The sequence below is a fragment of the Mycobacterium kyorinense genome (genome assembly GCF_002101735.1).
GTDB classification, from domain to species: domain Bacteria; phylum Actinomycetota; class Actinomycetes; order Mycobacteriales; family Mycobacteriaceae; genus Mycobacterium; species Mycobacterium kyorinense.
Map to the genome: position 1 here is coordinate 1 of NZ_LQPE01000010.1, position 52,587 is coordinate 52,587.

The 52,587-nt window shown below is 64.4% G+C and carries 69 protein-coding genes and 2 pseudogenes; 23 read left to right on the forward strand and 48 right to left on the reverse strand.

Going from position 1 to position 52,587, the window contains the following annotated elements; genetic code table 11:
* Window positions 1-218: 218 nt before the first annotated feature.
* Window positions 219-512 carry a hypothetical protein gene (locus AWC14_RS01785; protein ID WP_142281513.1) on the forward strand — a complete coding sequence of 98 codons (294 nt, stop codon included), beginning with the start codon at window positions 219-221 and terminating at the stop codon, window positions 510-512.
* Window positions 513-593: 81 nt separating this feature from the next.
* On the opposite strand, the gene AWC14_RS01790 is transcribed toward AWC14_RS01785, so the two are convergent.
* The 5 genes from AWC14_RS01790 to AWC14_RS01810 form a co-directional block, all read right to left on the reverse strand.
* Window positions 594-821, reverse strand: a complete 228-nt coding sequence (locus AWC14_RS01790) for a hypothetical protein (protein ID WP_045374953.1) — start codon at window positions 819-821, stop codon at window positions 594-596.
* Window positions 822-978: 157 nt separating this feature from the next.
* Window positions 979-1,365, reverse strand: a complete 387-nt coding sequence (locus tag AWC14_RS01795; RefSeq protein ID WP_052425495.1) for a hypothetical protein — start codon at window positions 1,363-1,365, stop codon at window positions 979-981.
* Entirely contained in the window at window positions 1,362-1,667 is a 306-nt protein-coding gene (locus AWC14_RS01800) for a hypothetical protein (protein ID WP_142281514.1), read from the reverse strand. The genes AWC14_RS01795 and AWC14_RS01800 overlap by 4 nt, the downstream gene beginning before the upstream one ends.
* A gap of 345 nt (window positions 1,668-2,012) precedes the next feature.
* Window positions 2,013-2,393, reverse strand: a complete 381-nt coding sequence (locus AWC14_RS01805; RefSeq protein WP_139810506.1) for a hypothetical protein — start codon at window positions 2,391-2,393, stop codon at window positions 2,013-2,015.
* Complete coding sequence (locus AWC14_RS01810; protein WP_045374947.1) at window positions 2,384-2,599, reverse strand: hypothetical protein; 216 nt, start codon at window positions 2,597-2,599, stop codon at window positions 2,384-2,386. The genes AWC14_RS01805 and AWC14_RS01810 overlap by 10 nt, the downstream gene beginning before the upstream one ends.
* Before the next feature lie 163 nt (window positions 2,600-2,762).
* Between AWC14_RS01810 and AWC14_RS01815 the strand changes: the two genes are divergently transcribed.
* Window positions 2,763-3,287 (forward strand): hypothetical protein, encoded by a 525-nt coding sequence (locus AWC14_RS01815; RefSeq protein ID WP_052425493.1) that lies wholly within the window; start codon window positions 2,763-2,765, stop codon window positions 3,285-3,287.
* 24 nt (window positions 3,288-3,311) lie between these two features.
* Here the strand turns inward: AWC14_RS01815 and AWC14_RS01820 are convergent, their stop codons facing one another.
* Both AWC14_RS01820 and AWC14_RS01825 read right to left on the reverse strand, forming a co-directional pair.
* The gene (locus AWC14_RS01820; protein WP_057003484.1) at window positions 3,312-3,905 is read right to left on the reverse strand and encodes a hypothetical protein; all 594 of its coding nucleotides are present in this window, start codon (window positions 3,903-3,905) and stop codon (window positions 3,312-3,314) included.
* A 593-nt stretch (window positions 3,906-4,498) separates the two neighbouring features.
* On the reverse strand, window positions 4,499-4,978 hold the full coding sequence (locus tag AWC14_RS01825; RefSeq protein ID WP_045374939.1) for a hypothetical protein: 480 nt from the start codon (window positions 4,976-4,978) through the stop codon (window positions 4,499-4,501).
* A 254-nt stretch (window positions 4,979-5,232) separates the two neighbouring features.
* Here AWC14_RS01825 and AWC14_RS01830 point away from each other — a divergent pair, with 254 nt between their 5' ends.
* The 7 genes from AWC14_RS01830 to AWC14_RS01850 are packed head-to-tail and all read left to right on the forward strand — an operon-like array spanning window position 5,233 to window position 10,137.
* The gene (locus tag AWC14_RS01830; protein WP_235215830.1) at window positions 5,233-6,189 is read left to right on the forward strand and encodes an ArdC-like ssDNA-binding domain-containing protein; all 957 of its coding nucleotides are present in this window, start codon (window positions 5,233-5,235) and stop codon (window positions 6,187-6,189) included.
* 15 nt (window positions 6,190-6,204) lie between these two features.
* Window positions 6,205-6,360, forward strand: a complete 156-nt coding sequence (locus tag AWC14_RS28875; RefSeq protein ID WP_162835646.1) for a hypothetical protein — start codon at window positions 6,205-6,207, stop codon at window positions 6,358-6,360.
* The gene (locus tag AWC14_RS01835; protein ID WP_235215829.1) at window positions 6,341-6,949 is read left to right on the forward strand and encodes a hypothetical protein; all 609 of its coding nucleotides are present in this window, start codon (window positions 6,341-6,343) and stop codon (window positions 6,947-6,949) included. The genes AWC14_RS28875 and AWC14_RS01835 overlap by 20 nt, the downstream gene beginning before the upstream one ends.
* The gene (locus tag AWC14_RS01840; protein ID WP_052425492.1) at window positions 6,946-7,446 is read left to right on the forward strand and encodes a hypothetical protein; all 501 of its coding nucleotides are present in this window, start codon (window positions 6,946-6,948) and stop codon (window positions 7,444-7,446) included. The genes AWC14_RS01835 and AWC14_RS01840 overlap by 4 nt, the downstream gene beginning before the upstream one ends.
* Window positions 7,443-8,378 carry a hypothetical protein gene (locus AWC14_RS27890; protein WP_139800169.1) on the forward strand — a complete coding sequence of 312 codons (936 nt, stop codon included), beginning with the start codon at window positions 7,443-7,445 and terminating at the stop codon, window positions 8,376-8,378. Before AWC14_RS01840 ends, AWC14_RS27890 begins: the two co-directional genes overlap by 4 nt.
* 53 nt (window positions 8,379-8,431) lie before the next feature.
* Window positions 8,432-9,124, forward strand: a complete 693-nt coding sequence (locus AWC14_RS01845) for a type IV toxin-antitoxin system AbiEi family antitoxin domain-containing protein (RefSeq protein ID WP_231113861.1) — start codon at window positions 8,432-8,434, stop codon at window positions 9,122-9,124.
* Window positions 9,121-10,137 (forward strand): nucleotidyl transferase AbiEii/AbiGii toxin family protein, encoded by a 1,017-nt coding sequence (locus AWC14_RS01850; protein WP_045374931.1) that lies wholly within the window; start codon window positions 9,121-9,123, stop codon window positions 10,135-10,137. Before AWC14_RS01845 ends, AWC14_RS01850 begins: the two co-directional genes overlap by 4 nt.
* 384 nt (window positions 10,138-10,521) lie before the next feature.
* On the opposite strand, the gene AWC14_RS01855 is transcribed toward AWC14_RS01850, so the two are convergent.
* The 5 genes from AWC14_RS01855 to AWC14_RS01870 form a co-directional block, all read right to left on the reverse strand.
* Entirely contained in the window at window positions 10,522-11,109 is a 588-nt protein-coding gene (locus AWC14_RS01855) for a ComF family protein (RefSeq protein WP_045374928.1), read from the reverse strand.
* 199 nt (window positions 11,110-11,308) lie between these two features.
* Window positions 11,309-12,187, reverse strand: coding sequence for a DNA processing protein DprA (locus AWC14_RS01860; RefSeq protein ID WP_045374925.1), 879 nt, complete (start codon window positions 12,185-12,187; stop codon window positions 11,309-11,311).
* Window positions 12,188-12,236: 49 nt separating this feature from the next.
* Window positions 12,237-13,664, reverse strand: coding sequence for an SIR2 family protein (locus AWC14_RS01865; RefSeq protein WP_081967999.1), 1,428 nt, complete (start codon window positions 13,662-13,664; stop codon window positions 12,237-12,239).
* A 60-nt stretch (window positions 13,665-13,724) separates the two neighbouring features.
* Window positions 13,725-13,871, reverse strand: a complete 147-nt coding sequence (locus tag AWC14_RS28500; RefSeq protein WP_155729907.1) for a hypothetical protein — start codon at window positions 13,869-13,871, stop codon at window positions 13,725-13,727.
* Window positions 13,872-13,984: 113 nt separating this feature from the next.
* The gene (locus AWC14_RS01870) at window positions 13,985-17,398 is read right to left on the reverse strand and encodes a type ISP restriction/modification enzyme (protein ID WP_048892263.1); all 3,414 of its coding nucleotides are present in this window, start codon (window positions 17,396-17,398) and stop codon (window positions 13,985-13,987) included.
* Window positions 17,399-17,515: 117 nt separating this feature from the next.
* Here AWC14_RS01870 and AWC14_RS27895 point away from each other — a divergent pair, with 117 nt between their 5' ends.
* Window positions 17,516-17,749, forward strand: coding sequence for a hypothetical protein (locus AWC14_RS27895; RefSeq protein ID WP_045384491.1), 234 nt, complete (start codon window positions 17,516-17,518; stop codon window positions 17,747-17,749).
* A 370-nt stretch (window positions 17,750-18,119) separates the two neighbouring features.
* Here the strand turns inward: AWC14_RS27895 and AWC14_RS01875 are convergent, their stop codons facing one another.
* Window positions 18,120-19,109 carry a hypothetical protein gene (locus AWC14_RS01875; protein WP_045384490.1) on the reverse strand — a complete coding sequence of 330 codons (990 nt, stop codon included), beginning with the start codon at window positions 19,107-19,109 and terminating at the stop codon, window positions 18,120-18,122.
* 38 nt (window positions 19,110-19,147) lie between these two features.
* Window positions 19,148-20,095 (reverse strand): hypothetical protein, encoded by a 948-nt coding sequence (locus AWC14_RS01880; RefSeq protein ID WP_142281515.1) that lies wholly within the window; start codon window positions 20,093-20,095, stop codon window positions 19,148-19,150.
* A 393-nt stretch (window positions 20,096-20,488) separates the two neighbouring features.
* On the opposite strand from AWC14_RS01880, the gene AWC14_RS01885 reads away from it, so the two are divergent.
* From AWC14_RS01885 to AWC14_RS27900, 3 genes are all read left to right on the forward strand, one after another.
* The gene (locus AWC14_RS01885) at window positions 20,489-20,767 is read left to right on the forward strand and encodes a type II toxin-antitoxin system Phd/YefM family antitoxin (protein WP_045384488.1); all 279 of its coding nucleotides are present in this window, start codon (window positions 20,489-20,491) and stop codon (window positions 20,765-20,767) included.
* Entirely contained in the window at window positions 20,764-21,174 is a 411-nt protein-coding gene (locus AWC14_RS01890; RefSeq protein WP_045384487.1) for a type II toxin-antitoxin system VapC family toxin, read from the forward strand. The genes AWC14_RS01885 and AWC14_RS01890 overlap by 4 nt, the downstream gene beginning before the upstream one ends.
* Window positions 21,175-21,235: 61 nt before the next feature.
* On the forward strand, window positions 21,236-21,637 hold the full coding sequence (locus AWC14_RS27900; protein ID WP_045384486.1) for a hypothetical protein: 402 nt from the start codon (window positions 21,236-21,238) through the stop codon (window positions 21,635-21,637).
* Window positions 21,638-21,808: 171 nt separating this feature from the next.
* Here AWC14_RS27900 and AWC14_RS01900 read toward each other — a convergent pair whose 3' ends face one another.
* From AWC14_RS01900 to AWC14_RS28505, 9 genes are all read right to left on the reverse strand, one after another.
* Window positions 21,809-23,005, reverse strand: a complete 1,197-nt coding sequence (locus tag AWC14_RS01900) for a PPE family protein (protein WP_045384485.1) — start codon at window positions 23,003-23,005, stop codon at window positions 21,809-21,811.
* A gap of 19 nt (window positions 23,006-23,024) precedes the next feature.
* A complete protein-coding gene (locus tag AWC14_RS01905) occupies window positions 23,025-23,321 on the reverse strand; it encodes a PE family protein (protein ID WP_045384484.1) in 297 nt (98 codons plus the stop codon).
* A 3-nt stretch (window positions 23,322-23,324) separates the two neighbouring features.
* Window positions 23,325-24,617 carry an MFS transporter gene (locus AWC14_RS01910; protein ID WP_057003483.1) on the reverse strand — a complete coding sequence of 431 codons (1,293 nt, stop codon included), beginning with the start codon at window positions 24,615-24,617 and terminating at the stop codon, window positions 23,325-23,327.
* The gene (locus AWC14_RS01915; RefSeq protein ID WP_045384804.1) at window positions 24,617-25,756 is read right to left on the reverse strand and encodes a PLP-dependent cysteine synthase family protein; all 1,140 of its coding nucleotides are present in this window, start codon (window positions 25,754-25,756) and stop codon (window positions 24,617-24,619) included. The genes AWC14_RS01910 and AWC14_RS01915 overlap by 1 nt, the downstream gene beginning before the upstream one ends.
* A 107-nt stretch (window positions 25,757-25,863) precedes the next feature.
* Window positions 25,864-26,283, reverse strand: a complete 420-nt coding sequence (lpqS, locus tag AWC14_RS01920; protein WP_052425695.1) for a putative copper homeostasis (lipo)protein LpqS — start codon at window positions 26,281-26,283, stop codon at window positions 25,864-25,866.
* Between the two features lie 200 nt (window positions 26,284-26,483).
* Complete coding sequence (locus AWC14_RS01925; RefSeq protein ID WP_158089860.1) at window positions 26,484-27,059, reverse strand: DUF5134 domain-containing protein; 576 nt, start codon at window positions 27,057-27,059, stop codon at window positions 26,484-26,486.
* Between the two features lie 475 nt (window positions 27,060-27,534).
* Window positions 27,535-27,687, reverse strand: a complete 153-nt coding sequence (gene mymT, locus AWC14_RS29350; protein WP_081968354.1) for a copper-binding metallothionein MymT — start codon at window positions 27,685-27,687, stop codon at window positions 27,535-27,537.
* Window positions 27,688-27,939: 252 nt separating this feature from the next.
* Window positions 27,940-28,230 (reverse strand): copper-sensing transcriptional repressor RicR, encoded by a 291-nt coding sequence (gene ricR, locus AWC14_RS01940; RefSeq protein WP_045384798.1) that lies wholly within the window; start codon window positions 28,228-28,230, stop codon window positions 27,940-27,942.
* Window positions 28,231-28,392, reverse strand: a complete 162-nt coding sequence (locus tag AWC14_RS28505) for a hypothetical protein (RefSeq protein WP_156419185.1) — start codon at window positions 28,390-28,392, stop codon at window positions 28,231-28,233.
* 181 nt (window positions 28,393-28,573) lie between these two features.
* On the opposite strand from AWC14_RS28505, the gene AWC14_RS01945 reads away from it, so the two are divergent.
* The 3 genes from AWC14_RS01945 to AWC14_RS29355 all read left to right on the forward strand — a co-directional run bounded on the left by AWC14_RS01945 (window position 28,574) and on the right by AWC14_RS29355 (window position 31,623).
* Entirely contained in the window at window positions 28,574-29,809 is a 1,236-nt protein-coding gene (locus AWC14_RS01945) for a permease (protein WP_045384800.1), read from the forward strand.
* Window positions 29,810-29,864: 55 nt separating this feature from the next.
* Window positions 29,865-31,367 (forward strand): multicopper oxidase family protein, encoded by a 1,503-nt coding sequence (locus AWC14_RS01950; protein WP_045384802.1) that lies wholly within the window; start codon window positions 29,865-29,867, stop codon window positions 31,365-31,367.
* Window positions 31,368-31,437: 70 nt separating this feature from the next.
* Window positions 31,438-31,623 (forward strand): hypothetical protein, encoded by a 186-nt coding sequence (locus AWC14_RS29355; protein ID WP_156419184.1) that lies wholly within the window; start codon window positions 31,438-31,440, stop codon window positions 31,621-31,623.
* On the opposite strand, the gene AWC14_RS29360 is transcribed toward AWC14_RS29355, so the two are convergent.
* From AWC14_RS29360 to AWC14_RS01965, 3 genes and pseudogenes are all read right to left on the reverse strand, one after another.
* On the reverse strand, window positions 31,586-31,831 hold the full coding sequence (locus tag AWC14_RS29360) for a hypothetical protein (protein WP_052425696.1): 246 nt from the start codon (window positions 31,829-31,831) through the stop codon (window positions 31,586-31,588). The two genes, AWC14_RS29355 and AWC14_RS29360, sit on opposite strands and share 38 nt — an antisense overlap.
* Window positions 31,828-32,352 (reverse strand): annotated as a pseudogene (locus AWC14_RS01960) (tyrosine-type recombinase/integrase); the annotation flags it as partial. The gene AWC14_RS29360 and the pseudogene AWC14_RS01960, both read right to left, overlap by 4 nt.
* 191 nt (window positions 32,353-32,543) lie before the next feature.
* Window positions 32,544-33,479, reverse strand: coding sequence for a hypothetical protein (locus tag AWC14_RS01965; RefSeq protein WP_142281516.1), 936 nt, complete (start codon window positions 33,477-33,479; stop codon window positions 32,544-32,546).
* Window positions 33,480-33,514: 35 nt separating this feature from the next.
* Here AWC14_RS01965 and AWC14_RS01970 point away from each other — a divergent pair, with 35 nt between their 5' ends.
* Window positions 33,515-33,787, forward strand: a complete 273-nt coding sequence (locus AWC14_RS01970) for a hypothetical protein (protein WP_052425698.1) — start codon at window positions 33,515-33,517, stop codon at window positions 33,785-33,787.
* 614 nt (window positions 33,788-34,401) lie between these two features.
* Here the strand turns inward: AWC14_RS01970 and AWC14_RS01975 are convergent.
* From AWC14_RS01975 to AWC14_RS01990, 4 genes are all read right to left on the reverse strand, one after another.
* Window positions 34,402-34,716, reverse strand: a complete 315-nt coding sequence (locus AWC14_RS01975; RefSeq protein WP_085240932.1) for a hypothetical protein — start codon at window positions 34,714-34,716, stop codon at window positions 34,402-34,404.
* Window positions 34,713-34,955: a hypothetical protein gene (locus tag AWC14_RS01980; protein ID WP_235215996.1), complete on the reverse strand. Its 243-nt coding sequence runs from the start codon at window positions 34,953-34,955 to the stop codon at window positions 34,713-34,715. The genes AWC14_RS01975 and AWC14_RS01980 overlap by 4 nt, the downstream gene beginning before the upstream one ends.
* 98 nt (window positions 34,956-35,053) lie before the next feature.
* Window positions 35,054-35,479: a hypothetical protein gene (locus tag AWC14_RS01985; RefSeq protein WP_045382751.1), complete on the reverse strand. Its 426-nt coding sequence runs from the start codon at window positions 35,477-35,479 to the stop codon at window positions 35,054-35,056.
* Window positions 35,476-35,895, reverse strand: coding sequence for a prevent-host-death protein (locus AWC14_RS01990; protein WP_235215997.1), 420 nt, complete (start codon window positions 35,893-35,895; stop codon window positions 35,476-35,478). The genes AWC14_RS01985 and AWC14_RS01990 overlap by 4 nt, the downstream gene beginning before the upstream one ends.
* Before the next feature lie 170 nt (window positions 35,896-36,065).
* Between AWC14_RS01990 and AWC14_RS01995 the strand changes: the two genes are divergently transcribed.
* Window positions 36,066-36,284 carry a hypothetical protein gene (locus AWC14_RS01995; protein WP_045382757.1) on the forward strand — a complete coding sequence of 73 codons (219 nt, stop codon included), beginning with the start codon at window positions 36,066-36,068 and terminating at the stop codon, window positions 36,282-36,284.
* Window positions 36,285-36,368: 84 nt separating this feature from the next.
* Here the strand turns inward: AWC14_RS01995 and AWC14_RS02000 are convergent, their stop codons facing one another.
* From AWC14_RS02000 to AWC14_RS02060, 11 genes are all read right to left on the reverse strand, one after another.
* A complete protein-coding gene (locus tag AWC14_RS02000; RefSeq protein ID WP_057003392.1) occupies window positions 36,369-36,593 on the reverse strand; it encodes a hypothetical protein in 225 nt (74 codons plus the stop codon).
* Window positions 36,594-36,772: 179 nt separating this feature from the next.
* Entirely contained in the window at window positions 36,773-37,147 is a 375-nt protein-coding gene (locus AWC14_RS02005) for a hypothetical protein (protein ID WP_052425655.1), read from the reverse strand.
* The gene (locus AWC14_RS27910; RefSeq protein WP_142281517.1) at window positions 37,144-37,449 is read right to left on the reverse strand and encodes a hypothetical protein; all 306 of its coding nucleotides are present in this window, start codon (window positions 37,447-37,449) and stop codon (window positions 37,144-37,146) included. The genes AWC14_RS02005 and AWC14_RS27910 overlap by 4 nt, the downstream gene beginning before the upstream one ends.
* A 344-nt stretch (window positions 37,450-37,793) precedes the next feature.
* On the reverse strand, window positions 37,794-38,174 hold the full coding sequence (locus AWC14_RS02015) for a hypothetical protein (protein ID WP_139810495.1): 381 nt from the start codon (window positions 38,172-38,174) through the stop codon (window positions 37,794-37,796).
* The gene (locus AWC14_RS02020) at window positions 38,165-38,380 is read right to left on the reverse strand and encodes a hypothetical protein (protein WP_045382768.1); all 216 of its coding nucleotides are present in this window, start codon (window positions 38,378-38,380) and stop codon (window positions 38,165-38,167) included. The genes AWC14_RS02015 and AWC14_RS02020 overlap by 10 nt, the downstream gene beginning before the upstream one ends.
* Before the next feature lie 141 nt (window positions 38,381-38,521).
* Complete coding sequence (locus AWC14_RS28880) at window positions 38,522-38,668, reverse strand: hypothetical protein (protein ID WP_162835664.1); 147 nt, start codon at window positions 38,666-38,668, stop codon at window positions 38,522-38,524.
* Window positions 38,669-38,774: 106 nt separating this feature from the next.
* The gene (locus tag AWC14_RS02030; RefSeq protein ID WP_052425657.1) at window positions 38,775-40,295 is read right to left on the reverse strand and encodes an RNA-guided endonuclease InsQ/TnpB family protein; all 1,521 of its coding nucleotides are present in this window, start codon (window positions 40,293-40,295) and stop codon (window positions 38,775-38,777) included.
* Entirely contained in the window at window positions 40,292-40,705 is a 414-nt protein-coding gene (tnpA, locus tag AWC14_RS02035; protein WP_045382774.1) for an IS200/IS605 family transposase, read from the reverse strand. Before tnpA ends, AWC14_RS02030 begins: the two co-directional genes overlap by 4 nt.
* Window positions 40,706-40,963: 258 nt before the next feature.
* Complete coding sequence (locus tag AWC14_RS02045; protein ID WP_057003397.1) at window positions 40,964-41,674, reverse strand: Rv2018 family toxin-antitoxin system antitoxin; 711 nt, start codon at window positions 41,672-41,674, stop codon at window positions 40,964-40,966.
* A 124-nt stretch (window positions 41,675-41,798) separates the two neighbouring features.
* A complete protein-coding gene (locus AWC14_RS02050; RefSeq protein ID WP_057003391.1) occupies window positions 41,799-42,392 on the reverse strand; it encodes a hypothetical protein in 594 nt (197 codons plus the stop codon).
* A 588-nt stretch (window positions 42,393-42,980) separates the two neighbouring features.
* Entirely contained in the window at window positions 42,981-43,475 is a 495-nt protein-coding gene (locus AWC14_RS02060; RefSeq protein WP_235215824.1) for a hypothetical protein, read from the reverse strand.
* Window positions 43,476-43,631: 156 nt separating this feature from the next.
* Here AWC14_RS02060 and AWC14_RS02065 point away from each other — a divergent pair, with 156 nt between their 5' ends.
* Genes AWC14_RS02065 through AWC14_RS02075 form a run of 4 tightly spaced genes read left to right on the forward strand, consistent with a single transcriptional unit; the run spans window position 43,632 to window position 46,405 of the window.
* Window positions 43,632-44,675 carry an ArdC-like ssDNA-binding domain-containing protein gene (locus AWC14_RS02065; protein ID WP_045374733.1) on the forward strand — a complete coding sequence of 348 codons (1,044 nt, stop codon included), beginning with the start codon at window positions 43,632-43,634 and terminating at the stop codon, window positions 44,673-44,675.
* A 14-nt stretch (window positions 44,676-44,689) separates the two neighbouring features.
* Entirely contained in the window at window positions 44,690-44,842 is a 153-nt protein-coding gene (locus AWC14_RS28885; RefSeq protein WP_162835645.1) for a hypothetical protein, read from the forward strand.
* Window positions 44,826-45,437 carry a hypothetical protein gene (locus AWC14_RS02070; protein WP_045374731.1) on the forward strand — a complete coding sequence of 204 codons (612 nt, stop codon included), beginning with the start codon at window positions 44,826-44,828 and terminating at the stop codon, window positions 45,435-45,437. Before AWC14_RS28885 ends, AWC14_RS02070 begins: the two co-directional genes overlap by 17 nt.
* A 2-nt stretch (window positions 45,438-45,439) precedes the next feature.
* Entirely contained in the window at window positions 45,440-46,405 is a 966-nt protein-coding gene (locus tag AWC14_RS02075) for a hypothetical protein (protein WP_048892246.1), read from the forward strand.
* A gap of 95 nt (window positions 46,406-46,500) precedes the next feature.
* Here the strand turns inward: AWC14_RS02075 and AWC14_RS02080 are convergent, their stop codons facing one another.
* Together AWC14_RS02080 and AWC14_RS29365 are read right to left on the reverse strand one after the other, a co-directional pair.
* Window positions 46,501-46,788 carry a hypothetical protein gene (locus AWC14_RS02080; RefSeq protein ID WP_048892245.1) on the reverse strand — a complete coding sequence of 96 codons (288 nt, stop codon included), beginning with the start codon at window positions 46,786-46,788 and terminating at the stop codon, window positions 46,501-46,503.
* Window positions 46,769-47,335, reverse strand: a complete 567-nt coding sequence (locus AWC14_RS29365; protein WP_235215825.1) for a hypothetical protein — start codon at window positions 47,333-47,335, stop codon at window positions 46,769-46,771. The genes AWC14_RS02080 and AWC14_RS29365 overlap by 20 nt, the downstream gene beginning before the upstream one ends.
* Here AWC14_RS29365 and AWC14_RS02090 point away from each other — a divergent pair.
* Window positions 47,306-47,857 (forward strand): annotated as a pseudogene (locus tag AWC14_RS02090) (exonuclease domain-containing protein); the annotation flags it as partial. The gene AWC14_RS29365 and the pseudogene AWC14_RS02090 sit on opposite strands and share 30 nt — an antisense overlap.
* Here AWC14_RS02090 and AWC14_RS29370 read toward each other — a convergent pair.
* The 5 genes from AWC14_RS29370 to AWC14_RS02115 form a co-directional block, all read right to left on the reverse strand.
* The gene (locus AWC14_RS29370; RefSeq protein ID WP_081264587.1) at window positions 47,819-48,148 is read right to left on the reverse strand and encodes a helix-turn-helix domain-containing protein; all 330 of its coding nucleotides are present in this window, start codon (window positions 48,146-48,148) and stop codon (window positions 47,819-47,821) included. The pseudogene AWC14_RS02090 and the gene AWC14_RS29370 overlap by 39 nt on opposite strands.
* A gap of 56 nt (window positions 48,149-48,204) precedes the next feature.
* Window positions 48,205-48,906, reverse strand: coding sequence for an Rv1815 family serine proteinase (locus tag AWC14_RS02100; RefSeq protein WP_231113853.1), 702 nt, complete (start codon window positions 48,904-48,906; stop codon window positions 48,205-48,207).
* A complete protein-coding gene (locus AWC14_RS02105; RefSeq protein WP_045374725.1) occupies window positions 48,903-49,091 on the reverse strand; it encodes a hypothetical protein in 189 nt (62 codons plus the stop codon). Before AWC14_RS02105 ends, AWC14_RS02100 begins: the two co-directional genes overlap by 4 nt.
* Window positions 49,092-49,931: 840 nt before the next feature.
* The gene (locus AWC14_RS02110; protein ID WP_045374722.1) at window positions 49,932-50,822 is read right to left on the reverse strand and encodes a ParB/RepB/Spo0J family partition protein; all 891 of its coding nucleotides are present in this window, start codon (window positions 50,820-50,822) and stop codon (window positions 49,932-49,934) included.
* Complete coding sequence (locus tag AWC14_RS02115) at window positions 50,822-51,538, reverse strand: ParA family protein (RefSeq protein ID WP_045374720.1); 717 nt, start codon at window positions 51,536-51,538, stop codon at window positions 50,822-50,824. The genes AWC14_RS02110 and AWC14_RS02115 overlap by 1 nt, the downstream gene beginning before the upstream one ends.
* Between the last annotated feature and the right edge of the window lie 1,049 nt (window positions 51,539-52,587).

The following is a 52,587-nucleotide window of genomic DNA, read 5'->3' on the forward strand; positions in this document are numbered from 1 at the left end:
CGGTGGCCGCTTTACGTCCATCACCGACACGATGACGAACCCAGCAACCGCGCTACACCACTATGCGGGACTCAACTTCGGCCAGCGCGCGAGCTTCGGCCAGCTGCCCCACCAGCGGCATGTGCACAGCGTGCTGCGTTGTACATGGCTCCTCGGTTAGCGATGACTGACCGGATCGCGAGAAAGCGATGCATATACCTGTCCTTGCGCCCCCAGCGATGACGGAAACCGGGCGTCGCGCCGGTACTTCAAGGAGTAGAGGGGCCAACGACAGGAAGGGCGAGCCGAGAGCCATGTCTCGTAAATCGACGACCACCACCCGCTGCAAGACGGCGGCAAAGATCCTTACGCTGCGTGCCGCATTCTTGCTGATGTCGGCGCTTGTCTGCGGTGCTTGCGCGGCAGCGCTGATCTACCTGGGAAGCAGGGATGCTGGCCGCGCTGTTATTTCGGGCGTTGCGGTTTTCGCCGGCGCCGTTGTTTGGTTCGACAAGGTTGTCGACGACGAATGAAGACGGCACGGAGCACGCTCTTGGTGTTGTTAAGTGCCCGTTGTCGCCGGCTACCGATGGTGCCGCGGAATCGTTCGCCGCCTACCGTGCGCTGCTCTTTGCCATCGCGACGGCGTCTTGAACTTCGCGCAGTTTGCCGTCGACCAGCTGGACTAACAGCCTTGGGTCGTCGACGCCGATTTGGTGGAGCCTGGACACCTCGGTGGTAGCTGCGGCGATGCGTTGCGAGGCTTGGGGATTCGCTGCGACGATCGGCAGCGCCGCCGCTCGCCTCATCAGGGCGAGGACAGTCGCAGTGAACCGATCCATTTGTCTACTCTCCTTCGAACTCTTGGAATCAGGCTATTGGAGCCATAGGGCTTACGCGACGGCCAAACCGGATTTGATTTCGCAGAGTCAGGTGGCCGACAGGTTTCGCCCGTGGGACGAACCACGCCCCTCACCCGTTGCGCGGGACGCCCCTTTTTCAAAAAGCGATGCCGTCTTCGGATCGGCGGTGGTCGATCGCAGCGATCTCGGTGTCGAGCGCGGTTTGTGTCCCGGCATTGATGACTTGGTCGGCAGTCTCGTTGTCGAGTTCGTAGACGCCGTCGATGGGACCCTCGGTCAAGTGTCGGCGGACAGCGTCAACCTTCCACTCAGAGTGGTTTGGGTCGGGCATCCGCGCGAGTTCTTCTGCGTGCAACCGCCGGCGCGCTTCTTCGGCGTCTCGGCCGGAGACTGACCAGTCGGCGCCCGGGTAGCGGGCAATCCATGTTCCGTCGGGCTGCGCGGTTACGGATGGGCGGAACACGAATGAGACATTCCGCTCGGCCATAATGCGTTCGACGTCAGCCTGGTTTTCGATCTTCATGGCATGCCTCCGGTGATGTCGATCGGTGAATGTCTCCAGATGATGGAACCGTCGCTTTGCAGGAATTCACATATAAATCCGGGTACCGCCGTCGCCGGGGTGCACCAAATGATGTAGCCGGCCGGCGGTTGGAGTGCTACCTGGTTGGCGGCGACTGCCGGAGCTGTGTGCGGAACGTCGGGGAGTCGTTGGGCCGCTTCGCTGAATTGCGCTGCGGCGGTGGCGACGACCTCGTGTGCTTCGTTGACGCGGGCAATGCCAGCCTGAAGTAGAGCGCCTTTGCCGAAGACGCTTTCGGCCATTGGTTTCAGCGTGGCTTTGTCATTGGCCCAAGCGGTTTCGATCGCGTCCAGGGACATTGTGGGCGTCTCGTGAAATCGTGCCGGCTTCAACGATGACGGTGGCCGCGGTGCTTCGGGCTTGCTGCAGTTGACCGCGAAGAGTTTCGAGGTGCTGCGTGGCCGTGCTGGCACGGTCGGCGGTCTCTCCCTCCCAGTTCCGATCCGCCGGCAACCCTGTTTGGTTTGGAGCCGCCCAGTCGGTGGGGCCTGCGCCTGTTCCGAGCACGCGCCGGGCGGCTGCGAGGTGCTCGTCAACCAGATGTTCTGCGTCGCTCATGGCTTTGCAATCAGTTCGGCCGGAATGGTTTACGTCAAGAGCTGCTGTGCGCGCTGGTGTGAAATTCCGAGCGCTGTGCCGATGTCTCGGACTGTGAGTCCCCGGGCTTTGAGTCCTCGTGCTGCGGCGCGGCGTTCACGCGCGGATTCGGCTTGGGCGCGGGCGGCGTCTTCGCTGTACTTGCGGGCGAGCTCGAGGTGGTGTCGTACATGCTCTGGCAGCTCGATGCGGACGTCGAGCTGGAATGAGTCGTCGGGGATTTCCTTGAGCAGTGCGATGAGGTCGCGCGCCATCGGCTCGACTTCGGTGAGGTTTCGGGCCTGAGTGTATTGGTCGAGTTCAGGGACGTGCACGAGCCAGTAGCGGTCGCCACGGGTGGCGACCGCCGTGAAGGCCGTGGTCAACGCCACCACCCCTTCCCTAGTTTCGGTTCGCATTGTTTGTAGATCTTGATGGCTAGGTAGCCGTCGAGCTGCTGGTGGCGTGCGATCGGGATGGTCAGCCCGTCGAGGTTGTAGATCGTGTGGTTTCCTCCTTCGCGCTGTATGTCGAAGCTCAGGCCCGCGTTCTTGGCGGCCTTGGTGATTTTCTCGACGACTTCTGTCCGTTTCGGCATAGTAGCAGTCTAGGGAGGGGTAGCGACACCTTGGCTACCGTGCCCTAGACGGACTTGCGCGATAGTGGAGTACTCCCGCGGTGGGTTCGGTCGAACAGGGACTCCGGCGACGGCAGCTTTCTCATTTTGTGGAGCGCGGTGGGCGCGGCTTGCGGCGCTCGGGATGCGCTCGATTGTCTTCGATCTGCTGGCGGAGGGTGGTGTTTTCCAGGTAGGCGTGCTCGGCAGCGGTCAAGACAACGGCGGGCTGCAAGGTTATTGTGCCGTCGGGTTCTTCGGTAGCGAGGTATTGATCGTGGCGACCGAGCTTTCCAAGGCTGATACGACGGCGGCTATCAACTTCTATGACGACCGGCTTAGCCATGACCGTTACTTTACCCCGTCGATGCATTTGGGGCATTTGGGTACCGTTGCGGGCATGCTCGAGATGGATCCCGAGGCCAACCACATGCTGATCACGCTCTACCAAACCAACCAGCCCCTCGCCGCACGTATCGACGACTGGCTTGACCGGATCGAGGACGACCCATCCGACGCAGCCGTGCGTCGACGGCTGATCCGCCCCGGTCACATTTGGGCAATCAGTGTGCCAGAGCCAGGCGGCGGCCAGGATTTCTTAATCCTGTGGGATCTCGATGACCAGACGCCCGTTATCCGTTATCTCGGTCCCGACGTTCTAAGCTCCTGACGTTAATCGGCGAGTCCCAACGTTCTATGCCCAATAGGGCGGCAGCTTTTGCAGGTTTTTGCGGTAGCCCGGTTCGTCCATCTCGGCAAGCTGGCTGTCGCGGCGGTTTGTGTCAGGCCATTGTTTGACGCGCTTGAGCAGCCACTCGTACCAGTCGCTGACCACGCCGCCCGCGGTGAGGCCGGCCCGGTATGAGGCTGTCAGGAGATCGCGCTCCATCGCATATCGCTCAGTGATGTCATCGACGGGTTTGCCGGATTCGGCGCGGGTGTGTTTTTCGAGTTCATCCATGTCGTCGAGGCACTTCTTACTTGCGGTGTGCCAGGCCTCCAGTGAGGCGCGCCAGCCGACTTTCATGTCTGGTTCCCAGTCGGCGTCGGGGAGGTTGGCCACCTCGTGGGCGGCGCGTTCACGGATTTGTTGATGGTCGGCGGCGATGTCATTAATGGGTTGGGCGGCGGTTTCGATGAGCGTGGTTCGCCAGTCGATGTCGAGGCAGCCTTCGCGGGCGCATATTAGTTGCGTGTGAAGCATTGAAGCCTTGATGGTTTGGTAGGCAAAGTCTTCGATGCGGGCTTGTCCTTCGGCGATCTTGGCAGGGCCATCGACGGGCATCATTGTGTGATTTTGGCGCATTGGCGCGGGCGATTACACATGTTAGCTACGGCGTCCTCCCATGCCCCTTGGCCACTGAGTGCGGTCGAACCACAGGGGGCCGCTCCTGGGTGCGGCTGGCCCGACAATTAGTCGAGGCGCGATCCTGCTCTCGCAGACGATCACAGTAGTGCCGCCAATTGCGAATACCGTTGCCAGGCCTATGAATCCGACATAGCTGCCCAACAGAGCGGCAGCGAAAAACACCATCAAGAGTGCAAACAGGCAGAGGGTGGTTACGTAGAGTGGGTGGTCTTTGACGCCGGATCGTTCGGCTTCTGTCTGCCATTCTCCGGTTAGCGCATCGAGATCAATTACGTCGGTAGTGCGGAGTCGGGCTGCAGCTTCTTCGCACCATTCGGCGAACGTGATTGCTGACGCGAACTGACCGATCGCGGCGGTGCGCGGTAGTCGGTAACTCCAGCCGCGCGCTAACGCGGCATCCATCTGCAGGCAGTACTCGAGGTCACGCCGGCTTGGCTGGGCTGAGACTCTCACCCACTTCGATCTGCCATGCCTGCGGATAGTCCGTGTCACGACCTCTGTCCTTTCTCGCCTTATTGGGTGATGGCTCGCGGGCTGTGCGTTGGTAGCAGCTCGGGGGTTTGGCCGGTGCGGTAGGCCTCGTCGACGCGGGGTACAACGGCGTCGCCGACCGTTTCCCCGCTGGGCAGGACGAGGTGGGCGAGGAATTCGCTGGTGAAGTCGACGATCCCGGTTTCGACCGCTTCGAGCTTCGATTTGATGACCAAGGCCAGGGCGCGCCAGCGTTGCCGCACCGCCTGTTCATAGGCCTCGCCGGCGGCTTTGGCGGTGCGTTGGCGGCCCGTGGCGGTGCGGTTGAAGTTGGGGTCGTCGCGGTTTGGTAGGGGCAGGATGAAGCGGACCTGGCGGTCGTGAATGATGAAGCCGAGTACGGCGCGGGTCTCGTCCCAGCCGTACATAAACCCGCGAGCACCGTAGCGCTGCAGGGTGCGCTCGATTTCAGCCCGGGAGCGGTCGGCTCCGACTTCCGTTGTGGCCGCGTACTTGCCCATGTGTCGTAATTCTGTTCGCTGGTGTCGCTCGGATAAGCCTTCGCGAAGATCCACGCCGGATTCAAGAGGAGCGTCGAGCAAGTCCTCTTGAATACCGAGTTTTCGCTCACTGATGCTGGTGTCGCCGCGGGAGGTGTGCCGAAGCCGTGGCGAAGGGAGCACGAGCGGTGTGTCGGGCCAGTACTGAGCCGGGCGGCCCGCGGCGGTGTTCGGGTGATACCCGCGCCGCGTATGGTCGGGCTGCGGCTCTGGTCATGCAGCTGGAGAAACGCGAGGCCGCGCTGCTGACGGAACTAGCCGAGACGGTCGGCGGCCCGGGTGCGGACGGTTCGGGTGAGCGGCGGACGGTGACGTTCGCCGACAAGGCCACCCGCAGCGAAGATGTCCGCCGGGAGATCGACAACGCGATCAGCGAGCTCGCCACCGCTGACAGGTGGCGTGAGTTCCTCGAGGTGTCGCGGCGCTTCCACCAGTACTCGCTGAACAACCAGCTGCTGATTTCGATGCAGAAACCCGACGCCACACGGGTGGCTGGGTTTCACAAATGGAAAGAGTTCGGGCGCTCGGTGAACAAGGGTGAGAGGGCGATCTGGATTTATGCGCCGATACTCAAACGGGTTGTGGTCGAGGACGAAAACGGCAAACAGACCAAGGAAGAACGTCTAATCGGCTACAAGGTCGTGCCAGTGTTCGATGTGTCGTCGACGAGCGGTGCGCCGCTGCCCGAGCCGCCGGTTGTGCCGTTCACGCGATCTGAGGGCAGCGCGCCGGAGGGAATGCATGACGATCTGCGCGCGCAGGTGGAGGCCCACGGCTACCGGCTGGTATATCAGGATCTCGGCCAGGGCGATCACATCCCGGATGGGGCGACGGACCCGATGTCGAAGACGGTGATGATCAACACCTGCTACAGCGATGCGCACCAGGCTAAGACGTTGGCGCACGAGCTGGCACACATCGAGCTCGGTCACCTCGAGCGCACGGCCGAGTACCACACCCGGGCGGGTGGTCAGCGCTCGACGATGGAGGTTGAGGCCGAAAGCGTCAGCTACGTCGTGAGCCGGCGTTATGGGATGGACGCTCCGAATTTTTCGTTCTCCTATATCGATGGGTGGGCGCAGGGTGATTCAGAGAAAGTGCGGCACACCGCGGATGCTGTCGTGAAGGCGTCCGATCGAATCCTTAGTCGTATCAAGCGGTTCGACTCCTAGAAAGGGTGATGACAGATGGCCGGCAGAACTTGGGTGGAACTTGAGGTGACCGATCCCACCGACGGCAGCACACAGGTGTTCACAGGACCCGACGAGTTGTCGGTGCAGCGCAAGGTCGATGAGTTCTGGGGTGTCGATGAGGCCAACCGGCGTGAGCACGACGACGGGTAGCGACAACGGGCTACGCGAGCGGCAACGCCGGGAACTGGCCGAGGTTCGCCGGCAGCTGGGTGCGGCGCGCAAGCGTCTGCGCCAGGCCGCGATCGAGTATGCCGCCACGCCCGATGGGGCGGCGGAGATGTTTCGCCGCTACGAACTGGCCGACGACGAGCAGTACCGCCGCGTGCTTCGGGTGACGTATCTGGCGGGGTTAGCGGCCGCGGCAGAGGAGTACGAGCAGCGGTGCGCGCTGGGCAACGCGACCCAGTACGACGGGCCGTTGGAGGCGATCCCCGTCGGGGACTTCCAGGATCCGCTGGCCCGGGCGCTGGTTGAGCAGCGGGTGATGGGGTCGCTGCGCAACGGTCCGTCGGTGATCGAGTCCGGGACGGTGGTCGTGTGGCTGCTGCGGCTGATGCCCGATGGCCGCACCCGCAGGCGGTTGCGAATCGTATGTGACGCTGAGCTTGGGGTATTTACGCCGACGTTGGCGCAGGTCGTTGCCGGTGCGTTGGCGGATCCGCACACGCGCGAGCGTGTCGTCGAGTTTGTGGGACCCCAGGTGGAGGCGGCGGCCGCGGCGGAATGTAAGCGGTCGTGACGGTGGCATTGTCCGGGCCGGTTGAGGTGGAGACGCCTCAAGAGCGTGCTGCGCGGCGGGTCGAGGAGCTCAAGCGCGCCGTGGGCGGGGTACTAGAGGTGCTGGCCGCGATCTACCGCGACGAGGACTGGCGCTACCTTCACGATGCCACCGGGGCGCCGTTCGCTGGGTTCACCCAGTTTGTGCAATACACGCTGGGGGGTTCGGCGTCGAATGCGCGACGCTACCGGCAAGGAGTTGAGACATTGGTGGCTCCGCTGCGGGAATTGACTGCTTCGGATACGCGGATACCGGTCACGCCCAACGATATTGTGCAACTCGGGCAGGCGGGTGCTCGCCGGGTCGTGGCGGCCGCACCTGATGTGCTGTCGGGTATCAGCGACAGCGGGGCGCAGACCGCGGCGCTGCGGGGACTGATCGACGACGTCATCACGGAGCGCCACTCCCCCACCGGCGCCGGCGCGGCACGGCCCGACGCGGAATCGTTGCTGCCTTGAGCACCCACCCGGTGGACGCCCTCCTGCAAAGCGCGCGCGAACTGCTCGGAACAATGTCGCCAGCGCAGCTCGCCGCAATCAACGCCGGCCCGCAAAGCATGCCCGCCCCGGCCACCTGGGATGGAAACGCCGCCACGGCCGCCGCCGTCGCGAGCAATGAACTCGACCAGCGTCGCGGGCAGCTGAATAACGCCCATCAGACCGTCAGCACCGCGGTATCGCAGGCCAACCAGATCTCGCGCGACGCCCATACCGGCCTGCGCGCCATCGAAACCGCCTGGGCCAACGACAAGGCCGCCCTGGCGCCGCAGGCCAACACCCCCGAGGGCCAGGCCGCCCTACTCAACGCGGGCCAGCAGCGCGTGCACGAAGCCACCCAGCTGATTCACACAGCAGCCCAACGTTTCCAAGGCGCTTCCCAGCAGGTGAGCGCCACTACCGCGGACCTGCGCTCCTCCACCGGCGCGGACGACACGCACGTCCAGCCCCTTGATTCCGAACACGCACCCGGCTGGCCCAAACCACACCACCCGCTGGACCTCGCCGACATCAAACGGCTGCCCCCCAACCAGCCCGGCCCCTACGGTCACATGCCCATCGCCGACGGCGTGTGGGTACCCGACCCATCCGTGAACCAGCTCCACCCAGACATGGTTGGCTCCACCGCCAAATACCCGCTCGACCTTGCTGACCTTCGCCCACTGGCCCCCGGAGAGCTCCCCAGATACGGCGAGATGCAACTGGTGCCCGGCTGGGCCGTCCCCGATCCGACCGCTCCTGGCTATAGCCCCCACCCGCCCCGACTCCCGCTCGATCTGCAAGACATCGTAAAACTGCCATCCGACGCGCTCGGCCCCCGCGGCTACATCAGGCTCTCTGTCCTGTCGGATGGCTCCGCGATCTGGGTGCCTGACCCCAACGCAGCCCACTAACCTACTTAGCCGTGAGCTACCGGAATATATGCCTATAGGCATACAATCGCGGCGTGCCTCGGGATGCGGAGCATCGGCTGGCCGTTGAGGCGGCCGGCCAGTGGGGCATGTTCACCGCCGCACAGGCAACTCGACTGGGCCTGACCCGCGTACGGCTGGCTCAACTGGCCCGCAACCAGCGGATCCTCCGCACCGAAACCCGCGGCGTGTACCGGTTCGCCGGCACCCCCGAACATGCCGTGCTCGACGCGCTGCGCGCCACCTGGCTGTCCCTGCAGCCCAGCGCCTTCGCCGCCGAGCGACTGCGCAACCTGCACCACGGCGAACCAGACGCAGTCGTTTCTCACCTATCGGCCGCTCACTACGTCTTCGAGCTCGGCTCACTACAGCCCGACCGCCTCGACTACACCATCGCCACACCCCGGCGAACCAGTAACCCCTGGGTCGAATTCCACGTCGCCGAATCGTGGCCGCCCACATGGCAGCTCGTCGACGGCCTCCCGGTCACACCGGTCGCGCAGACCATCGCCGACATCTACCGCGCCGGCATCGACGCCGGACATCTCGGCGACATCGTGCGCGACGCGCTATCGCGGGCGGTGGTCGACGTGCGCGCGATAACCGCAGAACTCGACCCACCAACCGGCGGTCACGGACGCGACACCGTGACACACGCCCTGGCAGTCGTCGGCACACCTGACAGCGTCGCCGCCGGCAACGAACTCCTGTTCGCCGGCCGCAGATGAGCTGGGCCGACGAATACACCTCAGAGCGCGCCTTCTGGGTTGCCCTGCGCACCCGCGCCGCACGCCAAGCACACACCGAGCGCACCCAACCCTCGCATGAACTGTTGCGCCAGTTCGTAATCCAACGATTTATGACCCGCCTATTCACCCCCTCGCACACATCCTGGGTGGTGGCCGGCGGGATTGGAATGCTGATCCGAGTGCCGCGTGCACGTGCCACCCGCGACCTGGATCTGACCACCACCGATCCGCACAGCGGGGATCGCCGCCAGGTGCTCGACGACCTTGCACCGCACACCGGCCTCAGCGAGCTCGACCCATTCGCGTTCACCATCAATGCCGACGAACCGTTCACCGGGGTCATGCGCGGCACAAAATTGCGGGTGACCGCCACGATCGGAGCCGAACAGGCCGCGATCTTCGGGCTCGACGTCGCCGCCGACGCACTCCGCGTCAGCGACATCGAGCACAGCCGACCAGAACCAGTCGTCCCCGGCATCCGAGGCCTATCCCCTATTCCAGCCATTCCGCTGTTTCCGCTAGCCAGCCAAATCGCCGACAAGATCATCGGCGTGGCCTTCCGCGACGATCAGGGCCGATCAGCCAACCGCTATCGCGACCTGGTCGACCTCGCGCTCTACGCCGGTGATGTCGACGTCGACGCCGATCAACTCCGCGACGCTCTCCGGGCGCGGGCGGCAGCTCGAGGCCAACCACTCCCCACCCACCTGGACGTCCCCGACGCGTGGGAGACGCCGTATCGCCGGGTCGCCAGCAAGACCACCCTGCAGCCAGCGCTACACAACGCCACCACAGCCGCCGAGGCCGTCGGCGCGTGGCTCAACCCGGTGCTAGCCGGGGAGATCCAGGCCGGATGCGTCTGGGATCACCGCTCCGGCGTGTGGCGCCACACCAGCGAACCGGTTGCGCGGCCGGGCCGGGTATGGGTGCGGCCGCACATGCGCGACGGCCGACCGGTCACCGACTATTTCCGCCGCCGCCCCCGCCACTAAAGATCGACACGTCCCATCAGCGGGTGTCCAAATTACGTGCGCGGCAATGCTTTCCGAGCGGCGGCGTATAGGTGGTTGCCCCACAATTTGCACACCAATGGCTGCGATGCATGATGCCGCAGGCGCAGTGCGCCGTGCCGACCAAGGTCCTGCCCGGCCCAAACCGGCCGCCACAACTCCAGCAGTAGCGAGGTGCGATTTCTTCGTAGCCCCGCCGCGTCCGACGCAACACCTGTCCGATCATATGTTCATATGTTCGATTCTCGATTTTGATCTGCAGCCGCAGGCGGATCAGTCGAACGTGGCCCGCCTGGCGGGCCGGACGGAGTTCGCGGGTCCTGGAAGATCTCTGGCCGCGAAGCTGTGTGCTAGAAGGCAGCCAGACTAGGTGATGAACCGGTTCACGACGGGGCTGTCCGACCAGGTGAAGGGCTGGGCTCTCTGGTGGTCCCAGAACGTCGCCGCTGCGGGCTGGTAGTCGGGGTTGACGCGGCGGGCGATCACCAACGCACCGCGCACTTCGTGCCCGGCATCGGTGAGCGCCGCGGCGGCGCTGTTGATGCGCGCGCCGGTGGTGTAGACGTCGTCGACAAGAAACACCCGCTGGGGCGAGCACTTCTCGGCGAGGACGAACCCGTCGCGGGCCGGCCGGTTGAACCCCAGCTCGCCGGGACCTCGGCGCAGCAGGACTCGGATCGGCACCTGCAGCCCGAGCTGGGACAAGATAGTGTGCAGCGGATGTGGTGGTGGCCGGTCAGGGTTGGCGGATGGGACCACCACGATGCAGTCGAACGGCGCCCGCCCAGTGATGCGGCCGCCGTGCACATGGAAGAACCGCCCCAGCAAGGCCTGCACGATGTCGACGTATTCGGGGATGAACGGTTCGCTGCCATCCGGGCGGCCTTTGTAGCAGGTCAACCATTGGCGGAGCTGAGAAGGCTTGCGGTACAGCGAGATCAAATCAAGCGGCACCGCCGCGATCTCTAATTCCGAGGCGATCTGCGCGCAGTTCCAGCACTCTTGTTCATCGGGGCGGTCATTCCAAGTTCGGCATCGCCAACACGTTGCTGGCTGCCCGTCTACTGGTGGTGGCACCAACTCCGCGGTCACGGTGTCCGAGAGACCAAGAAGCCGCGAGTCGAGCTGGCCGATCACTTGTCCACTGTCACATCTAGTTCAGGGCGGCAAGGACTTCCCGGCCACTGCTCACAAACGCCGCGGATCCGGCGGCGGCAAGCTGTCGCGCCCATCGCTGCCCAACCAACGCCGGCGCCCACATCAGCACGCGCCGCCCGTAGGTGATCGCCTGCTCAACCTCGTGGCGGCTTCCGCTGCGCTGCTGGCCGTCGATCACCACGCTCACGTCGGCCAGACCTGCGATGACATGGTTGCGGCGCAGGAACGTCGTTCTCGTGCGCGGCGCATCGGGGGCGAACTGCGACACCAGCACCCCCCTGCGGCGGATTTCATCAGCCAGGTCAGTGTTCTGCGGGGGGTAGATGTGGCGGATTCCGGTGCCCATCACCGCCACTGTCTGCCCGCCGGCCTCCAGTGCGCCGCGGTGGGCGGCAGCGTCGATACCGGCCGCGAGTCCCGACACCACGACCACGCCAGCGGCCGCCACCTCAGCCGCCAGTTTCCGGGCAGACGCCGCCAGCTCTGGCACGGTGTCACGGCTGCCCACGATGGCCACCGCGGGCCCGGGCGGGATCGGCGCCGTGGCAAACAGCACCGGCGGCGCATCCCAACACCGCGCCAGCCGGGCCGGATACTGCGGTGTCCCGGCCAGGATCGGCACCGCGATACGTTCCTGGATCACCTGGTCAATCACCTTGTGCCACCAGTCGATTCGGCCAGGATCGAGATTTTCACGCAGGTAGCGCACAAGCTCGGACGCCGGCGCGGGATCCCACCTTGGCCGCAGCAGGGCCGCGAACTCATCAGGGTCTGCCAGGATCGCGGTCAGGTCGCTGGGCTGTGCCGGCAACAGCTCCTGAGCAGCCATAACCGTGGCGACGGCCGTGGCGTAGTCCTGGTCACCTGGTCCCATACCGCCACTGTATGGGACGGCTCCGACATCAACCCGCGGGACGCGCTCCTTACCGCTGGTACATGGCCTGCGCGAGGAGTTGATGGGCGGCCTCTGCAGCTACAGCGGCGTCGGGGTTGTTGAGACGCTCCCACAGGCCCGGATCGGTCGGTAGGCCACCCAACTCCGGTGGGTTGTCGCGGTGGGCGGCCCAGTACGCCTGGGCCGCCCCGCCCGAGCAGGCCAGCGGCACCACTCCGACATCTCTCTTGGCGGCCCAATCGATTTCCTCAGCGGTGCGCTCACCGCCGCGGATTGCCAGCAGCGCCCGCGACTCGGCCAACAGCGACACCACCAGCGTTTCACGCGACATATCAGTGAAATTCACGGTGCCCACCCGTTCCTGCAGTTGCGCCGGCGGCTCACCCGCTTTCTCCCGAAAGTGAAACGTCAGCTTGGCCGGGTCATATCTGCCATTAATGCGGCGCAGCCGAGCCACGTCGCGTGTGATCAGCCAGCCGGCCGGTCCCCCCAACGAGGCGATCTCCCAAGTCGTTTCACCGTCGAGCTCGCGGGCCATCGCCAAGCACCACTCATCCAGAATCTGCTCATCCTCTTCTGCGGTGGTGTCGGGTCGAGCACTGCTCCCAGACACGAACAACCGCTCCGGGCGGGTCCGGCGCAGCAGTTGGGTCAGTATTTCGGTGTTCTCGTCAAATTTCGTGATCTCACATACCCGCACCCCGCTGTTCTCCAGGTCGGCCATGCGCAGCTCATGTAGGCGCGCATCGTCGCCGGCGTCGACGCCCGGGTGCTTGATCACCGCGATGTGCCGGTCTTCTGCGGCGGTGCCCAGCGTGCGGGCCAAGCGCAGCAGGATCTCCACGTTCGGGTCGGTGAAGCTAAAGCCCAAAAACAGCATCACCCGGCTTAGATACGACGCCCGCAGCACCGTCCACATGCGCTGATGGTCGGCTTCGTAGCGTTCGTAATCGGTGCGCGTAATGACTGGCGGCACAACCCAGCCCGGCGGATTCCCGCCGATGCTGCCGTGCATCTTAATGACGGTGCGCGGATTGTTCGACGCGATCTGTTGGATCGTGGCCTCATCGACGGCCAGCGCCGGCTCAAACCCTGCCGAGGCCATCGCTTTTTCGATCAGCGGATCGTAATTCGTCGTCCACACCTCCGGCACCCGTAACCGCGCCACCAGACAGTGACTCCGCGCCGGGCTTGGCAGCGGCTGAGTAAGGGCGGCAAGGATATGGTCTTCCAGCGCTCGCCGGCCGCCGCCCGGGTCGTTGACGATGTACTCGGCGACCAGCGGCAGATCGCGATGCTCGGGAATGTTGCAGCGTCGGCGAATCGGATCGAGAAGCTCTCCCCAGCCCGGAAGACCAGCATCGCGCGACAGGCCGGCGCCAATAAACAGCGCCGCGTTGCCGGACAGAACCGCCTCGCCGAACTCCTCGACGAGCTCAAACCGCTCGATCGGCACGCCGCCCAGTCAAGCAGACGAACTCTCTGCAGCGGCGCTCAGACGCAGATCACCCGTCGGTCAATAGCCTTCCGCTTCCTCCAGCAGCGCCTCCACCGCGCCCGCAAGCTGCACCGCCGCACACGCCCACTGAGCGCCCGACGCTTGTTTGAAGCTCAACAGTTCGGCACGAAGGTCGGCGATCGCCGGTTCGCTCACGTTGGGCATCCACATATTTTCGCTGACATCGCCCGGTGGCGTCCATCGGGATCCGCCATCGACTCACCGCGCTGGAGACATCTCGACCACCAGGCATTGCGAGCCGGTCACGCCCGCACCGCTTACAGCGACAATGTTGCCTCGGTGATGCGCAGATAGTTGCGGTCAAGCTCCGGTCCCTGCAGCACCACAGCGGTGAGCCGACGAGCGATGTTCGTGAATGCGCGGGTCTCTTCGATGCTCATATCGCGCCCCAGGACGCGCTTTTCGCGGTAGCTAAGCCATTTCCGTAGAACTTGGAAGCCGCCGATCTTGTAGTCCCACACGGCGGCCGGGATTCCGCGCCACCGCACGTGCTCATTGAGATAGATGTCGAGCAGTTGCTCGCCGAGGGCCTCGAGGTCGTCGTCGTCGAGTCCGTCGTTGTCTGCGTCTACCCGCTCTCGGATCTGGTACTTTCCGGCGCCGGGCATCACCGCGCGTGGCTGGACGATCCCCCAGCCGACGGTGACGGCCAAGTCGCCTTTGCCTGGGTTCAGCGGCGCGCCGTCGATGCGCTCGATCACTGCGACGGTCTTCAGGTACTTATCGATGGGGGCGGCGTCGACGCCGGCGACCGGCTGGTCGGGATTCAGCACGGCCGCGATTCGGGCGCCGAGCGCGGCGGATTCACGCAGTGCCGACGCCGAGTCAGGCAATGGGATGCGTGGCCAGTCCGTCCGCACCGCCTCGCCGTTCTGTTCCACATACAGCGGGGCCACGCCGATCGCCAGGGCGTGCATCCACAACAGTGTTGCGCTGTCGCGATTGGTGGCGGCGTCGTCGATGCCGAGGTGCTCAAGATAGGTCAGCGCCCGCTCGGAAAGGTTGGGCCGCCATGTTTGGCTTGTCTCGGCGACCTCGAGATGAAACAGCGCCGGATCATCGGCGGGTTGCGTGTTCTGTTCGGCCGCCAGCCACAGCGGTATGGCGTAGGCGTCGGTGAACAGCACCTTCTGGTCGATCAGGCAGTCGGAAAAGTGCAGTGCTGCACCGTCAAGGGCGCGCGGGGCGCGTCGGCGCACGAGCAAGAAACCTGAGGCGGCCGCGACGGCAGCGACCAGTAGAGGCCGCGAGCGGTTCCACAGCGGCGGCCCGGATTCGACGTAAGCGTAGCGCATGTCCAGCGGCCGGAACTGGAAGCGTTGAACACGTTTCTCGTCGAACGGGTGATGTTCCAGCATCCGCTGACGAACCGCGGCCGGGTCGAAGCCTGCGTACGATCCGGCGAGCCGAGGATCAACCCGCGACATCGGAATCGCGGAATCCAAATAGGTCTTCATCCGCGACACCAGCGCTTGCCGGTCTACGTCGATCAACGCGAACCGGCGGTTCTCATTGAGTCCGAGCATCGGATCCACGGCACACAGCTGCGTGATCGCCGGCCAGGTCGCATAACCCGCGCGGGGTGTCCACCGCAGCAGCCGAAACCAATTGGCCGCCTCGGGTGACAGCGACTCGTAGCCAGTGCCAGCGTCCGGGTCGGCGGTGGCCGCCGCGAGCTGGGCTCGCTTGTCCTGGCCCCAGAAATCCCGATACCGCACGCTCGCAATGGAATCCGCGTGTTCGGTGGCACGCACGAGCATGCTGATCGCCACCCCGCGGGTGATGCCTGCCGGGTTGAGCGGCGTGGAGAAGATGGATGGATCCGGATCGCCGGCGGGGGTTTTCTTGCCGGTCTCGCGGCTATCACCGTTGAGGTGATCGACCGTCACGGAGTCGAACTCCGTCAGTAACCGTTCACGCATGATCACCGCGGACGGGTCACCCAGCCACGAAGAGTTGCTGACAAAGCAGATGATCCCCTTCCCTGTCTGCTCGGCGACCCGGCGCTCAGCGACCCGAAAGAATCGGATGTACAGGTCATCGAGCTTGTTCTTGGTGATGTCCCAAGCGGCGAGCCCGGCTTTGTAGGGTTCGACCAGGCCGCCCTCCTCGCGGCCGGACACGCCAGCGAAACCGTTGTACGGCGGATTGCCCAACACCACCAGGATGGGCTCGTCACGCTTGACGGCATCGGCGGCGTCGCGCTCGCTGACGAACTCGGGAAACGGCAACGTCAACCGGGTATCGTCGTCGACCCAGCCGGTCAGCGCATTGGTCAGATACACGCTTGCCCGCTCGCCAGCTGCGGCGTCGAGCGGCACACCGAGCCGCGCCAGCGCGATCCCTATCTTCAGATGCGCAATCACGAACGGGGCCGGCAGCAACTCGAACCCATGGATCCGAGACAATGCTGCTTGCTTAACCTCCGCGGCAACCAGTCCGTTGCCGCCCTGCTCGGTCAGGGTGGCCACAACGCGGTCGATGACCGCCGTCAAATACGAGCCTGTGCCCGTGCACGGGTCAAGCACGTGGACCAAGGGGTCGGCCAGCCCGAGCGGCAACGACAGTTCGCTGCGCAGTGCACGGTCGATGCGGTCGACCATGTAGTGCACCACTTCGGGCGGCGTGTACCAAACGCCAAGTTCCCGACGAAGCTGCGGGTCGTAGGCCTGCAGAAACGGCTCGTAGAAATACTGCACCGCCTCAGCAGCCTCGAATCGTCGGAAAAACAGGTCCCGGTCGACCCTGGCCAACACGTCGTCGGTCCAGTCGAGCACCTCATCGAGCCCCGCCGGCAGGTTCGCCGGCGTAGCCAATTGCTGGAACAAAACGCGCACCATTGGCACCGACAAGGTCCACTGCGCCTGACGCCAGGTGAATCGCTGACTGGACTGCGCTGGTTGATGTTCCGACCAGAACACCCAGGCAGCGAACACCCCGTAGAACAGCGTCTGCACCAGCGCCGAACGGAAAAAGTGCTCGCCATCCTCATCGTCGAACCGCAGCCCCAGGGCCTCCTCCAGCGCCGAGCGCAGCGTCGCCAGGGTCTGCATGTCCCCGACTTCTTCAACTCGCTTCAGCCCGGTACGGGCATACGCAGCAAGAAACCACGCCAAATCCGCCGGATCGCTCAACGGCGCATCCCCGCGCAGCGCGCGCTTCAGAAAGTCGACGAACTCATCACCCACCGCGTCCTCGGTCGCTTTCGGGTCCAAAGCCCAAAACGAATCCGCATCCGGTGCCAGGGTGAACCGCTCCCCCAACTGCATGTCACCGTTCGCGTCCAGGCTCAGGATCAAGAAGTCACGGTAGGTGCACACCAAAACCTTGCCGTAACGGCGCAGATACCGCCGCACCTGAGCACTGCGCGCTACCCGGGCGGCGTCCTGCTCGACGCCCTTAACCTCCATCACGCCGCGCTCGGGTGCCCGGGCAAGCAGCGCGGAATCCCCCGCCGCGGCGACCGCTTGGCGGGCGATAAAAAGACCCCCGTCGGGAACACCCGCGCCGCGGTTCTTCGTGGTCAACACGCAGCTGACCGCAGGAGTCAGCGACGCGCCGACATCATTGATCAACGCCTCCAGCCGGCCGTAATACGACGTTTCAGGGACAGCCTCCCCGGTCCCATGGATCGCCCGGAGGTCCTTGAGATAGCTACGCAGGCTGCCCACACCGGCATCGTATGTTGACGACCTCGCTCCTTATTGGACCTTGACCAGCCTGCGGCGCTATGGGGATCTCACCTGGGTGACTTGCGGATTCGACAGCCGCTCCTACCGTTTCAATCCATGCGCGATCTTGACGTAATCGATTCCGAGTTGCGTGTGGTGGCCGCTGTCCGCCGCATACTTACCGAGCTGGGTGAGCCGCTGCCGCGCATCACAACAATGGACGAGCTCCTCGACGAACGCTGCGCCGTAAGCGCCCATTCATCTCAGCCGACGATCGACGTCGTAGCTCAACCTGAGCCAGGCCGGTGGAGCACGCTGACGAACTACTGGGACGGCCAAGCAATACAGTGAAAGCGGTGGGGCCGTCGGCGTGTCCACCCCGGTAAGCAGCATCCGATGCTGCCCTGGGGTCGCAGCCGTCCGCGACGATCATGGGAGACGAATGGGACCGCCAGGCGGATGGCGGGCCGCCGCGATCCACCGGTCGCCGTCGTGCAGTTTCTCACCGAGCGCTTGGCCGATCTGATTGGACTTCACGCGCAAAGTGGCACACGCGGAGATCATCTTGTCTTCAGGCTCGATCACAGAGCGACGCGCCGGGACGGTCCGCCCGGCTATAGCGGCGCCGGAGCCATGCGCACTTTGTCGTCGCATTACGCCGGCTGCTATGGTGGCAAAAGCGCTGCCCAGCAACCAACCAGGCTTAGCTTGCTACCCGGCATCAGTAGTGCGGCTGCACTGGCCGTGCACGAATGTCTGTTAGTTGCGCGGCTAACCGGGCCGCGGCGCGATCAAGAAATTCTGCGTCGGTGAACCAGTCTCGTGGCAATTCTCCGATGAGCCCGGTGTATTTGCGGCCAGTTATTCGTTCGGCGGCGGAGAGAGATTTGATGGCCGATTCGGGCGACTTCAGGAGTATCGGCCAGTCGGTTTGGACATCAAAGCAGTTCAATGCACCCAGGTGTGCGAAGCCTGCGACACCGAAGGTGTGCAGGAGGCGGCGATAATTGTGAATGCGCCCGCCGACCTTCTCGTCTTCGATCGACTCTGCATACGGTGCTTCGAAAGGCCCTCGGCACCAATGGATTCGGGCCAGCACACATGGCACACCGAGAGCTGCCAGTGCTGCAACACGGTGGTTCCCATTGAAGAAGACGCGGAAGATGCTGCCGCTGGGTAGTGGCCATCCTTCGACATCGATGTATGGGATGTCGCTGGCGGGCGTGCCAAAAAGCGCTCGCAGGCATCGGCTATCGTCGCGTTGGTGCGCGATGCGTTCTGCGAAGTCGATAATTCCCTCCACCGCTGGGATGGTGCCGTCTCGGCGATTGCTGTTGTCGTGGATTAGCGACTCACGGTGTGGCAGTTTCAGGAGGATTCTGCGTGGGTTGATCCACGCGACTTGTTCATCGTTTCCGACTTGACGGATTTCGGTGCTGTTCGTAGGCAAGAACGGGCGCGGGCGGTCCAGGAATTCGTCCCGTCGAGCAACCAGGATGTCACGCCGAGGAATCTCGAGGTTACGAAGGTATGTGCGGAGCAGACCCAACCCGCCGCGAAACCATGGCTCAATACTGGCGGGAGCGGCACCGAACGGGTTGTCGAGCATTTCTGCCGCACAAGTGAGATTTTCGGGTTCCCAATCGAGAGCGAAAAAATCGATGCTGTCTTCGCGCCCGTGCCACCACGGCTTGTCGTCTTGAGAAGTCATACATCGCCTTCCAAGTAGTTATTGCGGACTGTCGGCTGCTACAACAGCGGGCTGACCAGGTGGAGTAGCTGGACGACGAACGCGATACCGATCACGATTGCGATGCCTATCGCGACAACGTCCAGCACCTTCTCGACGTCTTCGTACGTAACGCGCGGCGCGCTGACGGGGTGTGGTGCTTGCCGAGGCCTGGGCGGCTTTGCCTGTGTCGTCGTTGGCGATTGCGTCTGGGCTGCAGCCGATTCCTTCATCGCACGCTCCGGGCTGATCGGTGGCTCGACAGGCGGAGGCCTCAGAGCCGCGACGGGTTTAGGTGTCTGATCCGGCGCAACCAGGGCTGTGTTCTTTCGGTCGGCCGTTATCGGTTGCACCGCCACGGCTTTCGCCTCATCTTCGACGTCGCAGGCCTGGCGCCGGCTCGCCTCAAGCAGGTCCTCGTGTAACACCCAGCCGGCATACGCCTGATTGTGCTTGCCGCCTCGCGGCATTACCGGGTTGGCGCGCACCCAGATACGGCGCCCGGACAGCACCTGGTCAAGGAAAATATGAAGATCCATCTTGCAGCGTCGCAGATACGGCTTCTCATCGACGAGTTGCCACGTGGTCGCCCATACATCGACTACGGCGAACTCATTGAGCGCCGTTGGGTCGGTCCAGGGCTCAAATTCGATCGTCCTGTCAGGACCAATACGCCGCAGATCCACTATCTTGAACCGAACCGCCGGCAATCCAAACAATGCCCGCTCCACGGAATCCCCACGCGCATCGTGAGATAGCAGCCAAATCGTCTGGCATGCGCCATGGCGTGCGCGGGCGGCGGTCCGCTTAGCGAAGGCGGTTGGGCGCTGCTGGACCTCCAGCGCGGTCTTGGTGGTTTCCACATAGACGTCGGCGCGGGTTGGCCAGTGTTCTGGCACGGCCGTATACCCCAGCTGGCGGCAGATTGCGGTGATTCGGTTTTGCATCCATCGGTGCCGTTCACTCATCCTGCGATCGGTCTCAGGCTTTTCGTCTGATCCGAGGATGTGGTGGCCGCATCCACCGGCCGAGCCGCGCGGGTAGGCCAGGTGCCGCTGACTTTGGGTGCAGTCCTTCGGCACTAGCGGCTGCCGACACCCCGGCACGTCGCAGATGACCGCTTTGCGGTTGGCGAGGACTACCTTCCAGTCGTCGTCGTCGCCGGCCCACAGGGGCCGACCGAAGTCATGGTCTCGGAGCCGCGCGTGCCTCTTGATGTGGTTTGACCGCGCGTGCTGATGAATGAGTACCATGCCCCGTATCTTGGCAGCTCGAGGCGACACATCAGCTCCACCTGCAAACCCGCTGATACGCGGTCAGTGACCCGCCTGCTGTAGCACGCGACGTGCTACCGTAAGGCGGTGGAAGTAATCGGAGTCCGAGAACTACGACAGCACGCATCGCGATACCTAGCCCGCGTTGAAGCCGGCGAGGAACTCGGCGTCACCAACAAAGGACGACTTGTGGCCCGACTCGTCCCCGTGCAGGCCGCACAACGCTCACGCGAGGCCCTGATCGAATCCGGCACCCTAATCCCGGCCCAGCGGCCGCGCAACCTTCTCGACGTCACACCCGCACCGACGCGCGGCCGCACACGCAATCTCTCCGATGTTCTCAACGAGATGCGCAACGAGCAGTGATCTACATGGACACCTCAGCCCTGACCAAGCTGCTCATCACCGAACCCGAAACACCCGAACTACAGACATGGCTCACCACGCACAGCAACCAGAGCGAGCACGCGGCAACGAGCGCGCTCACCCGCGTCGAGCTGATGAGAGTCGTTGCCCGATACGGCGAACCAAGCCAAGCAGAGCGCGCCCGCTACCTACTCGACGGGCTCGACATACTCCCGATCACCGAACCCATGATCACCCTCGCCGAAACAATCGGCCCAGCCACCCTACGCTCCCTTGACGCAATTCACCTCGCAGCAGCAGCCCACATCAGGCGGGAACTTACAGCGTTTGTCACATACGACCACCGCTTGCTGGACGGCTGCCGCGACATCGGCCTGCCAACAGCATCACCCGGCGTATTCACCTGAACGCTGGCGTTTCCCACCTTCACGTAGTCAGCCCCGCGACCGGCAAAGAAAGGGCACCAAGGTGAACGACAACGACGACCGGCTTGCGGCCGATCATAAATTTGTGGTGGTCGACGACACGCATCTGGGCGGGTTCGCGGAGCTGCGCAACCTCCCCCCGATCGACCTCTCGGCCGTTGATCCGTCTCGCTTCAGGAACTGGATAGACGGCGAAATCGCCAGGCGCGCCAGCCTCTTTGAAGATCGTGCAACCGACCACTGGAATGATCTTCACGACAGTGCCGTCCCGGATCAGTGGCTGCTCATCGAGTGCGATGAACCCGGCTGCAGCGAGTCCACGGACGTGGACTTGGCCGCAACCGAGCCACATGATGAGCAGGCGCTACATGCAGTCCTCGGCGGCCGTGGCTGGAGTTCCGACGCTAAGAACCGTGACCTATGCCCGAAACATCTTCCACGTTAAGGGTTTTCCGCACGCATCCACGCATCTTATCTGGGGTTGGGTTGAGGTGTGTATGTCTGTTTCCGGTTGGGCGAATCGATTCGGTTTCGCCTAACCGGAAACAGCGATGGCGTCGGGTGTTACCGGTTGGCCGATAGCGAGGACTCGATGCCGGCGACGAGATCTTGAGTGCTATGTCGCCGTGGCAAGCGGGTTTTGGTATCCGGGCACCGGTGAGCGTGGCGCGATGGTGATGCGGGGCTCGGGCCGGGGAGCGGGACCTCCGACCCTGCGCCAGGCTGATGTTGCCATGGGTAGTCCGCCGAGCATGCCGTCTGGTGTAGCCGCCGGGGCTGCCGGTGCGGCGCTTAGGGTGCTGGTGGCTGGCACCGCCGCGGCCGCAGGACTTATGCCCGCGGCTGACGTGGCCCAGATCGGCGGTACGGACAATGCGCCGAGAGAGCCTGCCCGGCCGACGCCCGCCGATACTGCTGCGCCACCAGCCGCGCCGGCGCCGGGGCCTGCTAAGCCCGTCGACCCCAGCACACTGGTTGCCGATTCCAGGGCCTTGGCTTCGCTGCCGACCGCCTGGGTTGTTGGGGCCAGGGTCCTCATTGTCGAACTGAGAGAAGACATTCCCGATAGGCCGGAGCTGACCATGGAGACCGGGTAGTACCCAGCTTGCATGAGCGGTGTTAGAGAGCTGATCGCTGTGGGTCCCGAAGGGGGCTGCAGTGGTGCGGCCAGGTTCTGCAGCGCTTGGGGGATGGTGCTGGTCAGCTGCGACAGTGCGGCTTGGGTATTCGTAGTGGTGGCGCCGGCGGCGTGCGTAGCGACGGCAAGTTGGCCGGCCAGTCCGGCCGGGTTGGTGCCCGGCTGCGGTGAGGTGAATGGTGTCAGCGTCGCCGCGATCGCCGAGTTGCCCGCGTAGGCATACATGGTGGCAGCGTCTTGGGCCCACATTTGGGCGTAGTCGGCTTCGGTGGCCGCGATTGCCGGGGTGATTTGACCCAAGACGTTGGTTGCGATCAGCGCGAGCAGCTGAGCGCGGTTGGCTGCGATCAGCGGTGGGGGCACCGTCATCGACAACGCCGTCTCGTAGGCGGTGGCCGCCATACGAGCCTGCGCCGCGGTCTTTTCGGCCTGGGTGGCAGTGCTGGTCATCCACGCCACATAGGGTGCGGTGGCGGCCGCCATCGACGTCGACGCCGCGCCTAGCCACGGCCCGGTGGTCAGTGCTTCGACGATTGAGTGGCAGGCGATCGCCGCGAAATATAGCTGTTCGGCCAGCGCATCCCAGGCTGCCGCGGCGGCCAGCATCGGGCCCGGTCCGGGTCCGGTATAGATCCTGGCTGAGTTGATTTCCGGGGGTAGGGCTCCGAAATCCATGGCTTTGGCTCCGAATTGGTTAGCGGGCGGTGAGGGCGTTGGCGGCCTCGGTGGCCGCGTAGGCGCCGGCGTTGGTGTGCAGGGTGGTTACGAACATCTCGTGTAGGGCTGCGGCTTGGACGCTGATGTGCTGGTAGAGCTGGGCGTGCGCGGTGAACTGTGCAGCGGTCAGCGCCGAGACCTCGTCGGCCGCGGCGGGAATAACGCCTGTCGTCGCAGCGGCCGCTGCGTTACCGGCGCTCACCGCAGCACCGATGTTCTGAAGGTCGCCGGCCGCTGCGGTCAGTTCCTGCGGGCGGGTGGTCATAAACGACATGGCCTAACTCCTTCCGGGACTTGTGCTGAGGCACGAGGAGGCAACGCTGGTGTCGGGCTGGGCGGGTTGCCGGTGGTGTGCGGGGTTGAGTCGGTGCAAGGCCACTGCGGCGCTGAGACCGACGAGTGCTAGTGCGGCCCAGAGGGGTTCGCCGTTGCCGACGCGGTGTGTCAGCGCAAAAAGGGAGCCGGTGGCCAGATTGCCGATGAGGATTCCGGCGCCGACGATGGTGTTGTAGAACCCGTAGTGGGTCGCCACCAGCCGGCCTGCGGCCAGTGCGACCACGGTGTCCATCTCGAAGGGAAACACCGCGGCCGAGCCGATCGCCAGCAGGGCCGCTGTGAGTAATAGCGCGCCCACCGCCGCGGCGGTGCCCAAACGCCCGGTGTCAGGGATGACGATTAGCGGCACGAATGACGCCGCGAGGACGGTCATGCCGATGACCAGGCTGCGCCCGGGGTCCCAGCGGGCGGCGAACCAGCGGGTGATGCGCAGTTGTCCGGCGACCGCGACTAGACCTGACACCGCGAACAGCGCTGCCACCAGCCAGGTTTGCAAGCGTGGTGTGAGCATCGCCGCTTGTAGTGGCAGCGCGAGGTAGACCTGGAAGGTCAACACGTAGGAGCCGGTCATCACGGCGGCGAACACCAAAAAGGATCGGTTGCCGGCGATGACCCGCCAATCCTGCAGGACCGAGGTGCTCTGTTGGTCGGGCGTCGGGTCGGGGCTGTGTTGGGGCAGCGCCGCAAGCTGCGCCACGGTGAGAGCCGCGAAGATGACTGCGGCGGCCGCGGCGGTGATCCGGAAGTCGATGGCGGCCAAGCCGACTCCGAGAAGCGGGCCGAGCAGGATCCCGCCCTGGTAGAAGATGTTGAACATCGCGAAGGCATCCACCCGGCGCTGGCCGGCGTCGGCGGCCAGATAGGCGCGCACCGCCGGGTTGAACAACGCGCCGGCGAAACCGGTGGCCGCCGCGGCGATCAACACGACCGGCAGGGAGTGGGCCACGATCAGCAGGGCGAACCCGCCGGTGCGCAGCAGGCAACCGGCCACGATCAGGGGCTTGTAGCCGATGCGGTCGGCCAGCGTGCCACCCAGGATGAACATGCCCTGCTGGGAGAAGTTGCGCACCCCGAGCACCAGCCCGACCGCCCAGGCCGCCAAGCCCAGCGGGCCGGCAAGGTAGCCGGCCAGATAGGGCATCAGCATGTAGAAGCCGACGTTGATGCCGAACTGGTTGAGCATCAGGATCCGGCTGGGTGCATCAAAGCTGCGGAACCGCCCGATAAACCCCATCACGACAGCACTTTCGCCGGGTTGATCACGGTGGTGGTGCGGGTCCAGGCGCTCACGACCTGGTGGCGGGGGTCGGTGATGACCGCCGGTTCTGCCGGTGGCTGCCGATCCAGCAGCTGGTGGTCGCGGCAGTAGTCGTCGTTGTAGATGGTGTCGAAGTAGCGTTGCGGCCCGTCGGGGAAGACCGCGGCGATGGTAGTGCCGGCGGGGTGGCTGCGTGCGGCCCAGCCGGCGACGAGGGCGACCGCGCCCACACTCCAGCCGCCGCTGGCGTGGTGGGTGGCGGCCAGGGTGCGCGCGGCCCAGACGGCCTCGGCCGGTGCGATCCAGTGCACCTCGTCGAAGGCGTCGTAGTCGATGTTGCCGGGGTAGATGCTCGATCCCAGGCCGCGCATCAGCCGGCTGGCGGCGGGTTGGCCGAAGATCGTCGAGCCGATGGTGTCCACGCCGATCAACCGCATGGCCGGGTTGAATTGGCGCAACACTCGTGCCACTCCGGCCGAATGCCCGCCGGTGCCCACCGAGCACACCAGCACATCGACGCGACCGAGCTGATCGATCAGCTCCAACGCCAGCGACTGGTAGCCGCTGATGTTGTCGGGGTTGCTGTACTGGTCGGGATTCCACGCGTCGGGGTGTTCAGCCAGCAGTTGGGCGACCCGGTCTTTGCGGGCCTGCTGCCAGCCGCCGACCGGATGCGGCTCGGTGACCAGATCGACGTCAGCGCCGTAGGCGGTCAGCATGCGTTGGATGATGGGCTCCATGCCGGTGTCGGTGACGACGGTGACCGGATGCCCGTAGGCGGTGCCCGCCAGCGCCAGTCCCAGTCCCAGGCTGCCGCTGGTGGATTCGATGATCCGGGCCCCAGGCTGCAGTTGGCCACGGGCCCGGGCCATCTCCACCATGTGCATGGCGGGGCGGTCTTTCATGCTGCCGCCGGGGTTGAATCCTTCCAGCTTGGCCCAAAAGCCGCGGTCGGGAGGAGTCAGCGGCGCCGAGATCCGCAGCACCGGGGTGTGACCCACCAGGGCGCCGGGACGGCGATAGGCGCCGACCGCGGGCCCGCAGCTGCGCGGGGCGAGGGTCTTAAGTGTGTGGATGGGGTGGACGCGATTATCAAGGGACACAACGCTAGTCATGGGAATCGTCGCTTCGGTGCCGGGGCCGCCAACCATGCAGCGGCCAGTGACAGGGGTCAGCGATCACCAGTCGTCGTGACAGGGCACAACGACTTGACGCTGACCAGTCAGCGACGGGCCAGGCAGAACCGGGTCAACAGATCGTGACCGGTAAGAACATTCGCGGACCTTCCCGGCGGGCCGGGTCCGGCAGAAACGATGAGTGGTGCGAGCCATCCGGTGACGGCCGCCACCGCCATGACCACGCCCAGCGCCGCCAAAGCGGTCGCCGAGCGCGGCAGCACCACGGTCGCGAACTGATCCGGGCAGGCGTGCGACGAGCCGTCGCCAAGATATGCGTGATCAGCGTGAACGCCGAGCTCCTCACTGACCGACGCCAACGCTGGCTGCGCCACTTGGCCCGGATGCGTTGCGGCGTGGTGCAATCCACACAGGCCGAGCGCCAGCACCCACACTACCCCCGCGGCGATCCCGAGCCGCAGGGCCACACGCCGCCGGGCCGATCCGCTGGCCTGGGTGAGCCTCACGATGCCGCGACTCCACCAGCGCTGCCCGGCATCGGGGCCTGCGCAACTGAGCGGCGCGCTGTGACCGGCCCGCGAGCACTGGCCGCATCGACCGCTGTATGCAGGTCGAGGCGCGTGACGCAGACGTGCCGGAAACGCTTCACGCCCCGACAATAACCCCGTATACCCGATACCCGCAAGGGGTATATGCCAATTTGGGTCTAAAGCATGGCGACGAGCATGATTGCCATGGCGACATCCATGACGGTTTGCGGAAAGACCGCGATGCGAATCGACGGTGGGAGTCGTGTTCCGGTGCCGCTGGGCATCCGCAGTGTTGTAGCGGCGACAACCTGGATGATCGCATCGGCGATCAGCAGCACCACCAGCGCCCATGCCAGGGCGGGCAACGGTAGCTGCGTGTGATGCATACCGGGCATTGCCGGCATCGGTTCTGATCCGAATGTCATGTAGAGCATCGCCGCCGCCACTACGAGGTGGTAGCCGGCCGCGGCGATGTGGTCGCTGCGACGATCGGCTGGCGGCTGTGTTCGCCATTGAACGACCCGAGCCACCAACAGGACGGCAAAACACCCTACGGCGATGGTGAAGACGCTGCGCCAGGCGCTTACCGGGATAGGTGCGCGCGGCGCGGCGAACATGATGAGCATGCCGGTGAGCATCACGGCGTGACCGGCATCGGATTCACAATCGGTGGCGTAGAAACCCGTCGTCTGCTGGGTGGATCTGCGCCAGCCGAGTCGAATAAGGCTGATCCCCAACGCGATCGCGGTCACGACGACCAGGCTCCAGCGCCAAACAGGCGGGAACTCGTGAAACATTCGCGCGTATCGCTACCGGCCGCTTACGCGCCGGCCGGTGTTGGCACGTGCGGCCGAACCTGGGTCGTCTAACGCGTTCAGAATCGCCATCTTGGTGCTGGCGTATCCATGTGCGGTGCCGGTGTTGTCGGCTGCCGACTCGTGTCCGGCTGTTAGCACGAAAAGGTCCTCCTCGACGTGAAAGCCGCCAGCCGCCACGAGCTAGGCGCGCCAGCTACGAACATCGTTGCGTGGCCGTGAGATTGGTTGACGTGAGATTGGTTGACGTGAGATTGGTTGACGTGAGATTGGTTGACGTGGGCGCGCCGTGCCACCGATGTCGAAATCGTTTGGCGATCAACGGTGGCACGGCGCGTCTGTATTTCACGCTCAGGCGGTCGCGGGCGGTGGCGCCCGGGCCGGGGCGTGGCTAGTTGCGCAGCGTGTTTACCTAGCTGGCGGGGACGAGTTCCTCGCCGCAGGTGCACCGATACGGCTGGTCGGCCCCGGGGCAGTGGCATTCGGTCTCGATGCGAACCCGGCAGCCACAACCCTCGTGGGTACAGGTCAAAACAGTTCCTGCCTCATGGCCGTGGTGCGTCATTTGCTTCACCTCTTATCTGTGGGGGGACCCATCAGAGGACCCACCGGTCGATAGTTCACTTTGGGGTTGTCTTCACGGCGACAACCACCATGCCAACATATACCCCCTACGGGTAGGCCGTAAACCCCTGCAGAGGAAAGCCGCTGGCAGCCCGTCACCGATACCGCGAACTGAACGCGTCCACGGCCATGCGATCGCGTTGGCATTCGCAGTGATGGCGCAGGCAAGCATCGGCCGCCTCGCGGCAACTGGTCAGGACCGAACAAGGCGGGCGATGGCGGCCGAGGCTTCCGCGATTTTCGCGTCGGCCTCGTCGCCGCCATCGGAGATCGCGCGGCTCACGCAGTGGCCCAGGTGTTCGTCGAGCAGGTTCAGTGCCACCGCCCGCAGGGCACTGTTGACCGCGCTGATCTGGGTCAGGACGTCGATGCAGTATTTGTCTTCGTCGATCATTTTCGCGATGCCACGCACTTGGCCCTCGATGCGACGCAGCCGCTTGGCGTAGTTGTCCTTCTGCGCCGAATATCCCTGTTCGGTTGCCATCTAGCCTCCCAGCATCCGGGTGATCGGGTCGCTCCCGGCGCGATCCGACGCGACGATGCCCATCACTACATCGGTGTTGCCGTCGCTGGTGATAGCGCCCGCACCTGCCACCACCACACCCACACCTGTCGGGTGCTGTGCGGCGGTGATGGTGGACCTCATGCACCCCAGCCTACCTGCTAATACCCCGGTTAGGTATGCCCACCACCACGGGCGTGGCTGGCCCTAGCACCCATCACGGTCGTGGGCCGGTGCTCGGTGGTCGGCAAAAACCATGTTTGACCTATACCCCCAAGGGGTATAGGTTTGGGGCGCTGGTGAGGACCGGTTCGAAAGGCAGGTGATGGCGATGAACGCGATCGGCCGCGCGCTGACGCTGGCGGGCTCGATGACCTGGGAGATCCTCTGGGCGCTGATTTTGGGCTTCACGCTGTCCGCAGTGGTGCAGGCGGTGGTGCGTCGCTCGACGATCGTGGGGCTGATGGGTGATGACCGGCCCCGCACCCTGGCCATCGCGACCGGGCTGGGCGCCGCCTCCTCGTCGTGCTCGTATGCCGCGGTGGCGCTGGCCCGATCGCTGTTTCGCAAGGGCGCCAACTTCACCGCCGCCATGGCCTTCGAGATCGGCTCCACCAACCTCGTGATCGAGCTGGGCATCATCATGGCCCTGCTGATGGGCTGGCAGTTCACCGCGGCCGAATTCGTCGGCGGCCCACTGATGATCGTGGTCCTGGCCGTCTTGTTCCGGCTGTTCGTGCGCTCCCGGCTCATCGACGCCGCCCGCCAGCAAGCCGACCGCGGCCTCGCCGGCTCAATGGAAGGCCACGCCGCGATGGACATGTCCGTCCAACGTCAGGGCTCGTTTTGGCAGCGACTGTTCTCGCCGGAGGGGTTCACCTCGGTTTCACATGTGTTCGTCATGGAATGGACCGCGATCCTGCGCGACCTCGTGTTGGGGTTGCTGATCGCCGGCGCGATCGGAGCCTGGGTCCCCGAAACATTGTGGCAGAACTTCTTTCTCACCGACCACCCGACGCTGGCAGCATTGTGGGGGCCGATCGTGGGACCCCTGGTGGCCATCGCGTCGTTCGTCTGCTCAATCGGCAACGTGCCGCTGGCGGCGGTGCTGTGGAACGGCGGCATCAGCTTCGGCGGGGTCATTGCCTTCATCTTCGCCGACCTGCTGATCCTGCCGATCCTCAACATCTACCGCAAGTACTACGGCACCAAAATGATGCTGATGCTGCTCGGCACCTTCTACGCGGCGATGGCCGCCGCCGGATACCTGGTCGAAATCCTGTTCGGCACAACCGGTCTGATCCCCGCCGAGCGCAACGCCACGGTGATGTATGCCGGCATCTCGTGGAACTACACCACCTGGCTCAACATCGTGTTCCTGGCGCTGGCCGCGGTGCTGGTGGCCCGCTTCATCACCACCGGCGGCATAGCGATGCTGAAGATGATGGGCGGCTCCCCCGACACCGAACACGACCACCACCACCACCACCACGAGACCGCCGCGCACGACCACGGCACCGTGCACGACCACGACACCGCGTACAAGGGCGGCAACGGGTGAATCGCCGGCCCGGAAGGACTCCGGGATCACACGCAATGCGGGGCGAGGCACCAGCGTGACCGCATCTCCGTTTGACCGCAACCGGCTGAGCCGGCGCGGGTTTGTGGCCGCCGCCATCATCGGCGGGCTGGCGCTGGCCGGCTGCGGGCGCTCAACCGACCGCAGTGGGAACCTGCGCGCCGCCATCGACGCCGCTGAAGCCGCGCGACCCCACACCGGGCGCACCGTCACCGCGTCATTGACACCCCAGCCCGTCACGATCGACCTCGGCGGCCCCCGGGCGCACACCCTGGCCTACGGCAATGGCATTCCCGGGCCGCTGATCCGGGCCAACGTCGGCGACGAACTCGCGATCACCGTAACCAACCGCCTCGATCACCCCACCTCGGTGCACTGGCACGGCATCGCCATCCGCAATGACATGGACGGCGCCGCACCCGCCACCCCCGACATCGAGGCCGGCCGCGATTTCACCTACCGGTTCTCGCTACCTGATCCGGGCACCTACTGGGCGCATCCACACGCCGGTCTCGACGCCGACCACGGCCTGTATCTCCCGGTGATCGTCGACGACCCGAACGAGCCGGCGCGCTATGACGGCGAATGGATCGTCGTCCTCGACGACTGGACGGACGGCATCGGCAAAACCCCGCAACAAACCTTCACCGACCTGCGCCGACCCACCACCATGGGTGACATGCCCGGCATGGATGGGATGCCCGGCCGCAGTGGCGTGGGTACTAGCGCCCTGCTCGGTGGGGACGCCGGCGATGTCAGCTACCCCTACTACCTGATCAACGGGCGTATCCCCGCCGCTCCCACCACATTTCAGGCTAAACCCGGTCAGCGGATCCGGATCCGGATCATCAACGCCGGCTCCGACACCGCCTTCCGGGTCGCGCTGGCCGGACACCGCATGACCGTCACCCACACCGACGGCTACCCCGTGGCGCCCACCGACGTCGACGCGCTGCTGATCGGCATGGGGGAACGCTACGACGTGATCGTCACCGCCGCCGATGGGATCTTTCCCCTGGTGGCGCTCGCGGAAGGCAAAAACGCCCTCGGGCGGGCGTTGCTATCCACCGCTGCCGGCAACCCGCCCGAGCCGGGGTTTCAGCCGCCCGAACTGAGCGGCCGGGTGGGCACGGTCGACATGTTCACCGCCACCCCGGCCGCCGATCTCGGCGCGGCCCATCCCGACACGGTTCTTACCGCTGAGCTGGGTGGTTCGATGAGCACCTACGTGTGGGCGATCAACGGCCGGCCCTACCCCGATAACTCTCCGCTGGCCATCCGGGAGGGGCAGCGGGCAACCCTGACGTTCGCCAACAACGGGCCCGGGATGTGGCATCCGATGCACCTGCACGGCCACACCTTCCAACTGATCAAGCCCGACGGCAGCCGCGGCGCACGCAAAGACACCATCAACGTATTGCCCAAGCAGAAACTGCGCGTCGAACTCCTCGCCGACAACCCCGGCATCTGGATGCTGCACTGCCACAACACCTATCACAAAGAAGCCGGCATGATGACCAGCCTCAACTACACCACCTGACGATCCCTGCTCGCGGGCCGTGCCAGCCACGCCTACCGTCGACGCTTGCCATATCAGCTCAGGGTCTCGTGTGGTCTTCGAGTTGTCCGTAGAGCAGATCAATCGTCGCTTTCTGTTCGGCAAGTTGGTCTCGAAGCTTTCTGATCTCGTTGTCCTTGGCGGCCAGTCGGGCCCGCAGCGCGGCAACGATGCTGTTGTCGCGGCTTTGCGGCGCAACATCATCGGGCGCACCCTGATGGCTGGTACTGGTCGATGACAGCGATTAAGTCTTTGTGCTTGTAGACGGTTTTGCGTCCCACGCCGGCGCGGGCTGCGACGGTGGCGACGTTGATCGTGGCGTTGCTTTTGCGCATCGCGCGGATGGCGCGTTCAATGGCGCGGCGTTTGTCTTTGGCGACCGCGGCGCGGTAGTCGGCGAGACCTTGTAGCGCCTTGTCCGAAGGGGGCGGTGGTCGCCGGGTCATCGGGTGTTTCCGGGATCGGCCTTACGCAGCACCGACTCGTGGCTTCCCCGGCTTTTGATCTGCATTAGCGGCAACCGGTTGGCCGTGCCCGCGCCACCAACGCTGTTGCCCTGCGCGGCGGGATCGCTGCGCAGCCGGTCAATGATCGCATCCAGGGAGGCGAGCTCGCGGCGGCGTTCGTGGATCCACACGTTCTGGTCGGTCAGTTCACGGCCAGTGCGTTGCCGGTACTGATCGCGGCGCAGCTCGATCAGCGTCAGCGTCTTGGTGCGTTGGTCGATCAACTCATCGAGGTGGCTGGCGTCGGTGGCGAAGTGCCCACACGACAGACATGCGTTGCCCTTGTCGCAGGTTTGCAACGGCGGCAACAAACACACCCCGTTGGGCAGTACCCGATCGGTGCGCTGCGACAGCTGTGTCATGTCGTAGATGTCGGACGGGCTGATCGCGATGTCCATGCCATGAGCGCCGATTTTCTTGTGCCGCAGAAACTCTGCTTCGGCGGTGGCGGCCAGGGTCGCCTCTGGCGACGGCGAATTTCGTCCGGCGGAAGCCGAATCATGCGGCGCGGCGAACTCAATGTCCCGGCGGTGCGACCCGTGTGGGTCTAGGTCCTGCGCCTGCCGAACGGCTACAAGTTATGCTCGGCCGCCGATTTCTCCCGGCAACGGCGGCTCATCGATGAGCCGCATACACGGTATCCAACGTGCATTCATACCGCCTCGGCCCGGATCTCAGGGATCGGCAGGATAGGTTCGGTGGCCATCCTGTAGGCATACATGACATCCGCCAGAGTCGTTCGCGTCGCCTCGTTGAAGGCCAGCCACAGGGTTTCCCACCCGCGTAGCTGCATTTCAAGCTCTTGATGCGCCACCCAGAGGTTGTGCTGCTCGCGACCGAATTCGGGACAGCCCACCAGTCGGGGCAAGATCTCGCGCATCTTGCCGCCGACCGCCGACCGCACGTCGGGCGGCCCACCCGCGTCCCAGCGGCCAATGTGGCTAAGCGCCGTCAGCCGCAGCCGCGCATCAGCTTCTTCAGCGAAGAACTCGTTGTGACGTTTCACCAACTCCTCGGCGGCCCAACGTATACCCACTTGAATCTCACCATCGGCCAACGACTGTACGTGCGCCCAGTCCGTGGGTGACGCCAACGCCAAACGATGATGTCCCGCCGCCGGATCAGTCACCGGATTGGGGATAACGACGCGCTCCCCTTTATCGGCAACCAGCACCGTCCGACGATCGAACCAGCCATCTAGGGCGGTGCAGTATTCACGAGCAACCACAATGCGCGGCTGCTCACCTACCGCCTCCGAGTACCTGGACAACACCAGCGCGGACGGCTCCATCCCCCGCCAACTCAACCGCGTCTCGGCGGGCACACGCCCGTCCAGATGCGCCACCGTCACTCCCCCCGGCAAATAGACACCGGCCGGAATCCACGACAGCCCATGACGTTCCGCCACAACAAACCGCGCCGAGACACCACTGCCGAACACCGCACACGACCAACCCCCAAGCAGCACAATGGATCCCGGCCGCTGCGGATCATTCAACGCCGCAACCAACGACATCGCCGCACCAAACTCCGGCGTCGAACGCAAGCTCTCACCGACGGCGGTTGAACCCATGTTGATGGCTCTCACCACCGCACTGTGCTTGCCCAGGCCCAGCACGTTCGGTGGCGGCGGCGGTACGGGTGGTGCGGAAGGCGGCCCTGCCGGCCCGACTGCCGCAGGAGCCGCCGACGTCGACGCGGGCGGTGCGGCCGGTGGGTTCGGCACACCCGCCGCAGGTGGCGGAGCCAACGGAACCGCCGCAGCCTGCTGAGGTACCGCGGGCGCTGGGGTCCCTTGCGCCGGCGCTACTTGTTCTCCCACAGCTGCTGGAGGCGGCGTCGATGGAACCGCGGGCGGCGGGCCGGCTGGCATCGTCGACCCCGGAGGCGGCCTGAACGGCTGCGCAGCTGCCGCGCTGCTCGCCAGCGGCGGCGACGCGAAACCCTGCGCGGCACCGCTGAGGAACTGTGCTGGCGGCGGCGCGGCGGCGGGGCTGCCCGCTCCCCCACCAGGTAGGCCGCCGGTGCCCGTCAAGCCACTGCCACCTAGGCCAGTCCCGCCGGCTGGGAGACCGCCGCCTGACAAGCCGCTCGTCGGCAACGCACTAGTCGGCGGCGACAGCCCACCCATCTTCGGCACACCGCCGCCAACACCGCTCAGACCACTACTCCCAGCACTCGGCGCTTGCGCAGCTACTCCGGGTACACCTGTCGGTCCGACGCCCGGTGCTGATCCGCCTGGTGAGGAACCTGCTGTCGTACCAGGAGAGGTCGCGCTCTCAGAAGTCGACGGCTTAGTGGTGCCGAATCCCGCTGGCTGCTGACCGGAACTTGCAGTCGTGCCTTGACCGCCTTGTTGCGCGGAAGTGGCTGATGACGGCGATTGCGTGGTCGTCCCGCCCCCAGCCGTGGTTGAGCCTGCTGTCGTTCCCGGTCCACTGCTTCCAGACGTCGCTGTCGTTCCGGGAACAGTAGTATCAACCGGTTGTACGTGATGATCACCGCCCCGGTTATCTCCGGAGCCGACTGGTGGTGAGCCCTTGAAAACGACTGGGGTGCGGAAAGGTCGCCTCGAGACGCGGACCCGCGGTTGACCAGAACACCTTGTAGGGCGGGTACCCGGTGACCGGCAAGCGGAGCCGGATTCCGGCATCGGTTCTAATCGCGCTCGACAATGCGTGGGCCTGTCCCGGAAAGCGCAGGATGAGCTCGCATGCGTCGAGGACCGCGTTGTACAGCCCGGGGTCCGGCCCAGCCTCCAGGGCGTTGAGTTGTGCGTCGGCGATCTCGGAGTAGTCGCCTGAGAAGTCGCCGGTGTCGTTCACGGGCGCCGGTGACGGCTACGGCGCACGGTGGGGGCTTTAGCTGCCCGTGCGAGTAGGTCCTGGAGTTCTGGCGTCGTGTCGTACTCACGCTGGGCTTCGCTTACCACCCGAGCAGGCTGAAGCAGCAGGCTGCCATCAGCGTTTTCCCGTAGAAGGAACCGTTGGTTGGGATGGCCGGGCAGCACGATTCGGCTGCGGCTGTCGCTTTCTACGATCGCTTCATCGATGGTGTTGCCCATATCATCACAATATCCCATTTTCCCACTTTCCCACATTCCGGTAGTCCGTGGCGGGGCGTGGGCCGCTGCCAGCGAGGGCGACCACGCAATTCAGACTGTCAGGTGCCTTCTGTCCAGAAGCGATTCAGGCGCTGTATGGCTTCTTCTCGGGTGAGTGCTGCGACTTGCTCTCGGGTAAGGCCGACACGGTTTATGAGGAGGGTGACCACTTCGGCGGGTATTGATTCCTCTTGCGGCCTTGATTGGGTCCGCTGTGGTTTGACGCCGTCGCGTACCGCCGACCAGAAGGTTGCCTCGTCGACGCATAGCTGGTCGCGCAGAATGTGCGCCCAGATGGCTGGGCCGTAGGTTGTGCGGTTCGGGGGATGTGAGATGCGTGTCCGCAGGATCCGGCCGTCGGGTAGCTCGAGTTCGTAGGTGATGTGGTGGGTGCCGGTGCGTCCGGTGGCGTCTCGGACTCGTGTCCAGCCTTCGGTGCGGCAGAACTTGTCGTGGTCGGCTCGGGTTGCCGGCTGCCAGCTCATGCGGGGTGAGCAAGTTGGCCGGCGGTGAGCCAGTCGGCGAGTTCCTCGTCATTGGACAACTCGATTAGGTGGACCAGCCCCCAGTTGCCGGCATGGTTCGGGGCGGTCGATAGGTGGTCGACCCAGTCAGCTGCGTATTCGCGTAGTGCGCCCACCATTTCGTCGATCGCTTCGCCGAGGGTTGATCCGTCTGCGGCGATCGGTGTGTCTGGGATGAAGATTGAGTATCGGTCGGCTTCGGCGACCACCTCTGCGTGCTGGGGACGCGTGGCGAGTAGCTCGCGAAGGCGTGTGGCGTCGAGGATCGCGAAGGCCGCTTGGTCTCGGCGCAATCCCGCTGGGGCGCCGCGGGCGGCGGCGTCGAGGAGCTCTTTCATGTGTGCGCGCCCTTCGGTCACGCTGCTAAACCAGGACATGTACATAGCGTACTGCGTGTACATGCACTATCGGTCAGCAGTGGCTGACCGGATCTCGCGTAAGTGATGCATTTACCTGGCTGTTGGACCCCAGCGATGACGGAAACCGGGCGTCGCGCCGGTGCTTGAAGGAGTAGAGAGCCAACGACAGGAAGGGCGAGCCGAGAGCCATGTCTGGTAAATCGACGACCAGCACCCGCAGCAAGGCGGCGGCAAAGATCCTTACGCTTCGTGCCGCGTTCTTGCTGATGTCGGCGCTTGTCTGCGGTGCTTGTGCGGCAGCGCTGATCTACCTGGGAAGCAGGGATGCCGGCCGCGCTGTTATTTCGGGCGTTGGGGTTTTCGCCGGCGCTGTTGTTTGGCTCGACAAGGTTGTCGACGACGAATGAAGACGGCACGGAGCCCGCTCTTGGTGCTGTTAAGTGCCCGTTGTCGCCGGCTACCGATGGTGCCGCGGAATCGTTCGCCGTCTACTAGGCGCTGCTCTTTGCCATCGCGACGGCTCCTTGAACTTCCCTCAATTTGCCGTCGACCAGCTCGACTAACAGCCTTGGGTCGTCGACGCCGATTTGATGGAGCCTGGACACCTCGGTGATAGCTGCGGCGATGCGTTCGGAGGCTTGAGGATTCGCTGCGACGACCGGTAGCGCCGCCGCTCGCCTCATCAACCCCAAGACAGTCGCAGTGAACCGATCCATTTGTGGCTCCCCTCCTTCGAACTCGTGGAATCAGGCTATTGGAGCCATACGGCTTACGCGACGGCCAAACCGAATCGATTTCAAAGGGTCAGGGTGGCCGACAGGTTTCGCCCGTGCGACGAACCACCCACCTCCCCCGTTGCGCGGGACGCCCTTAAGCGATGAGGCAATGCCGTCTTTCAGGGTTCGGATCGGCGGTGGTCGATCGCAGAGATCTCAGCGTCGAGCGCCGCCTGTGTCCCAGCATTGATGACTTGGTCGGCGGTCTCGTTGTCGAGTTCGTAGACACCGTCGATCGGCCCCTCGGTCAAGTGCCGGCGGACAGCGTTGACCTTCCACTCGGAGTGGTTTGGGTCGCGCATCCGCGTGAGTTCTTCTGCGTGCAACCGCCGGCGCGCTTCGTCGGCGTCGCGACCGGAGACTGACCAGTCGGCGCCTGGGTAGCGGGCAATCCATGTTCCGTCGGGCTGCGCGGTGATGGATGGGCGGAACACGAAAGAGATATTCCGCTCGGCCATAATGCGTTCGACGTCGGCCTGGTTTTCGATCTTCACGGCATGCCTCCGGTGATGTCGATGGGTGAATGTCTCCATATGATGGACCCGTCGCTTTGCAGGAATTCACATATAAATCCGGGTACCGCCGTCGCCGGGGTGCACCAAATGATGTAGCCGCCCGGCGGTTGGAGTGCTACCGGGTCGGCGGCAACAGCGAGAGCTGTGCGTGGAACGTCGGGAAGTCGTTGGGCCGCTTCGCTGAATCGCGCCGCGGCAGTGGCGACGACCTCGTGTGCTTCATTGACGCGGGCAATGCCGGCCTGAAGTAGAGCGCTCTGGCCGAAGGCGGTGTTTGCCATCGGCCGCAGCGTGGCTTTGTCGTTGGCCCAAGCGGTTTCGATAGCCTCGAGGGCATTGTGGGCGTCTCGTGAAATCGTGCCTGCTTCAGCGATGACGGTGGCTGCGGTGCTTCGGGCTTGCTGCAGTTGACCGCGAAGAGTTTCGAGGTGCTGGGTGGCCGTGCGGGCGCGGTCGGCGGTCTCTCCCTCCCAGTTCGGATCCGCCGGCGACCCGGTTTGGTTTCGAGTTGCCCAGTCGGTCGGGCCTGCGCCTGTACCTAGCACGCGCCGAGCCGCGGCGAGGTGCTCGTCAACCAGATGTTCTGCGTCGCTCATGGCTTGAAATCACTTCGGCCCAGAATCGTTTACGCCAAGAGCTGCTGCGCGCGCTGGTGTGAAATACCGAGCGCTGTGCCGATGTCTCGGACTGTGAGTCCCCGGGCTTTGAGTTCTCGTGCTGCTGCGCGGCGTTCGCGCGCGGATTCAGCCTGGGCGCGTGCGGCATCTTCGCTGTACTTGCGGGCGAGCTCGAGGTGGTGTCGCACATGCTCTGGCAGTTCAATCCGGACGTCGAGCTGGAATGAGTCGTCGGGGATTTCCTTGAGCAATGCGATGAGGTCGCGCGCCATCGGCTCGACTTCGGCGAGGTTTCGGGCCTGAGTGTACTGGTCGAGTTCAGGGACGTGCACGAGCCAATAGCGGTCGCCACGGGTGGCGACCGCCGTGAAGGCCGTGGTCAACGCCACCACCCCTTCCCTAGTTTCGGTTCGCATTGTTTGTAGATCTTGATCGCCAGGTAGCCGTCGAGCTGCTGGTGGCGTGCAATCGGGATGGTTAGACCGTCGAGGTTGTAGATGGTGTGGTTTCCTCCTTCACGCTGTATGTCGAAGCTCAGTCCCGCCTTCTTGGCGGCCTTGGTGATCTTCTCGACGACTTCTGTCCGTTTCGGCATAGTAGCAGTCTAGGGCGGGGTACCGACAGTTTGGCTATTGCTCCCTAGACACGCTCGCGCCTGTCCGTGAGTGTACGCGTCTAATGCTTTTCGCTGACGTGAGCCAGAGCCAGCAGGGCTGCCGCGCTCGCCGATGTTCGGTCAGACCAGGCGGGTGATTCTGTTGTCGTAGACGAGGTAGATAAATGGGCTGGGTGATTCTGCAGCGTGTGCGATGGCGGCGAGGTTGTCGAGGTAGCGTCGCGCGAGGTCGCCAGCTGTCAGATCGGCGCGCGGTGCGCAGAACATGCGCGCTCCTGTGCGGATGACGGTTTGGCGTTCTGCTTCGTTCCGGCGGATGTTGTCGTCCTTTTGACATCCTCCACCGCTTGAAAGCGGTGGATTCCCTTGGCCGTTAGGCGGCGTTGGGTGGTTCGCGGTTCATCGCAGATGCCGCCGGCCCATGGGCCGGACCCGGGTGGGGGTCGGTCTTACTCTTGCTCCCCGCCTGGCTGACGGGATTGATCCCGCCCGGCTTTGCACCGGATGTCCCAGCCAGTTGTTCGGTATGCACCGCCCACCATCGCGCGAGAGCTTCCTCACGCACGTTCACGGCGGCGTTGGTGTCGGCATTGCCGGTCCAGGAACACGCTAGGCAACGGAACACCGCTTGGCTTTCACGGTTTTCCTTGCACGTGTGCCCGCACCGATGGCAACGCTGACTGGTGTAGGCGGGGGGCACCTCGACGAACGCCACCCCCGCCAGCTCCGCTTTGTACTCGATACACCTGGCTAGTCTGCCGAGCGCGGCATTCTGCAGCACCCGGTTGAGTCCCCGCTTGGCTGCAGCCCCTTTCCCTTTGCCCCGCCGGGTCATCCGGTGCAGAGACAGCTTCTCGATCCCGATGAAATCGTGATCGCGCACCAGTTGGGTGCTGAGCTTGTGCGCGAAATCCTCCCGCACCCGCACCTGTTTAGCGCCCAGGCCAGCAGCGGCGGTCTTGTGGGCTTGGTAGCGTTTCGACTCCCAAAACCGGCGACCCTGACGGGCGGCGACCTGCTTGCACTTGGCCATCCGCCGCTGATGGAACTTGCGCTGTTTGTCCGGCGCGGCGGTGTCGGGGGCGTCGTAGAACCCGCCGCGGTCATCGGCTGCGGTATGGACCACGCCGCGATCAAGCCCGATCACCTCACCGGTACGGACCTTGTCGGCGACGGGCGACGGTTCGTTGACGAACACCAGTTGGCGTCGTGTCCAGTTCACCCGAACCGACGTGTACGGACGGATCGGCTGCGACAACCGGACGTGCAGCGTGATCCGCCAGGCCAGCCTGTGCGGTTGACCATCCGGTCCCAACCCTGGCGCGCGGTGCGCGCCGGGATTGGCGCCGCTGATCGTCACCATCCCAGAGCGGCGGCCCGTCTTGGTGAAAACCGCGTTGCGGCCACCGTTGAACCAGCACACAAACCGCTGATCACCATCACGACGGCGGAAACCGGGCATCGCCCCGGCCTTACGCCCATTAGCGACGTTCGTCTTGCGGCGTTTAATCGCCGAAAACCATTCCGTCGCTTCAGTTTTAAGTGTCGCCTCCAGAACGTACCCCGGCATCGCCGCCAAAAAACTATGTTGTCGGCGCGCCTGAGCGTCGGTGATGTCGGTGACAGTGTTACCGATCGGCACCAACACCGGCTCGCGGGCCGGGTCGCACACCACCACCTGCTCCCCGGCGCGGTCCTCGCACGTCAAGTAACGGCAGCGCGTCGAACGGCGCTGGTTGAACCGAAATCGAAACCCATCACACAGCCAGCCCAATACCTCATCCGGGTCGGCCGACCACACCGGCGCAACCGTTCCATCCGGCTGCGTCACCTCCCCGAGATACACCGACGAGCCATGCACCCGGGCGCGGGTGATCTTGACCCGTTGACTCATGACGCCAACACCGCGTCCCACTGATGCTCGATGTAGCGGCGCACCGTAGTCTCCGACACGTAGCCCACCGAGGCCGCGAAATACGCCGGTGACCACAACACCTTCGCGAGATTCCGCAAGTGCGGGAACTCCTGGCGCAGCACCCGCGCCGTGCGCCCTTTGAACGCGTGCGCCACCGCGGCCGGGGCGTCGGCCGGCCCGACCCACACGAACAGGTGCACATGATCGGGCATCACTTCGTGAGCCACGATCTGCCACCCGTGCTCGGCAGCAATCTGACCCAGCAACTCGTCAAGGCGACGGGCGACCCGCCCACCCAACACCCGGCGCCGGTACTTCGGGCACCACACCAAATGCAGACCCAGCGAGCACACACCTCCCAGGGTGCGACGAAACCGCTGACCCGACATGACCCGAACCTTAAGCAACGACACCGACAAATCTCGCCATCACACGCTGATCACCGATGCGCCAGATTCCCCGGGGCCACTAAAGCGACCGGCCCCCTCGGGGCTCATCGGTGGTCGGCCACGCTTTGGGCGGCGGTTTCTCCGTAGTGTTCTCGCATTGTCGTCAGTGCGACATCGGCTGCGCGGAGGAGTTTGGGCAGTTGGATGGCGCCAAGGCTGCGATCGATGAAGACGTGCGGAAGTCGCCCCGCGAGTGGATCAGGCGGCGATGGCGTCGAGTGCGTCACGAAGTTGGGCTTCGGTCACGCCGTAGTCCTCGGCAACCGCTTCGAATGTTTCGCCGGCGCGCAGCGGCCCGAGCGCATCAGCGACTTTAGCGCCGCTTCGGTCGAAGACCGGTTGGCCGTATCCCCGGTAGGGATCGAGGACTACATCGGCGTCTCCGTACTGCGGGAGGCGGATCATTTCGGCGAATTTGTCGTCACCGAAACGGATTTGTTTGAGGTAGTGCGCAACGATGTCTTTGAAAACGTATTGGCCTGATCGCGGCACGATGAGGCCTTTGACGACTTGCTCGTCGGGGCTTCCTTCACCGGCCCGCTGTGCGAAGTGCCAGAGGACTTCGGCGCCGTCTGTGTAGAGATCCCTGGAGGCAAGAGCATGCGGGCCTACATTTTTTAGCAGCCAGTCGATCGACGGTCGAATGCGTTGCATAGGCACGCCGGCGCGGCGAAACGCGTTGAGTACGTAGGCTTCTGCGACTCCGATGAATGGGAGACGTGCCTGTCGCCGCTGGCGTTCATGAAATGCGGTGACGATCGGTCCTTTCTTCACAGTAGCGGTGGCGGGTGGGTGGCGTTCATAACCCTCGATCCACGTCGTCAATGTTGGTCTTGGGATGAGGAGGTATCGGGAGGCTTCGGTGAGCGTGTAGAGCGGCACCTCGAACCGCAGGTCGTCTGCTGGCATGGCCGGGCTCACCTCCGTTTTGACGGCACCAGTCTGTCAACAACATACGACACGACTGGCGGGCAGTCGGGAAGGCACGGGGACCACCAATGGGGCGGCTTGGAGGCCGTCGGCAACAGCGCTCTTATGCCCAATAGGACGGCAGCTTTTGAAGGTTCTCGCGGTAGCCCGGTTCCTCCATCTCGGCGAGTTGGCTGTCGCGGCGATTTGTGTCTGGCCATTGTTTGACGCGCTTGAGCAGCCACTCGTACCAGTCGTTGGGCAGGCCGCCGGCGGTGAGGCCGGCCCGATAGGAGGCTGTCAGGAGATCCCGCTCCATTGCATAGCGCTCAGTGATGTCATCGACGGGTTTGCCGGGTTCGGCGCGGGTGTGTTTTTCGAGTTCTTCCATGTCGTCGAGGCACCTCTTACTTGCGGTGTACCAGGCCTCCAGTGAGGCGCGCCAGCCGACTTTCATGTCGGGTTCCCAGTCGGCGTCGGGAAAGTTGGCCACCTCGTGGGCGGCGCGTTCACGGATCTGTTGATGCTCGGCGGCGATGTCGCCGATGGGTTGGGCGGCGGTTTCGATGAGGGCGGTTCGCCAGTCGATGTCGAGGCAGCCTTCGCGGGCGCATGTTAGTTGCGTGTGAAGCATTGCAGCCTTGATGGTTTGGTAGGCAAGGTCTTCGATGCGGGCTTGAGCCTCGGCGATCTTGGCGGGGCCGTCGATGGGCATCATCGTGTGATTTTGACGCATTGGGGCGGGCAATTGCACCCGGTGTTAGCTACCGTGTTCCCCACGCCCGCGGCCACTGGCTGCGGTCAAACCACAGCGGCCCGCTCCTAGGCGCAGCTGGCCCGACCATCAGTCGAGGCGCGACCCTGCTCTCACAGAAGATCACCGTGGCGCCGCCAACTGCGAATACCGTTGCCAGACCTATGAATCCGACGTAGCTGCCCACCAGAGCGGCGGCAAAAAACACCACCAAGAGTGCAAATAGGCAGAGGGTGGTTACGTAGAGTGGCTGGTCTTCGATGCCGGATCGTTCGGCCTGTGTCTGCCATTCTCGGGCCAGCGCATCGAGGTCAACCACGTCGGTAGTGCGGAGTCGGGCTGCCGCTTCGTCGCACCACTCGGCGAACGTGATTGCTGACGCAAACTGACTGATAGGGGCCGTCCGTGATAGCCGGTAACTCCAGCCGCGCGCTAACGCGGCATCCATCTGCAGCCAGTACTCGAGGTCACGCCGGCTGGGCTGGGCCGAGACTCGCACCCATTTCGATCTGCCATGCCTGCGGATCGTCCGTGTCACGAAATGCCCTTTGCTCATTGGGTGATGGCTCGTGGGCTGTGCGTTGGCAGCAGCTCCGGGGTCCGGCCGGTGCGGTAGGCCTCGTCGACGCGGGGCACAACGGCATCGCCGACCGTCTCACCGCTCGGCAGCACCAGATGGGCCAGGAATTCGCTCGTGAAGTCGACAATCCCGGTTTCGACAGCTTCGAGCTTCGACTTGATGACCAAGGCCAGCGCACGCCAGCGTTGGCGCACCGCCTGCTCGTAGGCCTCGCCGGCGGCTTTGGCGGTGCGTTGCCGGCCGGTGGCGGTGCGGTTGAACTCGGGGTCGTCGCGGTCCGGTAGCGGGAGGATGAAGCGGACCTGGCGGTCATGAATGATGAAGCCCAGCACGGCGCGGGTTTCGTCCCAGCCGTACATGAAGCCGCGGGCGCCATAGCGTTGCAGTGTGCGCTCGATTTCGGCGCGGGAGCGGTCGGCCCCGACATCCGTTGTAGCGGCGTACTTGCCCATGTGTTCGTCGGTCATTCTTTGCGCTGGTGTTGTGGGACAAGCCTTCGTGAACACCCGCCGCGGATTCAAGAGGAGCGTCCAGCGCGGTCCTCTTGAATACCGACTTTTCGCTGGCTGATGCTGGTCTCGCCGCGGGAGGTGTAACCCCAGCGGTGAAGGGAGCAAGGGCTGATGTGTCGGGCCCCTACTGAGCCGGGCGGCCCCCGGCGCTGTCCGGGTGATACCCGTGCCGCCTATGGTCGGGCTGCGGCGCTGGTAGCACAGCTGGAGCAGCGGGAGGCCGCGCTGCTGGCAGACTTGGGCGAGCCGGCCGCCGGCGCCGGGCTTGGTGATCCGGGTGAGCGGCGGATGGTCACGTTCGCCGACAAGGCCACCCGCAGCGAAGACGTGCGCCGGGAGATCGACAACGCGATCAGCGAGCTCGCCACCGCCGATAAGTGGCGTGAGTTCCTCGAGGTGTCGCGGCGCTTCCACCAGTACTCGCTGAACAACCAGCTGCTGATTTCGATGCAGAAGCCCGACGCGACCCGGGTGGCGGGGTTTCACAAGTGGAAAGAGTTCGGCCGCTCGGTCAACAAGGGCGAGAGGGCGATCTGGATTTATGCGCCGATGCTCAAGCGTGTTGTGGTCGAGGACGAAAACGGCAAACAGACCAAGGAAGAACGCCTGATCGGGTACAAGGTTGTGCCGGTGTTCGACGTGTCGTCGACGAGCGGTGCGCCGCTGCCGGAAGCGCCGGTGGTGCCGTTCACTCGATCTGAGGGCCGCGCGCCGGCAGGGATGCACGACGATCTGCGCGCGCAGGTGGAGGCTCACGGCTACCGGCTGGTATATCAGGATCTCGGGCAGGGTGATCACATTCCTGATGGGGCGACGGACCCGGTGTCGAAGACGGTGATGATCAACACCTGCTATAGCGATGCGCACCAGGCGAAGACGTTGGCGCACGAGCTGGCGCACATCGAGCTCGGTCACCTCGAGCGCACGGCCGATTATCACACTGGGGCGGGGGGTCAGCGCTCGACGATGGAGGTTGAGGCAGAAAGCGTCAGCTACGTGGTGAGCCGGCGTTATGGGATGGACGCGCCGAGCTTTTCGTTCGCTTATATCGATGGGTGGGCACAGGGTGATTCGGAGAAGGTGCGCCACACCGCGGATGCTGTGGTGAAGGCGTCCGATCGAATCCTTAGTCGTATCAAGCGGTTTGACTCATAGAAGGGGTGTGACCAATGGGCGGTAAGACGTGGGTGGAGCTTGAGGTGACCGATCCGACCGACGGCAGCACGCAGGTGTTCACAGGTGCCGACGAGTTGTCGGTGCAGCGGCAGGTCGATGAGTTCTGGGGTGTCGACGAGGCCAACCGGCGTGAGCACGACGGCTAGCGGCACCGGGTTATTACGGGAGCAGAAGCGCCGGGAACTGGCCGAGGTTCGCCGGCAGCTGGGCGCGGCGCGCGAGCGTCTGCGGCGGGCCGCGATCGAGTATGCCGCCACACCCGATGGGGCGGCGGAGATGTTTCGCCGCTACGAGCTGGCCGACGATGAACAGTATCGCCGGGTGCTTCGGGCGACGTATCTGGCCGGGTTGGCGGCCGCGGCCGAGGAGTACGAGCAGCGGTGCGCGCTGGGCAACCAAACGCAGTATGACGGGCCGTTGGAGGCGATCCCGGTCGGGGACTTCGCCGATCCGCTGGCGCGGGCGTTGGTTGAGCATCGGGTGATGGGATCTTTGCGCAACGGCCCGTCGGTGATCGAGTCCGGGCAGGTGGTCGTGTGGCTTTTGCGGCTGATGCCCGACGGCCGCATCCGCAAGCGGCTGCGGATCGTGTGTGACGCCGAGCCGGGGGTGTTTGCGCCGACGTTGGCGCAGGTCGTTGCGGGGGCGCTGGGGGACCCGCGCACGCGGGAGCGAGTCGTCGACTTCGTCGGGCCCGAGGTGGCAGCGGCCGCGGCGGCTGCGGAGGGTCAGCGATTGTGACCATGACCGTGGCGTTGTCCGGATCGGCGGAGGTGGAGACGCCCCGAGAGCGTGCTGTGCGGAGGGTCGAGGAGCTCAAGCGCGCTGTCGGTGGGGTGCTGGAGGTCCTGGCCGCGATCTACCGCGACGAGGACTGGCGCTACCTTCACGATGACACCGGCGCCCCATTTGCGGGTTTCGGCCAATTCGTGCAATACACGCTGGGAGGTTCAGCGTCGAATGCGCGGCGCTACCGGCAAGGAGTCGAAACCCTGGTGGTCCCGCTGCGGGATTTGACGGCCCCGGATACGCGGATTCCGGTAACGCCCAACGATATTGCGCAACTCGGTCAATCAGGAGCTCGCAGGGTCGTCGCGGCCGCACCCGATGTGCTGGACGGTATCAGCGACAGCCGGGCGCAGACCGCCGCGCTGCGAGAGCTGATCGACGAGGTCATCGCCGAACGCCACTCCCCCACCAGCACGGACGGAGCGGTCAGTTCCGACGACGAATCTTCAATGCTGCCGGCAATCCCCGCGGCACTCCCCCGTGCACCTGCGGGCGACGTCGCAGCCGCCGGCGACTACTGCCGCGATATGGCGTCTGATTCGATGGGTGCCGATCCGCTTAGCCGTGCCGTCGATGCCGTGACCGGCCGGGACGATCGCCCGGATATGGCGGCCGGGCCCGCTACGGATTGTCAGAAGCTGGCGCGAGCGCAGTCGATGATGATCGCGCGCGCGACGATCAGCGGCGCCGACCTGCAAGCTGTGTTGAGCACGGTTTTAAGTGTCGACCCGGTGACGGCGGCCGACGGTGTCGATGCCGCGAACAGCGCCCAAACCGCCCGTGATTGTTTAGCTGCCGCGCAGCGCCTCGCCCGGCTCGGCCAGCTACTCAAGGCGTTGCACGAAGCGCAACCGGCTAAGCAGACCCTGATTCGCACGTTATCCGGCACCGACTCGTCAGGGGCCGTTCCGACAAGCTAGAAGTCTGTCGTGGACATCCCCACCCAGCCAAAAAACATAGGGCTGGCGTGAATCCTGTTTTGTCTTAGGAACTATCACGATAACTTGGGCCCCGATCAATCGACGCGCCCCAGCAGTCGGCTGCAGAGTTGCACCATCTTCGCTACCTGTTTGGAGTGCCCCACGTCGCTAAGGGTGCGGCTGACCAGGTCGTAGTTTGTGCCGCCGCGGTTGATGTACTCCGCAAACAGTGCCATCGAGAGTTCATTGATGGCATCGACTTCGGCATGGGTAGCGTGTTCGCCCGCCGCCAGCTCTTGCAGCCGTTCTGCGGATGTCTCGATGCCGAGATCGGCAAGCCGAGCCGCAAGATGGCGTGCGATGTTAGCGGTCAGAGCCGTCATCGTTCCTTCTTTCATTTGGTACTGCTGGCCATAGGTTTTCGCCGACCGCGAGCTTGTAGCAATGGGAGGCGAGGCGGCCACACACGTCGTAGTGGTAGCGGTAGATCCTGCGTTGTGTGCGATCGAGGCCGAGGTAACGTTCGCGTTGCGAACCGTTCAGGCCAACGGGAACGGTGTCGGTGTTGGCCGTGTAGTCGGCCGGGACCGCGCTGGGGCTTGATGTCTGCATGACGGGATCCTCCTCGGGCGTGATAGCCAGTACGTTGACGGGCCAGTCGACGTTGTTGTGACCAAACGTCTGCCGGCGCGTTGCGCTACTGATCGCTTTTGCGTTCTCGTTTGTCATCCATCTTTCCTTGGACCTCGTCCTGCGTGAAATACGTTTGATGTCAAGTGAACTGGCGCGTTTGGGTTTTGCCAAGAGGTGTTGCTGATAAGCGGGCTTATCAGCGCGCTCCCCCGCACCGCGTTGAGATGAACCCGCTTCGCTGTCGGTGGGTGCTGGAATGCTATCGGCATGATCTACCAGCGGCCATTCGATAGCCATCGGAGTTGGGCTGTCGTCGACGTCGAAACATCGGGGATGCATCCCGAGACATCCCGGGTGATAAGCCTTGCCGCCCTCGCAATGTCCCCGAGCGGCGTCATAGAGCGGGCGGTTGTCAGTCTGCTCAACCCGGGAGTGGATCCGGGGCCGACAGACATCCACGGCTTGACCCGCGACATGCTCGCCGGGCACCCCCGCTTCGCCGATGTCGCTGCCGACCTGGCCGAGCTGCTTCAGGGGCGAATACTGGTGGCCCACAACGCCGCGTTCGATTACGCATTCCTGGCCGCCGAAGCGCGCATCGCCGGTGTCGCGCTACCTGTTGAGGCTGTGATGTGCACGGTCGAGCTGGCCAGCCGACTCCAGTTGGGCACCGACAACCTGAAATTGAGCACCTTGGCCAAATACTGGGAGATCACGCAGAGGCGTCCGCACGACGCCTTCGACGACGCCGTGGTGCTGACACAGGTGCTGATGCGCGCCTTAGACCGTGCGCGTGCTCTCGGTGTGCCGCTGCCGATCCGGGCGCCGGGCAGTGCGACCGAGTTCGCGTTGTTTGGTGTGGACGGCGATTTCGATCTGAAGGCCAGCCAGCGCGGCCATGTTGAGCAGCGCATCCACGCTGAACCGGTCGATTTGGCGGCGAGCTAAGTAGGAGATGCGGGGCTGGGTCACGTTGAGGCGTTGGGCCGCTTCGGCTTGAGTCCATCCGTTGGCCGCGATGCGGTGGTTGATCGCATCGATCAGCTCAGCTCTCACCTGCATGTTCACCGCGGTGTCGGTGAAGTGTGCTGCCGGTTGCGGTGAGGGCATAACGAGGACCTTTCACGAGGTGGCCCTCACTTTATCGCCCGAGCTCTGGCCTGCTGTTAGTTGTTGGACGGTGTGGCGGTGGCGTCCTTGAGGGCTTGTTGCTGGGTGTCTGGCCAGCTGACCGCGGCGAGCTGTTGGCCGTGGCGGCCGCGGAAGATGCCGATCAGCACCGGGTTGGCGCCGCTGGCGCGGGTGTAGGTGTAGACCGGGCCGCCGGAGTCGCCGTGGTCACTGGTCAGGTCGTATCGGCCGGGGTTGATGGTGAACCAGCCGGGGTGGACGTCGGCGATGAGGCCGCAGGAGCGGCCGGTGGTGGCTCCGAGGTGGCAGACCGGCATGCCAGGCTGCGGCTGCAGGCCGGGTTGGGTGATTAGTGGCCGGGTGAAGGTGGGGCCGAGCAGGTTGGTGACGGTGCCGGCGGAGCGCTGGAGGCTGATGGCTTCGTAGTCGATCACTGTGTCTTGTGATCCGGTGGTGGGTTGGCCGGCGCGATTGGTGTGTGAGTAGAGAACGGTGCCGATGCGGTTGCCGGCCGTGTCGCGGACCTGGCCGTCGCTGTTGCAGTGGCCGGCCGAGTAGCCGATGTGATTGGTGGTGTCGACGTAGGCGAGGGTGCATTTGGTGCTGCCCTGCACGATCGTCATTCCCGGGAAGACCATCGTGTTGGCGGCGGATGCCGGCGGTGCAAGAAGAGCCACGCTGGCCGTGATCAGCAATGCGGCGGCCGCGGTGAACAGCCCCCTCAGTCGGATCGTCACGCGCGTTGCCTTTCCTCGTGCTCGATGAACGCCTCTACTTGCTCGATCAGCGCCGCGGTGGCGGTGACTTTGCGCCGCTCGCGCACCGACCGGTACAGAACGGCCTGTTCGAATCGCATTTTCAGCTCGTAGGGCACGCGGAAGCTGATTTGGACCTGGTCGTCGCCGGCGGCTGGCTCGGGCATCAGCGCCTCTCTCCTGACTGGCGCGCTCACAGGACGCGCATCTCACAGAGATGCTAGCTAGCTCCATTGCTTGATTGGTAGAGGACAAGCTCGCTCCCGCGCATGGTCTCGTGATTGCTGGCTTCCGTGCTTGTTGGCTTTTATGATTCCATGCTTGCTGCTGTTATAGCTTGCTAGCTTCTTGACTGTGGTCTTCTCCATGGTTCAAGGGCGGTTGAGATGAGAAGGTTCCCCAACGCCTCTCCCCCGCGTCACTGGAAATAACCACTGCTCAGCGCGATACGCGCGGCTCGACACCGCAGAAATGCCTGCCTGTGTGCGATTCACCTGCCTGATCGTCGGCGGCCGACCCGCTAAACGGCACTGGCGACCCAGTGGCTCCGGTCAGCGCCCACCATGGTGAGCCAGCCCCGCAACTGCCCTAGCCGGTCGCCGTTAACCGCGGGCAGGCGGCTCCGCCGCCAGCCACCGGAGCCACCGCGTAACCGCGGCGGCAACGACCGACCGGCTCATCCTGAGCCGAGAACGTACCGCTACTAGCACCCATCGGACTTTCGCCACCAGCTGAGCGACAAAGTGTCACCGGCACCGCACCCACTCAAGCCATCACACAGCGGGTAACTTGGTCAGTCGGCACCCCGCCGGAGGTCCGGCATGGGCGCACGGTTTCCCAGCAACCGGGCGTCGGTTTGCGGGCGGCGTGTGCTGCCGTCGCGAGCCCGGCTGACGCTTGCGGCGCCCCGAAACCGATTGATTCCCTGGGGAATTCACCGCCCCCGTATCTTGCCGTTGCGTCACGAGTGGGTGTCAGTTTTCCGCGGAAAACTGATACCCGCTTGGCTACTTCAACAATTTCCTGAGCTGAGTGACGAGTGTCCGAGCTCCTGTATCGCCAAGCTGCTGGTGCAATGCAGCGGCCAAGGCGTTCGGTTCGGTATCGAACTTCCGCAACGCCTTTGTCACCGACCGCAGGTTCGGCGCCGACGCCTCGCTTGCAGGCGCTGGTTGTCCAGTCCCCTCCCCCACTTCATGATTGCTGTCGCCGTCACGTCTGTTTCGGTCGCGGGTCGCGTTCCACCGTGCCACCTGCTGCTCAAGTGGCACGCGCGCAAGCGAACGTGCCTCCCGAATCGCGAGATCGCCTCTGCGAGTGGCTTCCTGAAGGTCTGGTGTCAGGTTGAGCAGCGCTCGCCTATGTGAGACCCACGTCTTACTCTTTCGGAGGTGTTCGGCCGCAGCGTCGGCGCTGCCGAACTCCTCTACAAGCTTCTCGACGGCCTTGGCTTCCTCGATGACATCGAAGCCGGAGCGATCGACGTTCTCGGAAATAATCGCGGTGAGCAGTGTTGCGTGGTCTTTGGCCAACTCGTCCTTGATGACGACGTCGAGTTCGGGCCGGCCGAACTTCTGTGCGGCCGCTAGGCGGCGGTTGCCGATGATGACCACCCAGCGCGCCGAAATCGTGGCTTGCGGATAGATGTTCTGAAACGCACCCCGGGTGACAACCACGACCGGCTGGAGTTGGAAATCGACGATTGATGCCAGTTCGTCTAGGTCGCCGAGTGAATCGCGGGGGTTGTATGGGTTGGCTACCAAGTCTCGTAGTGGCACCGATCGGGACAGTCCCGATCGTGGCGTGACTACCGGTACATGCGCAGAGCCGTCGACTGACGAATTGTCGCCGACAGCGTCAACGAGGGCATCGAATGTCTTAACACCGCCGCGTCCCATTAGCGGGCTCCTACCATGTTGAGTTCGTCTGCGAGGTTGTAGTAGTCAGCCGCCGCGTTGGCGGCTGTGCCGGTCTTCTTGTACTGGGTGACCACGATGCCCTCGTTCGAGGCATTCGTGTGAATCTTGTAGTGGCGCACCACCGTGTCAGCTAACGGCCATCCCTGTCGGCGAATGAAGTTCTGTGTTTCCAACAGCCAGTGCTCACCGTCTCGGGGGTCCCAGTCGTTGATGAAGACGCGGTAGGGAATGTTTCGCGGTTCGAGGAGCTTGCGGATCGTCCGTGCGGTCGGGTCGAAGCACATTGGGGCGGGCAGGATGGGCACGATCGCTTCGTCGGTGACGTCCAGGACGGTCCTGAGCGCGTCCGCGGAGTATCCGTCGCCGAGACCATCCCCGCAGGAATCCGGGTCAAGGTCGAACCACCCTGCGGTGTCGACGTACACCTCGGCGATGCCGGGGAGATTGTTGAGCTGCCTTAGCCACTCGAGGGGATCGTCGTGTGCTTGGACGAGATGGAAGGGGAGTGCGTCGACTCGGTTGGCCCACCATTTCGCCGAGCCCTGCGGGTCAATCGACACTGCGGCAACTGGCGAGAAGGCTTGCGGGTCGAGGTCGGCGGTCAGCGTTTCGGCTCGCACTGCTGCGAGGTTGACGGTCGCTGTGCTCTTGCCGACACCGCCTTTTTGGTTCAAAACAGTGACAACTCTAGTCATAGGGGAGAGGGACCTTCGTGTTCTTCGACCGCGATCGCGGCCTACGGGGAACAGGCAGCCAAAGACTACGTCCGACACACTACAACCGGCCCCCGACACGCTGAATTCTGCGCAACAATTGACCAGTTTTCCGCGGAAAACTGCGTGACATGGTGCACCTGCGCAACGCCGCCCCGAACGCTTGCTAGGACCAGGAGTTGCGTCCGCAGACTGCTGTGACCTGCATTTATCGTGTTCAGGCGAAGGTAGTTTTCCGCGGAAAACTGCATCTGCTGTCGCTTGGGATCGGACCGCGAAGATCTCGCTGCTGTGGCGCCAAAGCGCCGCATCCCAATGGAACCTCTAACTGCTTGTACTAGCGTTTCCGAACAAATTTCCCCGCGCCGGCGGGCAGGCCGCAATGTCGGCGCCACCGGGCCACCGAGCGGTTCGAACGCATATGCGCTATGCGCTCTGACTGCCACGCTGACCGGCCCCGCGCCGGCGCCCTCAACTCGCTTCGCCCACGTCGCCTGCGGCACCCGCCGCGCAGTCCCTCGATTGCGGTTAGGCCACGTGCTATCGCAGAGAAATCGCGCGAGTCCAACGATGGGATGCAACGGCAGTCGATGTAGGCCTCGGCGCGTAGATCCGCTACTTCGGCGGGCCGCCCCGCGCGTCCCCTTGCGATCGATGATTCTCCGCGGGTCGGCTCGGGGCCCACCGCGAACGCAATCGATGTGGTCGCGTCTACCGAGCTGGGCAATAATGCATCGACCCCTTGCGAGCGGACCATGCGCGCGTACCAGCTTTCGCGTACGTCGGGAGACCGGCGGTTCGGCGGCGGCAAGCCAGTCGGCGTGGCCGGGGCTTCTCCAGGGCTCGAGTTCTGTGATAGCGGCCCGGATTGCGCGCAGACCGGCCGGAGATCCTGTCAGTCACATAACGCTTCGACGTCGGCACCGCCGAAATGGCCTGCAGCAAACTCATGAGAATCCCTGATGCGGTGGCAATCGCGGCCCTCGCCAACCGCAGTGGGGTCCGAAACGCAAGCATTTATCGGTGACTTG

Excerpts from the sequence above, each read along its gene's own strand:
- AWC14_RS01830 (WP_235215830.1), top strand. The coding sequence starts at position 5,233 with ATGCAGCTGGAGAAACGCGAGGCCGCGCTGCTGACGGAACTAGCCGAG.
- AWC14_RS01785 (WP_142281513.1), top strand. The coding sequence starts at position 219 with ATGACGGAAACCGGGCGTCGCGCCGGTACTTCAAGGAGTAGAGGGGCC.
- AWC14_RS29365 (WP_235215825.1), bottom strand. The coding sequence starts at position 47,335 with ATGGCTATCGAATGGCCGCTGGTAGATCATGCCGATAGCATTCCAGCA.
- AWC14_RS01905 (WP_045384484.1), bottom strand. The coding sequence starts at position 23,321 with ATGTCGTTTATGACCACCCGCCCGCAGGAACTGACCGCAGCGGCCGGC.
- mymT (WP_081968354.1), bottom strand. The coding sequence starts at position 27,687 with ATGACGCACCACGGCCATGAGGCAGGAACTGTTTTGACCTGTACCCAC.
- AWC14_RS28875 (WP_162835646.1), top strand. The coding sequence starts at position 6,205 with ATGGCCGGCAGAACTTGGGTGGAACTTGAGGTGACCGATCCCACCGAC.
- AWC14_RS28885 (WP_162835645.1), top strand. The coding sequence starts at position 44,690 with ATGGGCGGTAAGACGTGGGTGGAGCTTGAGGTGACCGATCCGACCGAC.
- AWC14_RS02000 (WP_057003392.1), bottom strand. The coding sequence starts at position 36,593 with ATGGATCGGTTCACTGCGACTGTCTTGGGGTTGATGAGGCGAGCGGCG.
- AWC14_RS01990 (WP_235215997.1), bottom strand. The coding sequence starts at position 35,895 with ATGTCCTGGTTTAGCAGCGTGACCGAAGGGCGCGCACACATGAAAGAG.
- AWC14_RS02020 (WP_045382768.1), bottom strand. The coding sequence starts at position 38,380 with ATGCCGAAACGGACAGAAGTCGTCGAGAAGATCACCAAGGCCGCCAAG.
- AWC14_RS01800 (WP_142281514.1), bottom strand. The coding sequence starts at position 1,667 with ATGGCCGAAAGCGTCTTCGGCAAAGGCGCTCTACTTCAGGCTGGCATT.
- AWC14_RS02105 (WP_045374725.1), bottom strand. The coding sequence starts at position 49,091 with ATGCCCGAGCCAGCCGCCGGCGACGACCAGGTCCAAATCAGCTTCCGC.
- AWC14_RS01810 (WP_045374947.1), bottom strand. The coding sequence starts at position 2,599 with ATGCCGAAACGGACAGAAGTCGTCGAGAAAATCACCAAGGCCGCCAAG.
- AWC14_RS02065 (WP_045374733.1), top strand. The coding sequence starts at position 43,632 with ATGTGTCGGGCCCCTACTGAGCCGGGCGGCCCCCGGCGCTGTCCGGGT.
- AWC14_RS01915 (WP_045384804.1), bottom strand. The coding sequence starts at position 25,756 with ATGACTAGCGTTGTGTCCCTTGATAATCGCGTCCACCCCATCCACACA.
- AWC14_RS02030 (WP_052425657.1), bottom strand. The coding sequence starts at position 40,295 with ATGAGTCAACGGGTCAAGATCACCCGCGCCCGGGTGCATGGCTCGTCG.
- AWC14_RS27895 (WP_045384491.1), top strand. The coding sequence starts at position 17,516 with ATGCGCGATCTTGACGTAATCGATTCCGAGTTGCGTGTGGTGGCCGCT.
- AWC14_RS01875 (WP_045384490.1), bottom strand. The coding sequence starts at position 19,109 with ATGACTTCTCAAGACGACAAGCCGTGGTGGCACGGGCGCGAAGACAGC.
- AWC14_RS01980 (WP_235215996.1), bottom strand. The coding sequence starts at position 34,955 with ATGGGCAACACCATCGATGAAGCGATCGTAGAAAGCGACAGCCGCAGC.
- AWC14_RS29370 (WP_081264587.1), bottom strand. The coding sequence starts at position 48,148 with ATGCCCTCACCGCAACCGGCAGCACACTTCACCGACACCGCGGTGAAC.
- AWC14_RS29360 (WP_052425696.1), bottom strand. The coding sequence starts at position 31,831 with ATGACCCGGCGACCACCGCCCCCTTCGGACAAGGCGCTACAAGGTCTC.
- ricR (WP_045384798.1), bottom strand. The coding sequence starts at position 28,230 with ATGGCAACCGAACAGGGATATTCGGCGCAGAAGGACAACTACGCCAAG.
- AWC14_RS02050 (WP_057003391.1), bottom strand. The coding sequence starts at position 42,392 with ATGATGCCCATCGACGGCCCCGCCAAGATCGCCGAGGCTCAAGCCCGC.
- AWC14_RS02080 (WP_048892245.1), bottom strand. The coding sequence starts at position 46,788 with ATGACGGCTCTGACCGCTAACATCGCACGCCATCTTGCGGCTCGGCTT.
- AWC14_RS01945 (WP_045384800.1), top strand. The coding sequence starts at position 28,574 with ATGGCGATGAACGCGATCGGCCGCGCGCTGACGCTGGCGGGCTCGATG.
- AWC14_RS27910 (WP_142281517.1), bottom strand. The coding sequence starts at position 37,449 with ATGGCAAACACCGCCTTCGGCCAGAGCGCTCTACTTCAGGCCGGCATT.
- AWC14_RS01820 (WP_057003484.1), bottom strand. The coding sequence starts at position 3,905 with ATGATGCCCGTCGATGGCCCTGCCAAGATCGCCGAAGGACAAGCCCGC.
- AWC14_RS28505 (WP_156419185.1), bottom strand. The coding sequence starts at position 28,392 with ATGAGGTCCACCATCACCGCCGCACAGCACCCGACAGGTGTGGGTGTG.
- AWC14_RS01850 (WP_045374931.1), top strand. The coding sequence starts at position 9,121 with ATGAGCTGGGCCGACGAATACACCTCAGAGCGCGCCTTCTGGGTTGCC.
- AWC14_RS02110 (WP_045374722.1), bottom strand. The coding sequence starts at position 50,822 with ATGGGACGCGGCGGTGTTAAGACATTCGATGCCCTCGTTGACGCTGTC.
- tnpA (WP_045382774.1), bottom strand. The coding sequence starts at position 40,705 with ATGTCGGGTCAGCGGTTTCGTCGCACCCTGGGAGGTGTGTGCTCGCTG.
- AWC14_RS02045 (WP_057003397.1), bottom strand. The coding sequence starts at position 41,674 with ATGCCAGCAGACGACCTGCGGTTCGAGGTGCCGCTCTACACGCTCACC.
- AWC14_RS01825 (WP_045374939.1), bottom strand. The coding sequence starts at position 4,978 with ATGGGCAAGTACGCGGCCACAACGGAAGTCGGAGCCGACCGCTCCCGG.
- AWC14_RS02075 (WP_048892246.1), top strand. The coding sequence starts at position 45,440 with ATGACCGTGGCGTTGTCCGGATCGGCGGAGGTGGAGACGCCCCGAGAG.
- AWC14_RS01795 (WP_052425495.1), bottom strand. The coding sequence starts at position 1,365 with ATGAAGATCGAAAACCAGGCTGACGTCGAACGCATTATGGCCGAGCGG.
- AWC14_RS01900 (WP_045384485.1), bottom strand. The coding sequence starts at position 23,005 with ATGGATTTCGGAGCCCTACCCCCGGAAATCAACTCAGCCAGGATCTAT.
- AWC14_RS02115 (WP_045374720.1), bottom strand. The coding sequence starts at position 51,538 with ATGACTAGAGTTGTCACTGTTTTGAACCAAAAAGGCGGTGTCGGCAAG.
- AWC14_RS28500 (WP_155729907.1), bottom strand. The coding sequence starts at position 13,871 with ATGCCCAACGTGAGCGAACCGGCGATCGCCGACCTTCGTGCCGAACTG.
- AWC14_RS01790 (WP_045374953.1), bottom strand. The coding sequence starts at position 821 with ATGGATCGGTTCACTGCGACTGTCCTCGCCCTGATGAGGCGAGCGGCG.
- AWC14_RS01815 (WP_052425493.1), top strand. The coding sequence starts at position 2,763 with ATGCGCTCGATTGTCTTCGATCTGCTGGCGGAGGGTGGTGTTTTCCAG.
- AWC14_RS28880 (WP_162835664.1), bottom strand. The coding sequence starts at position 38,668 with ATGTTCTGCGCACCGCGCGCCGATCTGACAGCTGGCGACCTCGCGCGA.
- AWC14_RS01985 (WP_045382751.1), bottom strand. The coding sequence starts at position 35,479 with ATGAGCTGGCAGCCGGCAACCCGAGCCGACCACGACAAGTTCTGCCGC.
- AWC14_RS02060 (WP_235215824.1), bottom strand. The coding sequence starts at position 43,475 with ATGACCGACGAACACATGGGCAAGTACGCCGCTACAACGGATGTCGGG.
- AWC14_RS01995 (WP_045382757.1), top strand. The coding sequence starts at position 36,066 with ATGTCTGGTAAATCGACGACCAGCACCCGCAGCAAGGCGGCGGCAAAG.
- AWC14_RS01860 (WP_045374925.1), bottom strand. The coding sequence starts at position 12,187 with ATGGGACCAGGTGACCAGGACTACGCCACGGCCGTCGCCACGGTTATG.
- AWC14_RS01910 (WP_057003483.1), bottom strand. The coding sequence starts at position 24,617 with ATGGGGTTTATCGGGCGGTTCCGCAGCTTTGATGCACCCAGCCGGATC.
- AWC14_RS01880 (WP_142281515.1), bottom strand. The coding sequence starts at position 20,095 with ATGAGTGAACGGCACCGATGGATGCAAAACCGAATCACCGCAATCTGC.